This window comes from Streptomyces cellostaticus (genome assembly GCF_001513965.1).
In the GTDB taxonomy this organism is placed as follows: domain Bacteria; phylum Actinomycetota; class Actinomycetes; order Streptomycetales; family Streptomycetaceae; genus Streptomyces; species Streptomyces cellostaticus.
This window is the reverse complement of sequence record NZ_KQ948020.1, coordinates 1-57671: the sequence shown is the minus strand read 5'-3', so window position 1 is coordinate 57671 and position 57671 is coordinate 1. Positions and strand designations below refer to the sequence as shown.

General features: G+C 70.3%; 42 protein-coding genes and 3 pseudogenes. 20 read left to right on the top strand and 25 right to left on the bottom strand.

Features of this window, described 5'->3' with window-relative positions; genetic code table 11:
• Window positions 1-43: 43 nt before the first annotated feature.
• Window positions 44-1678: an alpha/beta hydrolase gene (locus AQI88_RS13615; protein ID WP_066997337.1), complete on the top strand. Its 1635-nt coding sequence runs from the start codon at window positions 44-46 to the stop codon at window positions 1676-1678.
• On the opposite strand, the gene hemQ is transcribed toward AQI88_RS13615, so the two are convergent.
• Entirely contained in the window at window positions 1675-2406 is a 732-nt protein-coding gene (gene hemQ / locus AQI88_RS13610; protein ID WP_066997334.1) for a hydrogen peroxide-dependent heme synthase, read from the bottom strand. The genes AQI88_RS13615 and hemQ overlap by 4 nt on opposite strands.
• A gap of 5 nt (window positions 2407-2411) precedes the next feature.
• Window positions 2412-3866 (bottom strand): protoporphyrinogen oxidase, encoded by a 1455-nt coding sequence (gene hemG / locus AQI88_RS13605; RefSeq protein ID WP_079057551.1) that lies wholly within the window; start codon window positions 3864-3866, stop codon window positions 2412-2414.
• 158 nt (window positions 3867-4024) lie between these two features.
• Between hemG and AQI88_RS13600 the strand changes: the two genes are divergently transcribed.
• Complete coding sequence (locus AQI88_RS13600) at window positions 4025-4939, top strand: DUF4349 domain-containing protein (protein ID WP_066997331.1); 915 nt, start codon at window positions 4025-4027, stop codon at window positions 4937-4939.
• 27 nt (window positions 4940-4966) lie between these two features.
• Complete coding sequence (locus AQI88_RS13595; protein ID WP_066997328.1) at window positions 4967-6361, top strand: FAD-dependent oxidoreductase; 1395 nt, start codon at window positions 4967-4969, stop codon at window positions 6359-6361.
• A gap of 12 nt (window positions 6362-6373) precedes the next feature.
• Here the strand turns inward: AQI88_RS13595 and AQI88_RS47640 are convergent, their stop codons facing one another.
• Together AQI88_RS47640 and hemE are read right to left on the bottom strand one after the other, a co-directional pair.
• Window positions 6374-6634 carry a hypothetical protein gene (locus tag AQI88_RS47640; protein ID WP_066998083.1) on the bottom strand — a complete coding sequence of 87 codons (261 nt, stop codon included), beginning with the start codon at window positions 6632-6634 and terminating at the stop codon, window positions 6374-6376.
• Window positions 6635-6746: 112 nt separating this feature from the next.
• On the bottom strand, window positions 6747-7814 hold the full coding sequence (gene hemE / locus AQI88_RS13585) for a uroporphyrinogen decarboxylase (RefSeq protein WP_066997325.1): 1068 nt from the start codon (window positions 7812-7814) through the stop codon (window positions 6747-6749).
• Window positions 7815-7998: 184 nt separating this feature from the next.
• On the opposite strand from hemE, the gene AQI88_RS13580 reads away from it, so the two are divergent.
• The 3 genes from AQI88_RS13580 (at window position 7999) to AQI88_RS13570 (ending at window position 11059) form a co-directional block, all read left to right on the top strand.
• Window positions 7999-8676, top strand: a complete 678-nt coding sequence (locus tag AQI88_RS13580; protein WP_066997322.1) for a DUF3000 domain-containing protein — start codon at window positions 7999-8001, stop codon at window positions 8674-8676.
• A 280-nt stretch (window positions 8677-8956) separates the two neighbouring features.
• Window positions 8957-9616 carry a response regulator transcription factor gene (locus tag AQI88_RS13575; protein ID WP_066997320.1) on the top strand — a complete coding sequence of 220 codons (660 nt, stop codon included), beginning with the start codon at window positions 8957-8959 and terminating at the stop codon, window positions 9614-9616.
• A 156-nt stretch (window positions 9617-9772) separates the two neighbouring features.
• Window positions 9773-11059 carry a ribonuclease D gene (locus AQI88_RS13570; RefSeq protein WP_079057550.1) on the top strand — a complete coding sequence of 429 codons (1287 nt, stop codon included), beginning with the start codon at window positions 9773-9775 and terminating at the stop codon, window positions 11057-11059.
• A 51-nt stretch (window positions 11060-11110) separates the two neighbouring features.
• On the opposite strand, the pseudogene AQI88_RS42985 reads toward AQI88_RS13570, so the two are convergent.
• A pseudogene (locus AQI88_RS42985) lies at window positions 11111-11308 on the bottom strand (carbohydrate ABC transporter permease); the annotation flags it as partial.
• On the opposite strand from AQI88_RS42985, the pseudogene AQI88_RS13565 reads away from it, so the two are divergent.
• The 4 genes and pseudogenes from AQI88_RS13565 to AQI88_RS13550 all read left to right on the top strand — a co-directional run.
• A pseudogene (locus AQI88_RS13565) lies at window positions 11302-11724 on the top strand (glycoside hydrolase family 2 protein); the annotation flags it as partial. The pseudogenes AQI88_RS42985 and AQI88_RS13565 overlap by 7 nt on opposite strands.
• Window positions 11721-12758: pseudogene (locus AQI88_RS13560) on the top strand (LacI family DNA-binding transcriptional regulator). The pseudogenes AQI88_RS13565 and AQI88_RS13560, both read left to right, overlap by 4 nt.
• 178 nt (window positions 12759-12936) lie before the next feature.
• Entirely contained in the window at window positions 12937-14157 is a 1221-nt protein-coding gene (locus AQI88_RS13555; protein ID WP_066997313.1) for a thiolase family protein, read from the top strand.
• Complete coding sequence (locus tag AQI88_RS13550; RefSeq protein ID WP_066997310.1) at window positions 14154-16280, top strand: 3-hydroxyacyl-CoA dehydrogenase NAD-binding domain-containing protein; 2127 nt, start codon at window positions 14154-14156, stop codon at window positions 16278-16280. The genes AQI88_RS13555 and AQI88_RS13550 overlap by 4 nt, the downstream gene beginning before the upstream one ends.
• 55 nt (window positions 16281-16335) lie before the next feature.
• Here AQI88_RS13550 and AQI88_RS13545 read toward each other — a convergent pair whose 3' ends face one another.
• Entirely contained in the window at window positions 16336-17352 is a 1017-nt protein-coding gene (locus AQI88_RS13545) for a DUF8189 domain-containing protein (protein WP_066997306.1), read from the bottom strand.
• A 72-nt stretch (window positions 17353-17424) separates the two neighbouring features.
• Here AQI88_RS13545 and AQI88_RS13540 point away from each other — a divergent pair, with 72 nt between their 5' ends.
• A complete protein-coding gene (locus AQI88_RS13540) occupies window positions 17425-17799 on the top strand; it encodes a PIN domain-containing protein (RefSeq protein WP_066997303.1) in 375 nt (124 codons plus the stop codon).
• A gap of 15 nt (window positions 17800-17814) precedes the next feature.
• Here the strand turns inward: AQI88_RS13540 and AQI88_RS13535 are convergent, their stop codons facing one another.
• The 7 genes from AQI88_RS13535 to AQI88_RS13505 all read right to left on the bottom strand — a co-directional run bounded on the left by AQI88_RS13535 (window position 17815) and on the right by AQI88_RS13505 (window position 26699).
• Window positions 17815-18102, bottom strand: coding sequence for a hypothetical protein (locus AQI88_RS13535; protein ID WP_066997300.1), 288 nt, complete (start codon window positions 18100-18102; stop codon window positions 17815-17817).
• Window positions 18103-18215: 113 nt separating this feature from the next.
• On the bottom strand, window positions 18216-19742 hold the full coding sequence (locus AQI88_RS13530) for an amino acid permease (RefSeq protein WP_066997297.1): 1527 nt from the start codon (window positions 19740-19742) through the stop codon (window positions 18216-18218).
• A gap of 145 nt (window positions 19743-19887) precedes the next feature.
• The gene (dxs, locus tag AQI88_RS13525; RefSeq protein ID WP_066997294.1) at window positions 19888-21816 is read right to left on the bottom strand and encodes a 1-deoxy-D-xylulose-5-phosphate synthase; all 1929 of its coding nucleotides are present in this window, start codon (window positions 21814-21816) and stop codon (window positions 19888-19890) included.
• A gap of 129 nt (window positions 21817-21945) precedes the next feature.
• On the bottom strand, window positions 21946-23253 hold the full coding sequence (locus AQI88_RS13520) for a sugar ABC transporter permease (protein ID WP_066997291.1): 1308 nt from the start codon (window positions 23251-23253) through the stop codon (window positions 21946-21948).
• Window positions 23250-24041, bottom strand: a complete 792-nt coding sequence (locus AQI88_RS13515; RefSeq protein WP_066997288.1) for an ATP-binding cassette domain-containing protein — start codon at window positions 24039-24041, stop codon at window positions 23250-23252. The genes AQI88_RS13520 and AQI88_RS13515 overlap by 4 nt, the downstream gene beginning before the upstream one ends.
• Before the next feature lie 209 nt (window positions 24042-24250).
• Window positions 24251-25354 carry a sugar ABC transporter substrate-binding protein gene (locus AQI88_RS13510; protein ID WP_066997285.1) on the bottom strand — a complete coding sequence of 368 codons (1104 nt, stop codon included), beginning with the start codon at window positions 25352-25354 and terminating at the stop codon, window positions 24251-24253.
• 133 nt (window positions 25355-25487) lie between these two features.
• The gene (locus AQI88_RS13505; RefSeq protein WP_066997282.1) at window positions 25488-26699 is read right to left on the bottom strand and encodes an ROK family transcriptional regulator; all 1212 of its coding nucleotides are present in this window, start codon (window positions 26697-26699) and stop codon (window positions 25488-25490) included.
• A gap of 380 nt (window positions 26700-27079) precedes the next feature.
• Here AQI88_RS13505 and AQI88_RS13500 point away from each other — a divergent pair, with 380 nt between their 5' ends.
• Window positions 27080-27412, top strand: coding sequence for a hypothetical protein (locus AQI88_RS13500; protein ID WP_244184120.1), 333 nt, complete (start codon window positions 27080-27082; stop codon window positions 27410-27412).
• A gap of 30 nt (window positions 27413-27442) precedes the next feature.
• Here AQI88_RS13500 and AQI88_RS13495 read toward each other — a convergent pair whose 3' ends face one another.
• From AQI88_RS13495 to ngcE, 3 genes are read right to left on the bottom strand one after another with little or no spacing between them, the layout of a single operon-like run.
• Window positions 27443-28360, bottom strand: a complete 918-nt coding sequence (locus tag AQI88_RS13495) for a carbohydrate ABC transporter permease (protein ID WP_066997275.1) — start codon at window positions 28358-28360, stop codon at window positions 27443-27445.
• 4 nt (window positions 28361-28364) lie between these two features.
• Window positions 28365-29291, bottom strand: a complete 927-nt coding sequence (locus AQI88_RS13490) for a carbohydrate ABC transporter permease (protein ID WP_066997271.1) — start codon at window positions 29289-29291, stop codon at window positions 28365-28367.
• 28 nt (window positions 29292-29319) lie between these two features.
• Entirely contained in the window at window positions 29320-30765 is a 1446-nt protein-coding gene (gene ngcE / locus AQI88_RS13485) for an N-acetylglucosamine/diacetylchitobiose ABC transporter substrate-binding protein (RefSeq protein ID WP_066997268.1), read from the bottom strand.
• A gap of 341 nt (window positions 30766-31106) precedes the next feature.
• On the opposite strand from ngcE, the gene AQI88_RS13480 reads away from it, so the two are divergent.
• Entirely contained in the window at window positions 31107-34910 is a 3804-nt protein-coding gene (locus AQI88_RS13480; protein WP_208615774.1) for a GH92 family glycosyl hydrolase, read from the top strand.
• Window positions 34911-34973: 63 nt separating this feature from the next.
• Here AQI88_RS13480 and AQI88_RS13475 read toward each other — a convergent pair whose 3' ends face one another.
• Window positions 34974-38240 carry a GH92 family glycosyl hydrolase gene (locus AQI88_RS13475; protein WP_066997265.1) on the bottom strand — a complete coding sequence of 1089 codons (3267 nt, stop codon included), beginning with the start codon at window positions 38238-38240 and terminating at the stop codon, window positions 34974-34976.
• Between the two features lie 343 nt (window positions 38241-38583).
• Entirely contained in the window at window positions 38584-39675 is a 1092-nt protein-coding gene (locus AQI88_RS13470; RefSeq protein ID WP_066997262.1) for a lytic polysaccharide monooxygenase auxiliary activity family 9 protein, read from the bottom strand.
• A gap of 236 nt (window positions 39676-39911) precedes the next feature.
• Between AQI88_RS13470 and AQI88_RS13465 the strand changes: the two genes are divergently transcribed.
• Window positions 39912-42605 (top strand): SpoIIE family protein phosphatase, encoded by a 2694-nt coding sequence (locus AQI88_RS13465; RefSeq protein ID WP_079057549.1) that lies wholly within the window; start codon window positions 39912-39914, stop codon window positions 42603-42605.
• On the opposite strand, the gene AQI88_RS13460 is transcribed toward AQI88_RS13465, so the two are convergent.
• A complete protein-coding gene (locus AQI88_RS13460; protein ID WP_066997259.1) occupies window positions 42542-44086 on the bottom strand; it encodes a sensor histidine kinase in 1545 nt (514 codons plus the stop codon). The two genes, AQI88_RS13465 and AQI88_RS13460, sit on opposite strands and share 64 nt — an antisense overlap.
• A 182-nt stretch (window positions 44087-44268) precedes the next feature.
• The gene (gene acnA, locus AQI88_RS13455) at window positions 44269-46986 is read right to left on the bottom strand and encodes an aconitate hydratase AcnA (protein ID WP_066997256.1); all 2718 of its coding nucleotides are present in this window, start codon (window positions 46984-46986) and stop codon (window positions 44269-44271) included.
• A gap of 245 nt (window positions 46987-47231) precedes the next feature.
• Between acnA and AQI88_RS13450 the strand changes: the two genes are divergently transcribed.
• The 3 genes from AQI88_RS13450 (at window position 47232) to AQI88_RS45890 (ending at window position 50342) form a co-directional block, all read left to right on the top strand.
• Window positions 47232-47480 (top strand): hypothetical protein, encoded by a 249-nt coding sequence (locus tag AQI88_RS13450; RefSeq protein ID WP_066997252.1) that lies wholly within the window; start codon window positions 47232-47234, stop codon window positions 47478-47480.
• 148 nt (window positions 47481-47628) lie between these two features.
• Window positions 47629-49158, top strand: coding sequence for a helix-turn-helix domain-containing protein (locus tag AQI88_RS13445; protein ID WP_066997249.1), 1530 nt, complete (start codon window positions 47629-47631; stop codon window positions 49156-49158).
• A 482-nt stretch (window positions 49159-49640) separates the two neighbouring features.
• Entirely contained in the window at window positions 49641-50342 is a 702-nt protein-coding gene (locus tag AQI88_RS45890; protein WP_066997246.1) for a hypothetical protein, read from the top strand.
• Here AQI88_RS45890 and AQI88_RS13435 read toward each other — a convergent pair.
• The 5 genes from AQI88_RS13435 to AQI88_RS13415 form a co-directional block, all read right to left on the bottom strand.
• Window positions 50332-50766 (bottom strand): NUDIX hydrolase, encoded by a 435-nt coding sequence (locus AQI88_RS13435; RefSeq protein ID WP_066997242.1) that lies wholly within the window; start codon window positions 50764-50766, stop codon window positions 50332-50334. The two genes, AQI88_RS45890 and AQI88_RS13435, sit on opposite strands and share 11 nt — an antisense overlap.
• Window positions 50767-50795: 29 nt before the next feature.
• Complete coding sequence (locus AQI88_RS13430) at window positions 50796-51587, bottom strand: SDR family NAD(P)-dependent oxidoreductase (RefSeq protein WP_066997239.1); 792 nt, start codon at window positions 51585-51587, stop codon at window positions 50796-50798.
• Window positions 51568-52686: a hypothetical protein gene (locus AQI88_RS13425; RefSeq protein ID WP_159050335.1), complete on the bottom strand. Its 1119-nt coding sequence runs from the start codon at window positions 52684-52686 to the stop codon at window positions 51568-51570. Before AQI88_RS13425 ends, AQI88_RS13430 begins: the two co-directional genes overlap by 20 nt.
• Entirely contained in the window at window positions 52683-54482 is a 1800-nt protein-coding gene (locus tag AQI88_RS13420; RefSeq protein ID WP_244184119.1) for a nucleotidyltransferase domain-containing protein, read from the bottom strand. The genes AQI88_RS13425 and AQI88_RS13420 overlap by 4 nt, the downstream gene beginning before the upstream one ends.
• 151 nt (window positions 54483-54633) lie before the next feature.
• Complete coding sequence (locus tag AQI88_RS13415; RefSeq protein ID WP_066997233.1) at window positions 54634-54819, bottom strand: hypothetical protein; 186 nt, start codon at window positions 54817-54819, stop codon at window positions 54634-54636.
• A 270-nt stretch (window positions 54820-55089) separates the two neighbouring features.
• On the opposite strand from AQI88_RS13415, the gene AQI88_RS13410 reads away from it, so the two are divergent.
• The 3 genes from AQI88_RS13410 to AQI88_RS47035 form a co-directional block, all read left to right on the top strand.
• A complete protein-coding gene (locus AQI88_RS13410) occupies window positions 55090-56409 on the top strand; it encodes an NsdA family TPR-like regulatory protein (RefSeq protein ID WP_482258159.1) in 1320 nt (439 codons plus the stop codon).
• 146 nt (window positions 56410-56555) lie between these two features.
• Window positions 56556-57473, top strand: coding sequence for a restriction endonuclease (locus AQI88_RS13405; protein ID WP_066997230.1), 918 nt, complete (start codon window positions 56556-56558; stop codon window positions 57471-57473).
• A 13-nt stretch (window positions 57474-57486) separates the two neighbouring features.
• Window positions 57487-57671 (top strand): hypothetical protein (locus AQI88_RS47035; protein ID WP_208615772.1); only part of this gene is annotated, 185 nt, incomplete at its 3' end.

Sequence of the window (57671 nt, the reverse complement as noted above, 5' to 3'; positions counted from 1 at the left end):
GTGGCAGCCGTGCCATCGCCGCCGTGCACCGAAGGGATACGCGATGAGAGCTGCCGCCCTGTACTCGGCCGCCGGATCCTTGCTCCTGACTTCCCTGGCCGCGGCCCCGGCGGGCGGCGCGCCCGATGTGCCGGGCACGGCCGAGCTGCGCGGGACCGCGGTGGCCGCCGCCCGCGCCCGCGCGGCCGGCATCGACTTCGGCAAGTGCTCCGCCGGGCAGGACGCGGCGGGCAGCATGCGGTGCGGCACGGTGAGCGTCCCGCTGGACTACGCCCACCCCCATGGCGAGCAGATCAAGCTGACGGTCAGCCGGGTGCCGGCCACTCACAAGGACCCGCGCAACAGCAAGCGGAAGGTGCCCCGGCAGGGCGCCCTCGTCTACAACCCGGGCGGCCCGGGCGCGTCCGGCATGAACTTCCCACTGGTCGGCGCGCTGCCCGAGTGGAAGCAGATCGCCGCCGCCTACGACCTGGTCGGCTACGCCCCACGGGGGGTGGAGCGCTCGGCACCGTTGTCGTGCTTGGACCCCAAGCACTTCTTCGAAGCGCCCACCCAGTCGCCGGCGCACCCCTCGGAGCGGTACAAGCAGCAGCACATCGCCCGGGCCAAGGCGTACGCGCACGGCTGCGCCGAACGCTCCGGGAGCAAGCTGCGGTTCTACAACTCGCTCAACAACGCCCGCGACCTGGACGTCCTGCGGGCGGCGCTGGGCGAGAACCGGCTGACCTTCATGGGAGCGTCGTACGGCACCTACTTCGGCGCGGTGTACGCGACGCTGTTCCCCTCCCACGTGCGGCGGATGGTGCTGGACTCGGCGGTGGACCCGTCCCCGGAGAAGGTCTGGTACCGCAACAACCTCGACCAGTCGGCCGCGTTCGAGGACCGCTGGGCGGACTTCCGCGAGTGGATCGCCCGGCACGACGACGTGTACCGGCTCGGCGACACGGCGGCGAAGGTGCAGCGCAGCTACGACACCGCGCGAGACCGGCTGGCCACGAAGGCCGCGGGCGCGAAGGTCGGGCCGGGGCAGCTGCAGAGCGCGTTCCTCAGCGCCGGGTATTACGACGACTTCTGGCCGAGCCGGGCACAAGCGCTGTCGGCCTATCTGAAGGGCGACGCGAAGCCGCTGCTCAAGCTGGCCACGCCGAGCCCGGAGACGGCCGCCGACGCGGAGAACAGCGGCGCGGTCTACACGGCCGTCGAGTGCAACGACGCGGCCTGGCCGACGGACTGGAAGGTGTGGGACCGCGACAACACGCGGCTGGCGCGCGTGGCGCCGTTCGAGACCTGGGACAACGCGTGGATGAACCTGCCGTGCGCCTACTGGCCGGCGCCCCGGCAGCAGCCGCTGGACGTGCGGACCGGTCCCGGTGAGCTGCCCCAGGTGCTGATCCTGGCGGCCGAGCGGGACGCGGCAACCCCGTACGCGGGCGCGCTGGAGATGCAGCGGCGGCTGTCCGGCTCGGCGCTGGTGACCGAGCGGGACGCGGGCACGCACGGGATCGGGGGCGGCGCCAACACGTGCGTGAACGGGCACCTGGACGCCTACCTGCTGGTGGGCCGCCTCCCGGGGCGGCGCGCGTCCTGCGCACCGCACCCGGAGCCGAAGCCCGAGGCCCCGGCCGGCCGTGCCGGCAAGCAGCCCCTGCGGGACTCCCCCAAGGGCAAGACCGCCTAGGCGAGCCCGGCGACCAGCTCGGCGATGTCCTTACGGCGCCCCGTGTAGAAGGGAACCTCTTCGCGGACGTGCATGCGGGCCTCCGAGGCGCGCAGGTGGCGCATGAGGTCGACGATGCGGTACAGCTCGTCGGCCTCGAAGGCGAGGAGCCACTCGTAGTCGCCGAGCGAGAACGAGGCGACCGTGTTGGCGCGCACGTCCGGGTAGCCGCGGGCCATCTTGCCGTGGTCGGCGAGCATCCGGCGGCGGTCCTCGTCGGGCAGCAGGTACCAGTCGTAGGAGCGCACGAACGGGTAGACGCTCACGTAGTTGCGGGGCGTCTCGTCGGCGAGGAACGCCGGGATGTGCGAGCGGTTGAACTCGGCGGGGCGGTGCAGCGCCATGTTCGACCAGACCGGCTCCAGGGCGCGGCCCAGCTTGGTGCGGCGGAAGAGGTTGTACGCCTCCTGGAGCTGGTCGCTGGTCTCGGCGTGCCACCAGATCATGAGGTCGGCGTCGGCACGCAGGCCGGAGACGTCGTAGGTGCCGCGGATCGTCACGTCCTTGGCGGCGAGCTGGTCGAACAGCTCCTGGACCTCGTCGGCGTAACCCGCGCGGTCCTCGGGCAGCACGTCCTTCAGCTTGAAGACCGACCACAGGGTGTAGCGGATGACCTCGTTGAGGTCCTTGGCCAGCTTGCCCTTGTTCGGGATCCTGCCGGACTCGGTGGTGGGGGCGTCGTCACTCATGGTCCCTATTCTCCCGCTCCGCCGTGCAGACTCTGCACCGGGTTGGCCGTCAGCTCCTCGACACCGCCAAGATCGCCGCCCAGCTGGTCCACGGCCGCGTACGCGCTCGCGATGCACGCAGGGATGCCGACGCCGTCGTACTGCGCGCCGCACACCGCGAGGCCGGGCAGCTTGGCGACGTGCTCGCGGATGCGGGCCACGCGCGCGTGGTGGCCCACCGGGTACTGGGGCAGGCCGTCGGTCCAGCGGGTCACCCGGGTCCGGAGCGGTACGGCCTCCAGGCCGGTGGCCTCGCGCAGGTCGTGCCGGGACACCTCGACCAGGTCGGCGTCCTCGCGCCGGAGGATCTCCGTCTCGCGATGGCGTCCCACGGAGGTGCGCAGCACGACCACGTCCGGGTCCTCCTCGGCGATCCAGCCCCATTTCTGGGAGGCGAAGGTCGAGGCCTTGATGGTGTGCCCGTCGACCGGCGGCACGAGGAAGCCGCTGCCCTCGGGAAGGGCGAGGTCGGCACGCCGGTAGGCGAGGGTGATCAGCGCCATGGAGGCGTACTCGACGGCGCCCAGCTCGGCGGCGGCCGCCGGGGACTCGGCGCGCAGCAGAGCGGCGGCGGCCGGGGCGGGTACGGCGACGATCACCGCGTCGGCATGCAGCGCACGCTCCCCCGTGGCGACCTGCCAGCCGCCGGACGCCTCCCGGCGCAGCCCGGTGACCGGCACCCCGGTCAGGATCTCGCCGCCGCGCGCCCGCACCGACGCGGCGACCGCGAGCGGCAGCCGGCCCACACCGCCCTCGATGCCCATGAAGACGGGCCCGGTCTGCTGGTGGGCGGCTGCCGTGGCCTGGATGTCGCGGACGGCCGCAGTGAGGGAGTCGTGGGTGCAGGCCGCCCGGAAGAGCTGCGGGACGGCCGAGCGCATCGAGATGCGGTACGCATCGCCCGCGTACACCCCGCCCAGCAGGGGCTCGACCAGGCGGTCGACGACCTCGCGGCCGAGCCGCGCCGCCACGTACTCCCCGACGGCCACGTCGTCGCCGACCTCCGTGCGGGGCAGGACGGCGTCGCGCTCGATGCGGGCCAGGCCCTCGTCGGACAGGACGCCGGCCAGGGCGGCGGCGGTGCCGGGGACGCCCATCACATGGCCCTTGGGCATCGGGCGCAGGGCGCCGCGGGTCCAGATCGAGGCGGTCGCGGTGGCCGGCGGCTGGAGCTGCTCGGCGAGTCCGGCCTCGCGCGCGAGGGCCACCGCCTCGGGGCGGCGGGCGAGCATCGACTCGGCGCCCAGGTCCACCCTGACACCCGCGATCTCGCCGGGCAGCAGCTTGCCGCCGACCCGGTCGCAAGCCTCGAGGACGGTCACACGCGCCCCCCGCCCGAGCAGCCGGTGGGCGGCGGCCAGCCCGGCGATACCGGCTCCGATGACGACGACATGCCCCGTGCTCGTACCCGTTGCGCTCATGGCCCCACTCTCTCAGACCCCGCTGACACTCCCGCCCCGGACCGGTGTCCGGGACGAGTCCGGACCGTGACCGCATCGGGATCAGGAACGCCAAACGCCCCCGCCCGCCCCGGCGTCGAAGGAGCGTCACAGATCACCGTCCCCGGGGGGTACCGCCCATGCGCACACCACGTTCCGTACGACCCGTCCGGCTGCTGGCCGGCGTCCTGCTCGCCGCCTCCCTCGCGCTCGCGGGGTGCAGCGGCGCGAACGACGCGGGCGGCGGCTCGGCGAAGTCCGCCGCGGGCGCGAAGGCGCAGCAGCCGGGCGCCGCCGGCAGCAAGGCGGACGACGCCAGGTCCGCCCGTAAGGCGCCCAGGCTCACCCCGAGCGCGATCATCCGGACCGCCTCCCTGACCGTCGAGGTCAAGGACGCTGCCAAGGCCCTGGAGGAAGCCCGTACGACCGCCGAGAGCGCGGGCGGCTACGTCGGGAGCGAGAGCACCAGCCGGGACTCCGACGGCCACGAGCGGACCCGGGTCGTGCTGCGCGTGCCCACCGCGAAGTACGACGAGGTCCTCGCCGGCCTCCAGGGCACCGGCAAGCTCGTCGAGCGCACCGCGAAGGCGGTCGACGTCACCGACCAGGTCGTGGACGTGGACAGCAGGATCGCCTCGCAGCGGGCGAGCGTGAACCGGATCCGTGCGCTGATGGACCGGGCGACCAAGCTGAGCGACGTCGTCACCCTGGAGGGGGAGCTGAGCAGCCGCGAGGCCGACCTGGAGTCCCTGCTGGCGCAGCAGGCGTCCCTGAAGGACCGTACGAGCCTCGCGACGATCACCCTGTCACTGTCCGAGAAGCCCGTGCACAAGGCCGCCGGGCACGACACGCCGGGCTTCGTGGACGCACTGTCGGGCGGCTGGCACGTGTTCGTCACGATGCTGCTGTGGGTCGCCCTGGCCCTCGGCGCGATCCTGCCGTTCGCCGCACTCGCAGTACTGCTGGCGCTGCTGTGGCTGCGCGTCGTACGCCCGCGTCTGCCACGCCGCACCGAGCCCGCGCCCGGCTCCCCCGGCGAGCCCGGCCGGGACTGAAATGCCCCGGCCCCGTAGCGTGTTCGCATGAGCATGAGCGGTGCGCGGGGTGGCAGGGAACGGCTGGTCGTGATCGGCGGCGACGCCGCGGGGATGTCCGCGGCGTCGCAGGCGCGCCGGCTGCGCGGTCCCGGCGAGCTGGAGATCGTGGCCTTCGAGCGCGGCCACTTCAGCTCCTACTCGGCGTGCGGGATCCCGTACTGGGTGGGGGGTGACGTCGCCGAGCGGGACCGGCTGATCGCCCGTACGCCCGAGGAGCACCGCGCGCGGGACATCGACCTGCGGATGCGCACGGAGGTCACGGAGATCGACGTGGCGCGCGGTCGGGTACGCGCGCGTGACGTCGATTCCGGGGACGAGTCGTGGACGTCGTACGACAAACTCGTGATCGCGACCGGCGCCCGCCCGATCCGCCCGGACATGCCGGGCGCGGACGCCCCGGGCGTGCACGGCGTGCAGACGCTGGACGACGGCCAGGCACTGCTGGACTCACTGGCACACACACGCGGCCGGCGCGCGGTGGTCGTCGGCGCGGGCTACATCGGCGTGGAGATGGCCGAGGCGCTCATCAACCGCGGCTTCGAGGTGACGGTCGTCAACCGCGGCAAGGAGCCCATGTCGACCCTCGACCCGGACATGGGCCGCCTGGTGCACCGGGCCCTGGAGGGCCTGGGCATCACCATGGTCAACAACGCCGAGGTCACCAAGGTGCACACCGGCGAGGACGGCCGGGTGCGGGCGGTGGCCACGGAGGACGCCGAGTTCCCGGCGGACCTGGTGGTCCTGGGGATCGGCGTACGTCCCCAGACGGCGCTCGCCGAGGCGGCGGGCCTCCCGCTCGGCACGCACCGCGGCCTGCTCACCGACCTCGCGATGCGCGTGCGCGGCCACGAGAACATCTGGGCGGGCGGCGACTGCGTCGAGGTGCTCAACCTGGTCTCCGGCCAGGAGCAGTACGTCCCGCTCGGCACCCACGCCAACAAGCACGGCCAGGTCATCGGCACCAACGCCGGCGGCGGTTACGCCACCTTCCCGGGCGTCGTCGGCACGGCGGTCAGCAAGGTCTGCGACCTGGAGATCGCCCGCACCGGCCTGCGCGAGAAGGACGCCCACCGCGTCGGCCTCCGGTACGAGACCGTCACCATCGAGTCGACAACCCGGGCCGGCTACTACCCCGGTGCCTCCCCGATGACGGTCAAGATGCTCGCCGAGCGCCGCACGGGCCGCCTGCTCGGCGTACAGATCGTCGGCAGGGAGGGCGCGGCCAAGCGGGTCGACATCGCCGCGGTGGCGCTGACCGCGCAGATGACGGTGGAACAGATGACGGCCCTGGACCTGGGCTACGCCCCGCCGTTCTCACCGGTGTGGGACCCGGTCCTGGTGGCGGCGAGAAAGGCAACGGCAAAGGTACGGCCGAGGTGACCGCAAGGCTTCTCAAGCCGTCCCGCTGATCCGCGGCAGGGAAGTGACACCCGCACCCGACGTCACAGCCGCAGGCTGCTCGGCCGCCGGCCTGGCATGAGAAGCCGACGGCCGGGTCGACCGCAGCCGATGGCTCACCGCCTCGTCCAACGTCACCGGCCGCTGCATCTGCGCGGCCAGCCGTCCCGCCTCCTGACCGAGCCGCGCCACGTCCTCCCAGGGAAGCCGTACCACCAAAGACAGCTCGGCCTCCCCATCGGGCAGAGCATGCATCGCCGAAACCTGCGGAGCGTTCATCGCCTGTCCTCACGTCGGTTGAGAACAGATACGCACGCCTGCCCGGCCGCGTTCACCGATTCGCGTGCCGCGTCGGGGGCTGGTCCGCTCAGCGGGCGCTGTGCGTGTGGACGTACTCCACGAGCCGGGTCAGCGCGTCCGGGTCGGTGTTCGGCAGCACGCCGTGGCCGAGGTTGAAGACGTGGCCCTCGAGACCGGCGGCCGCGTCCAGCACCTCGCGGGCCCGGGCCTCGACGGTGTCCTTGTCGGTGAACAGGACGGTCGGGTCGAGGTTGCCCTGCAGCGCCTTGCCGGGCCCGACGCGGCGCACCGCTTCGTCCAGCGGGACGCGATAGTCGACGCCGACGACGTCCGCGCCTGCCTCGCCCATGAGCTTCAGCAGCTCACCGGTGCCGACACCGAAGTGGATGCGCGGGACGCCGTAGCCGGCGACGGCGTCGAAGACCTTCGCGGAGGCCGGCATGACCGAGCGCCGGTAGTCGGCCGGGGCGAGGGCGCCGACCCAGGAGTCGAACAGCTGGACCGCGCTCACGCCGGCCTCGATCTGCACCTTCAGGAAGGCGGCCGTGATGTCGGCGAGGCGGTCCAGCAGGTCGGCCCACAGCTCGGGGTCGCCGTACATCATCGCCTTGGCGTTCTCGAACGTGCGAGAGGGACCGCCCTCGACGAGGTAGCTCGCAAGGGTGAAAGGCGCGCCCGCGAAACCGATCAGCGGGGTGGCGCCCAGCTCCTTGGTGAGCAGGCCGATCGCCTCGGTGACGTAGGAGACGTCCTCGGGCGTGAGGTCGCGCAGCCGGGCCAGGTCGGCGCGGGTGCGGATGGGCTCCTCGACGACCGGGCCGATGCCGGGCTTGATGTCGAGGTCGAGACCGATGGCCTTGAGCGGGACGACGATGTCGCTGTAGTAGATCGCCGCGTCCACGTCGTGCCGGCGCACCGGCTGCAGCGTGATCTCGGTGACCAGCTCGGGCCGCGTGCAGGACTCGAGCATGGGGATGCCCTCGCGCACCTTGAGGTACTCCGGCAGGGAGCGGCCGGCCTGGCGCATGAACCACACGGGGGTGTGCGGCACGGGCTCGCGCCTGCACGCCTTGAGGAAGGCGCTGTCGTACGTCGCTGTCGGCTGCTGGCCCGTGGGGGTGTCGTTGGCGGTCACGGGGCAAGTCTCGCACGGCGCCGGTGCGCGCTTTCAGCGCAGGCCGGGGTCGGCCCGTCCGGCGTTCGAGGACGAGGCCGCAGGCCGGAGCGGGCCCGGGGGCGGCAGCCCCCGGACGGCACCGCAACACCGGCGCGGGGTGTCTAGTCCAGCACCGGCCGCCGGTTCCCCTTACTCTTCCGCCATGGCTGCGGCTCAAGGACGAACGTCGGACAGTAGTGACGGAGTGGACGACGCGAAGGACACCGGGGAGGCGGACCGGCGCTCGGGCAGTACGGCTCCGCCGGCGTTCCAGGCCGCGGTGGAAGCCCTGCGCAGCGCGCGCCTGCGGCCGCAGGTCGAGGTGGAGCCGACGCCCGCCCCGCAGCGGCTCGCCCCGTTCGCGTACGCGCTGGAGGCCGTGGTGGTCGACGGCGAGCAGGACCTGGCCGACGGGCGGCTGGTGCTGCTGCACGACCCGGCCGGGCACGAGGCCTGGCGTGGCACGTTCCGGCTGGTGACCCTGGTGCGCGCGGAGCTGGAGCCGGAGATGGCGGCCGATCCGCTGCTGCCCGAGGTGTGCTGGTCGTGGCTGACCGGCGCGCTGCAGGCGCGCGGGCTCGCGTACGGCGAGCCGAGCGGCACCGTCACGCGCGCGGGCTCGCACTACTTCGGCGGGCTGTCCGAGCGGCCGCCCGCCTCGCAGATCGAGATCCGCGCCTCCTGGACGCCCCGCGAGGGCCTCGGTGGGGTGCCGGACACCGCCGGTCACCTGACCTCCTGGTGCGACCTGCTGGCCCAGGTCGGCGGGCTGCCCCCGGCCGGCCCGGGCGACGCCTCGGTGGTGACCCTGCCGCAGCGCAGGGGTCCGCAGTCCCGGTGACGTCAGGACCGATCCCGCCGGCTTAACCCCCGCGGACGCCCAATTGACCATCTCTTTGTCGATACGGCCACTTTGTGTACTCGAATCGCACCGGCCCGGACCGATTCGATCTTCGGATGATCGATCGCGTGTCCGAATTGCACGGATTGTTACTCACTAGATCGTGATCATTCTCTAAAGGCGGGCACCTTTGCTGCCGAAGACGACTGTGACCTTGAAAGCACGGTTCGTCCCGGCTTCTTCCCCAAAGCCGGCCCCGTCCCCCACCCCAGGAGGCCTGGTGTCCGTTCTCCTCGAGCAGCCCGCAAGCCTGGTCGCCTACCGCCCGAACAAGCCGACCGCCATGGTGGTCGTGGCCGACCCGCGCGTCCGTTCCACCGTCACCCGCCATCTGTGGGCGCTCGGTGTGCGTGATGTCATCGAAGCCTCGTCCATCGCGGAGGCTCGTCCCCGCATCGGCAACCCCCGCGACATCTGCGTCGCCGACGTCCACCTTCCCGACGGCTCCGGCCTGACCCTGCTGTCCGAGACCCGCGCGGCGGGCTGGCCCAACGGGCTCGCGCTCTCCGCCGCCGACGACATCGGCGCCGTCCGTAACGCTTTGGCGGGCGGGGTCAAGGGTTATGTCGTCACCGGCACCCGAACGAACATCGGGCTCCCCGCCCGGCCCGGCGCCACCCCCCTCGGTGCCGGCGCCCGGATGCACCGCCGCCCCCCGGGTGCCCCGAGCCACCCGGGCGGCTACCGGGAGCTGTCCGGACGTGAGGTCGAGGTGCTGCGGCTGGTCGCCGAGGGCCAGTCGAACAAGGCGATCGGCGTCTCGATGGGCCTGTCCGCACTGACCGTGAAGAGCCACCTCGCCCGCATCGCGCGCAAGCTCGGCACGGGCGACCGGGCCGGCATGGTCGCCGTGGCCCTGCGCACCGGAATCATCCACTGACCCTTCCCTCTCCCTCCGCCGGGCCGCTCGACGGCAGCACCGGTTCAGCCATGTGAACCGGACGTTTCACCGGCCTGACTGGTTTACGACCCTCCGGCGCCCGTCGACGGAACGTTCCGGCGACGGGCGCTGTCCACACACGGATACCCTTGACATGTGACCGACGCCCAAAACACCGCAGCAGACGCTTCCCTGCGCACCACCGGAGGCACCCCTCCGGACGACGCAGGATCGTCTGAGACGGGGGCGCCGACTCCACTGCTCGAACCCCGCGAGGGCATTCCGCCCGTGATCGCCGACGAGGCCGCCCTCGCCGAGACGATCGCCGCGTTCGCCGCCGGTTCCGGCCCCGTCGCCGTAGACGCCGAGCGCGCCTCCGGCTACCGCTACGGGCAGCGCGCCTACCTGGTGCAGCTGCGCCGCGAGGGGGCCGGCAGCGCGCTGATCGACCCCGTCGCCTGCCCCGACCTGTCCGGCCTCGGCGAGGCGCTGTCCGGCGTCGAATGGGTGCTGCACGCCGCCACCCAGGATCTGCCCTGCCTGCGCGAAATAGGCATGGTGCCGACCGTGCTGTTCGACACCGAACTGGCGGGCCGGCTCGCCGGGTTCCCCCGGGTCGGCCTCGGCGCCATGGTCGAGAGCGTCCTCGGCTTCGTCCTGGAGAAGGGCCACTCCGCCGTCGACTGGTCCACCCGGCCGCTGCCAGAGCCCTGGCTGCGCTATGCGGCGCTGGACGTGGAACTCCTCGTCGACCTGCGCGACGCGCTGGAGAAGGAGCTGGACCGGCAGGGCAAGCTGGAGTGGGCGCGCCAGGAGTTCGACGCGATCGCGTCCGCGCCGCCGGCCGAGCCGCGCAAGGATCCCTGGCGCCGTACGTCCGGCATGCACAAGGTGCGGCGGCGCCGCCAGCTGGCCGTCGTACGCGAGCTGTGGCAGACGCGGGACCGGATCGCCCAGCGACGGGATGTGTCACCGGGCAAGGTGCTCTCGGACGCGGCCATCGTGGAGGCCGCGCTCTCTTTGCCGGCCAATGTGCACGCGCTGGCCGCTTTGAACGGCTTCGGGCATCGGGTCGGGCGACGGCAGCTGGAGCAGTGGCAGGCCGCGGTGGACCGTGCGAGGGCTCTGCCCGAGTCGCAGTTGCCGCAGCCGGGGCAGCCGGTTGCCGGGCCGCCGCCGCCACGGGCCTGGGCCGACAAGGACCCTGCTGCCGCGGCTCGGTTGTCTGCGGCTCGAGCGGGGGTGTCGGCGTTGGCCGAGCAGCTCAACATGCCTCAGGAGAACCTGGTCTCGCCGGATACGGTGCGGCGGATCTGCTGGGAGCCGCCGTCTGCCGACGTCAAGGCCGTGGAGATCGCGCTTGCGGGGTACGGGGCGCGGGCCTGGCAGGTGGAGCAGGTGACGCCGGTGTTGGTCTCGGCGCTGTCAGGGCAGGGTGCCTAGCCGCCGTGGCGCCTTCTCGCGTACGGCGGCTGGGGGTCGTTCAAAGGCACATCACCTGGTCGCTCCTCGCATGAAGCCGTTGTAGATGAATCTCTGCAGAGCCAGGAAGACGATCAAGGTCGGCAGGATCACCAGGACCGCGCCCGCCGAGATGATCTCCCAGTGGGCGCCGTACGGGCCGCGGAAGCGGAACAGGGACGTCGAGATCACGCCAAGATCCTGGGACGGCATGTAGAGGAAGGCGATGTAGGACCCTCGAGGGTGCGGTGCTCGGCGAGGCGAGCATGGAGCTGACGGCCGGCCCGCGTGCGGTCGCACACCTCGCCGTGCCGCGCGAACTGCTGCCGGCCGGGCCGAAGGAGTTCCTCGTCGCGGACGCGGACGGGCTGCGGGCGCTGCACTTCCCGGCTCCGGACCGTGAAATCCCTTATCCGAGCCCGGAGTTCTACGTCGAGGTCGCTCCGGGGGCGGTGACGGTGACGGCCCGTACGCTGCTGCGTGACCTGCTGCTCCAGGCCGACCGGCCGGACCCGGCGGCGTGCGCCGATCGCGGCCTGGTCACCCTGCTGCCCGGCGAACGGGTCACGATCGGGGTGCGCGGCCGGCAGACTCCCGACCCGGCCGCCGCCCGCGCTGCCCTCTCCTGCATGGAGCCCGCCGGATGACCTCGACGCCCACCCCCGCGTCACCATCAAGGACGTCGCCGCGCGCGCGGGCGTGTCCAAGGGGGCCGTGTCGCCGGCCTTCAACCACAAGCCGGGTCTGACGGCGGCCACCCGGGACCGGATCTTCGCGGCGGCCCGGGAGCTGGGCTGGGCGCCCAGCCCGACCGCCCGCTCGCTGGCGGGGGCGCGCGTCGACGTAGTGGGCCTGTCGATCTGCCGGCCGGCCCAGATGCTGGGCCCCGAACCCTTCTGCATGGAGTTTCATCTCGGGGGTGGAGAGCGTCCTGACGGAGCGTTCCTGCTCGCTGCTGCTCCGGCTCGTACGCAATCCGCAGGAGGAGGCCGGGCTGCTGGACTCCTGGTGGCACGGACGGCAGATCGGCGGGGCGATCCTGGTCGACTTCCGGGCGGACGACCCCCGCGTGGCCGTGGCCGAGCGGCTGGGCATGCCGGTGGTGGCGGTCGGACACCCGTCGCTGACCGGCGGGCTCACCTCCGTCTGGACCGACGACGCGACCGCCGTGACCGAGGCCGTGCGCTACCTCGCCGCGCTCGGGCACCGGCGGATCGCCCGGGTCGGCGGTGCGGCGGCCCTCGGGCACACCGCGATGCGTACGGCCGCCTTCGACGAGGCGGCACGGCTCCTGGAGCCGGCCGGAGCCTGGCAGGTCACCACCGACTACTCCGGCGAGGCGGGCGCCCGGGCCACCCGGTCCCTGCTGACCGCCGCACCGCCGGACCGGCCGACCGCGATCGTCTACGACAACGACATCATGACGGTCGCGGGGTTGTCGGTGGCTGCGGAGATGGGCCTGCGCGTCCCGGACGACGTCTCCCTGCTCGCCCGGGACGACTCCCAGCTGTGCCGCCTGACCCACCCCACGCTCTCCGCGATGAGCCATGACGTGCACGGATTCGGTGCGGACGCGGCCCGGACGCTGTTCGGGGTGATCACGGGGGAAGGGCCGGGGTCGCATCCGGTGGCCACGCCGGTGCTGATGCCGCGGGGCTCCACGGCGCCGCCGAGGGGGTAGCCACCGCCGGACCCACAGCGCCGGGCGCCTCTCAGACGCAGCCCCGCCGGTGTGACCTTCGCCGCTCCCCCCACCAGGACTGTGCAGCCACGTTACTCATAAGTAGCATGGGTCCTGAGCGCGCGCTCAGCGCTTGCGCATCGCAGCAGTGCCATCCCGCACCTGGAGGAGAGCCATCGTGCCTCGTACCGTCAGGGACGTCGTCTTCGTCGACGGCGTCCGCACCCCGTTCGGCAAGGCGGGCCCGAAGGGCATCTACCACGAGACCCGCGCCGACGACCTCGTCGTGAAGGCGATCCGGGAGCTGCTGCGCCGCAACCCCGGTCTGGACCCGAAGAAGATCGACGAGGTCGCCATCGCCGCGACCACGCAGATCGGCGACCAGGGCCTGACCCTCGGCCGCACCGCCGGCATCCTCGCCGGTCTCCCCCAGTCCGTCCCGGGCTACTCGATCGACCGCATGTGCGCCGGCGCCCTGACCGCCGTGACGGCCACCGCCGGTTCGATCGCCTTCGGTGCCTACGACGCCGTCATCGCCGGTGGCGTGGAGCACATGGGCCGCCACCCGATGGGCGAGGGCGTGGACCCGAACCCGCGCTTCGTGAGCGAGAAGCTGGTCGACGAGTCCGCCCTGTTCATGGGCATGACGGCGGAGAACCTGCACGACCGCTACCCGCACATCACCAAGCTGCGCGCCGACGAGTACGCGGTGCGCTCGCAGGAGAAGGCCGCCAAGGCGTACGCCAACGGCAAGATCCAGCAGGACCTGGTGCCGATCTCGGTGCGCCGCACCAACCCCGAGGCCGGCGAGACGGGCTGGGGCCTGGTCACCGCCGACGAGCCGATGCGCCCGGGCACGACCCTGGAGAACCTCTCCGGCCTGAAGACGCCGTTCCGCGTCCACGGCCGGGTCACCGCCGGTAACGCGGCCGGTCTGAACGACGGCGCCACCGCGTCGATCATCGCGAGCGAGGACTTCGCCCGCGAGAACAACCTGCCGGTCAAGATGCGCCTGGTCTCCTACGCCTTCGCGGGCGTCGAGCCGGAGGTCATGGGCTACGGCCCGATCCCGGCGACGGAGAAGGCCCTCGCCAAGGCGGGTCTCGGCATCTCCGACATCGGTCTCTTCGAGATCAACGAGGCCTTCGCCGTCCAGGTGCTGGCCTTCCTCGACCACTACGGCATCGCGGACGACGACGAGCGCGTCAACCAGTACGGCGGCGCGATCGCCTTCGGTCACCCGCTGGCCTCCTCCGGCGTCCGGCTGATGACGCAGCTGGCCCGCCAGTTCGAGGAGCAGCCGAACGTCCGCTACGGCCTGACCACCATGTGCGTCGGCTTCGGCATGGGCGCGACGGTCATCTGGGAGAACCCGCACTTCGACGGAGGCAACAAGTGAGCACCACCGAACTCCTGAAGGGCGCGGCCGAGCTGTTCCCCGACGAGGTCGTGACGTCCGCACACGTACGCCACCTCGACCTGCCGTTCGGCGCCGGGCGCTTCGCGCTCATCACGCTGGACAACGGCCTGGACCACACCAAGCCGACCACCTTCGGCCCGGCCTCGCTGGCGAACCTCAACGCCGCGATCGACCAGGTCGAGAAGGAGGCGGCCGACGGCACGATCGTCGGCGCCGGTGTCACCGGCAAGCCGTTCATCTTCGCGGTCGGCGCCGACCTCAAGGGCGTCGAGCTGCTGAAGAAGCACGAGGACGCGCTGGCCATCGGCAAGGGCGGCCACGAGGTCTTCAAGCGCCTCGCAGCCCTCGCGGTCCCGACCTTCGCCTACTACAACGGCGCGGCGATGGGCGGCGGCGTCGAGGTCGGCCTGCACTGCACCTACCGCACGGTGTCGAAGGCCATCCCGGCGTTCTCCCTCCCCGAGGTCTTCCTGGGCCTGGTCCCGGGCTGGGGCGGCTGCACGCTGCTGCCGAACCTGATCGGCGCCGACAAGGCCGTCTCGGTGATCATCGAGAACAGCCTCAACCAGAACAAGCAGCTCAAGGGCCGGCAGGTCTTCGACCTGGGCATCGCCGACGCCCTCTTCGAGGGTGCCGACTTCCTGGAGCAGTCGCTGATCTGGACCGCGAACGTCCTCAAGGGCGACATCGAGGTCGAGCGTCCGGTGATCGACCGCGGCGAGGCCTGGGACCAGGCCGTCGCCAAGGGCCGCTTCGTCGCGGACTCCAAGGTGCACGGCGCGGCCCCGGCCGCCTACCGCGCCCTGGACATCATCGCCGCCGCCAAGAACGGCGACCTCCAGCAGGGCTACGACGCCGAGGACGTCGCCCTCGCCGACCTGATCATGGGCGGCGAACTGCGCTCCGGCATCTACGCGTTCAACCTGGTGCAGAAGCGCGGCAAGCGTCCCGCGGGCGCCCCGGACAAGAACCTGGCCCGCCCGGTCACCAAGGTCGGCGTCGTCGGCGCCGGTCTGATGGCCAGCCAGCTCGCGCTGCTCTTCCTGCGCCGCCTGGAGGTGCCGGTCGTGCTGACCGACATCGACCAGGAGCGCGTCGACAAGGGTGTGGGCTACGTCCACGCCGAGATCGAGAAGCTGCTGGGCAAGGGCCGGATCAACCAGGACAAGGCCAACCGCCTCAAGGCGCTGGTGACCGGTGTGCTGGACAAGGCCGAGGGCTTCTCCGACGCGGACTTCATCATCGAGGCCGTCTTCGAGGAGATCGGCGTCAAGCAGCAGGTGTTCGCGGAGGTCGAGGCGGTCGCCCCGGCGCACGCGATCCTCGCCACCAACACCTCCTCACTGTCGGTGACGGAGATGGCGTCGAAGCTCCAGCACCCCGAGCGGGTCGTGGGCTTCCACTTCTTCAACCCGGTCGCGATCCTCCCGCTGCTGGAGATCGTCCGTGGTGAGAAGACGGACGACGCCTCGCTGGCCACCGCCTTCGCGGTCGCCAAGAAGCTGAAGAAGACCGCGGTCCTCACCAAGGACGCCCCGGCGTTCGTCGTGAACCGCATCCTGACCCGCTTCATGGGCGAGATCCAGAACGTCATCGACGAGGGCACCCCGGTCGAGGCCGCCGAGAAGGCCATCGAGCCCCTGGGCCTGCCGATGTCCCCGCTGGTCCTGCTGGAGCTGGTCGGCCCGGCGATCGGCCTGCACGTCTCGGAGACCCTCAACCGGGCCTTCCCGGACCGCTTCACGGTCTCGGAGAACCTCGCGGCCGTCGTCAAGGCGGGCAAGCGCGGCTTCTACGTCTACGACAGCGGCAAGCCGGAGCTGGACCCGGAGGTCGCCGCGCTGCTGAAGCAGGGCGATGTCGTCCTGACCGAGGAGCAGGTGCGGGCGCGGGTGCTGGACGCGGTGGCGCAGGAGATCGGGCTCATGCTCGACGAGGGCGTCGTCGCCGAGGCCCAGGACATCGACCTCTGCCTCATCACGGGCGCCGGCTGGCCCTTCCACCTGGGCGGCATCACGCCGTACCTGGACCGCGAGGGCGTCTCCGAGCGGGTGAACGGCAAGAAGTTCCTGGCTCCGGGCGTGGCGAGCGTTCCCGCATAACACCCGGTGTGACGTGAAGGAGGGCCCCCGCCTCGGCGGGGGCCCTCCTGCGTGGTCAGACCGACCGCCACGCCTCCAGCGCCAGCCCCGGCTCGTCCTTCCGTCCGCTCAGCAGGAGTTGGCCGGTCGACGGGGACAACGTTGCCGCCACCAGCCGGTCGTCCTCGTCCACGGCCAGGGACACCAGTGCGTCGACCGGCAGCTGCGGGCCGGACTCCGTCCACCACGCGCCCGCCGACTCCAGCTCGGTGGGATACGCGGCGAAGGCCACCCGGCCGCCGGCCGAACGCTGGGCCAGCAGGGTGCAGTCATGGCCGCCGAGGTCGCAGCGGACCGCCGTGACCGGGCCGGGGCCCGCCGAGGGCAGCAGGGTGGCCGGCTTGCTGCCGGGGCGCCAGGCGCGCAGGTCGCCCGCGTCGTCGGTGTAGAAGACGGTCGTGCTGTCGGGAGAGGTGGCCAGGGCGTGCAGGGTGCCGGGGCGGACCCCCGTCTCCAGGGCCTCCTGGAGGACCGGCTGGGCACCGGGCTCCTCCTGGCGCCAGTACAGGACGGCCCCCGGAGCGGTCGCGTACAGGTCGATGCGGCCGGACTCCCCCGTCACCGCCGCGAGGCCGTCCTGGACCTCCCGGCCCTTCAGGTCGCGCCAGGGCTCCCAGCCGCCCTTCTCCTTCTGGGCCAGCAGGCTCACCCCGCCGTCGGTATTGCGTACGAAGACGTGGGCGCGGCCCCGGGCGTCCACGGCAACGGCGGGCTGCCCGGTACGGTCGCCCTTCTTGTCCGGGTGGCCGATCGGGTTCCAGTCCAGTGCCGCCAGGCGCGGGCGGAAATGGGTGGAGTGCACCAGGCCCGACTCGCCCTTCGTCGTGGGCCGCCAGGAGACCAGGTGGGCGTAGCCGTCGGCGCCCTGGCCGACGGCGAGTACGGGGTGGAGTTTCTGGTCGCCGCCCACCGTGCGGGGGTCGGTCCAGGGGCCGCCCGGCCCGCGCTCCGCCCGGCACAGGACGGTGGCGCCCGACAGCTGGTAGACACTGAGCCGGCCGTCGCGGCCGCGCATGAGCCAGTCGCCGTTCACCGGTTCACTCTAAGCCGCCCGCCAGGGGCACCGGATCCCGCCCCCTCGCGGGCGCCGTGGCACCCTTGCCCCATGAACGACCCTCTCGGCCCCCTACTGGTGATCGTCGACGGCGCGAACGTCGTCGGGTCGCGACCCGACGGCTGGTGGCGGGACCGCAGGGGCGCCGCCGAGCGGCTGCGGGACCGGCTGGCCGCCGAGGGGCTGCCGGGTCAGGACGCTGCCGTGGAGATCGTGCTGGTGGTCGAGGGGGCTGCCCGTGGCGTGGAGTCCGTGCCGGGGGTACGGGTGGAGTCGGCGCCCGGCAGCGGGGACGACCGGATCGTGGAGCTGGCCGCGGAGCACCCCGGCCGGCCCCGGCTGGTGGTCACGGCCGACCGTGAGCTGCGGCGCCGGGTGACCGAGCTGGGCGCGGAGGTGGCCGGACCGCGCGCCGTCCTCGGCTGAGCGTGCAGGGGCGCCCTATGCGGCCAATGCCGTGATCAGGATGAGGAAGCCGGCCACTCCGATGGCGCCGAGGGTCGTTCCGGCCACGGCGGTCCACATGCGGCCGATGCCCTGGCGGGCGTAGTGCATGCCCGCGAGCCCGAAGGTGACGGCCAGCGGTCCCGCGATGAACGACCACGGCAACACGGCCAGCATGAGCGAGGGCCACGCTCCGACGGCCGCGAGGGCCCCCAGGACGAGCGACGTGGGTCCCAGGGCAACGGCGGGTGAGTCGTTACGGCCGGGCGCGATCGGTGCGGACATGCCATCCCCCTGAATTGAACGTGTTCAAACCCTTGCTGCGAGCATAACAGGAGGCCGGCCCCGCAGTCCCAGCCGAAGCAGGACGTACGGGGCCGGTGCGGGGACGGGGCCGGTTACTCGGTGTCGTTCTTCGGGGGTCGGTGCATGACCTCGCCGATGGTGGTCTCCTCGTGTCGGCCGAGGCGGCTGTGCGAGCGGCCGTAGAGGAAGTAGACGAGGAAGCCGATGACCATCCAGATGGCGAAGCGGAGCCAGGTCTCGGCGGGCAGGTTGAGCATCAGCCACAGCGTGGCGGCGACGGACAGGATCGGGACGAACGGCACCCACGGGGTGCGGAAGGAGCGGTGCAGATCCGGGCGGGTGCGACGCAGGATGATCACGCCGAGTGCGACGACGACGAAGGCGAACAGGGTGCCGATGTTCACCAGCTCGGCCAGTTCGCTCAGGCTGGTGAAGCCCGCGATGACGGCGATGAGCACGCCGAGCAGGATGGTCGGCCGGTGCGGGGTCCGGAAGCGGGGGTGGACGATGGAGAAGAAGCGGGGCAGCAGGCCGTCGCGGCTCATCGCGAAGAAGACCCGGGTCTGGCCGAGCAGCAGGATCATGCAGACCGTGGTCAGGCCGACGACGGCGCCGAAGCTGATCGCGCCCGCGTACCAGGGGTGGCCGTTGGCCTTGAAGGCGTCGGCGAGCGGGGCGTCGACGGAGAGCTTGGTGTAGTGCTGCATGCCGGTGACGACGATGGACACCGCCACATACAGCGCCGTGCAGATGAACAGCGAGCCGAGAATGCCGCGCGGCATGTCCCGCTGCGGGTTCTTGGTCTCCTCGGCGGCGGTGGCCACGACATCGAAGCCGATGAAGGCGAAGAAGACCACGGAGGCGGCGGTGAAGATGCCCATCACGCCGAAGTTGGACGGCGCCCAGCCGAACATCAACTGGATGAGCGGCGCTTTGAGGCTGCTCCCGGCCGGCACGGTCTCGGCCTTGGGGATGAACGGCTTGTAGTTGTCGCCGTTGATGAAGAAGGCACCCGCGACGATCACGATCAGGACGACCGTCACCTTGATGGCGACGACGACCTCGGTGACCCGCGCGGACAGCTTCATACCGATGACGAGGATGGCGGTGAGCACCAGGACCAGCGCGGCGGCGAGGATGTCGAAGCCGAAGCCGGTGGCCCCGTCCCGGCCGCCGAGGTAGGCGGGCAGGTGCCAGCCCGCGTTGTCCAGCAGCGAGCGCATGTACCCGGACCAGCCGACGGCGACCACCGCCGTGCCGAGCGCGAACTCCAGGACCAGGTCCCAGCCGATGATCCAGGCGGGCAGTTCACCGATGGAGGCGTAGGAGAAGGTGTACGCCGAACCGGCGACCGGGACCGTGGAGGCGAACTCCGCGTAGCACAGCGCGGCGAGGGCGCAGACGACGCCGGCCGCGACGAAGCCCAGCGAGACCGCGGGGCCCGCGGTCTCCTTGGCGACCTTGCCGGTGAGGACGAAGATGCCGGTGCCGATGATGACACCGACGCCGAAGACGGTGAGATCCAGGGCGGTCAGGGATTTCTTGAGCGCGTGCTCTGGCTCCTCGGTGTCGAGGATGGACTGCTCGACCTTCTTCGTTCGGAAGAGGCTGCTGCTCACGTGCCTACCTCCCACACGCTCGTCGTCCTCGACATGATCGAGAGGGCTGGGGATGCGTATGCCCCGGCACAGGCAGGTTTACGCAAAAGGGCCGGTTCCGCCACCGGGAGGAGTGGCGAAACCGGCCCTTCGGGGCGACTTTGAGCTAGTCGCGCACAGGCTCCACGGAGTCCACCTCGGCGGCCGTACGGTCGAACCGGCCGTCCAGCTTGGACACCAGGCCGGTGACCTGGCGGGCGATGTCGGGCGCGGTCAGCCCGATCTCGGCCATGACCTCCGCGCGGGAGGCGTGGTCGAGGAAGCGCGGCGGGATGCCGAAGTCGCGCAGCGGCACGTCCACGCCGGCGTCACGCAGGGCCTGGGCGATGGCGGAGCCGACGCCGCCGACGCGGCTGTTGTCCTCGACGGTGACGACCACCCGGTGCCGCTCGGCGAGCGGTGCCATCGCCTCGTCCACGGGCTTGACCCAGCGCGGGTCGACCACGGTGGTGGAGATGCCCTGCTGGTCGAGCAGGCCGGCGATCTCCAGGCACATCGGGGCGAGGGCGCCCACGGAGACCAGCAGCACGTCCGGGCGGTCGGTGCCGGGCTCGCGCAGCACGTCCATGCCGCCGACCCGGCCCACGGCCGGTACGGCGGGGCCGACGGCGCCCTTGGAGAAGCGCACCACGGTCGGCGCGTCCTCGACGGCGACCGCCTCGCGCAGCTGCGCCCGCACCTGGTCGGCGTCGCGCGGCGCGGCCAGCCGGAGCCCCGGTACGACCTGCAGGATCGACATGTCCCACATGCCGTTGTGAGAGGCGCCGTCGGTGCCGGTGACGCCGGCCCGGTCCAGCACGAAGGTCACGCCGCACTTGTGCAGGGCCACGTCCATCAGGACCTGGTCGAAGGCGCGATTGAGGAAGGTGGCGTAGACGGCGAAGACCGGGTGCACACCGGCGTGGGCCAGACCGGCCGCGGAGACGGCAGCGTGCTGCTCGGCGATCCCGACGTCGTACACCCGTTCGGGGAATCGTTTGGCGAACCTGTCCAGGCCCACCGGCTGGAGCATGGCCGCCGTGATGGCGACGATGTCCTCGCGCTCCTCGCCGAGCCTGACCATCTCCTCGCCGAACACGGAGGTCCAGTCGGCGCCGGAGGAGGAGATCGGCAGGCCGGTGTCCGGGTGGATCTTGCCGACGGCGTGGAAGCGGTCGGCCTCGTCCTGGAGGGCGGGCTGGTAGCCGCGGCCCTTCTCGGTCAGGCAGTGCACGATGACCGGCCCGCCGAACCGCTTGGCCCGCGCCAGCGCCGACTCCAGCGCCTCGATGTCGTGGCCGTCGATCGGGCCGACGTACTTCAGGCCCAGGTCCTCGAACATGCCCTGCGGGGCGATGAAGTCCTTCAGCCCCTTCTTGGCGCCGTGCAGGGTCTCGTAGAGCGGCTTGCCGACGACCGGTGTGCGCTCCAGGAGGTCCTTGCCGCGGGCCAGGAAGCGCTCGTAGCCGTCGGTCGTGCGCAGGGTCGCCAGGTGGTTGGCGAGACCGCCGATGGTCGGGGCGTACGAACGCTCGTTGTCGTTGACCACGATGACCAGCGGGCGGTCCTTGGCGTCGGCGATGTTGTTGAGCGCCTCCCAGGCCATACCGCCGGTCAGCGCACCGTCACCGATCACGGCGACGACATGGCTGTCCCGCTTCTTCAGCTGGTTCGCCTTGGCGATGCCGTCGGCCCAGCCGAGGACCGTGGAGGCGTGGCTGTTCTCGATGACGTCGTGCTCGGACTCGGCCTGCGCGGGGTAGCCGGACAGGCCGCCCTTCATCTTCAGCTTGGAGAAGTCCTGCCGGCCGGTGAGCAGCTTGTGCACGTACGACTGGTGTCCCGTGTCCCACAGGACCTTGTCCTTCGGGGACTCGAAGACGCGGTGCAGGGCGATGGTGAGCTCGACCACGCCCAGGTTGGGGCCGAGGTGGCCGCCTGTCTTGGCGACGGCGTCGACGAGGAAGGTCCGGATCTCCTGTGCCAGCTGGTCCAGCTCCTCCAGGCTGAGCCGGTCCAGATCGCGCGGTCCCCTGATGCGGGTCAGCAGCGGCACCCGTGCCTCCTTGCAGTAGAGCTGATCGAGCTTTCGCCGGGCTCGCCCGAGTCTAATGTTCTTGCTTTGCACGACACGACAGCGCCCGGCACCTTTGAGGTACCGGGCACGTCGGCTTACTGCCAGGCGCTACGCACGCCCGGCGGTCTTCTGGGTCTTACGCGTGATGGAGTCGATGACCACCGTGGTCAACAGCACAGCCGCGGTGATCATGTACTTCACCGGCTCCGCGATGGACTCCAGCTGAAGCCCGTACTGGATCGACACGATCACCAGCACACCCAGCAGAGCGTTCCACGTGCGGCCACGCCCGCCGAAGAGCGACGTACCGCCGATGACGGCCGCAGCGATCGCGTTCATCAGCAGGTCACCCGTACCCGCGCTCTGGTTGGCAGAGGCGATCTTGGAGGCCAGGAACAGACCGCCGACCGCCGCGAACCCGCCGGAGATGGCGAACACGGAGATCCGCACCGCCGTGACGTTGATACCCGCACGCCGTGAGGCCTCCACGCTGCCACCGAGCGCGAAGATCTTACGGCCGTAGGCGGTGCGCCGCAGCACGAAGTCCGTGCCGATGAGGAACGCGAGGAAGACCACCGTGGCCAGCGGCAGGCCCTTGTACTGGTTGTACATGTAGGCGCCGGCGAAGGAGACCACGGCGAGCAGGACCGTACGCAGGATCGTGTCGCTCAGCGGCCGGGACGGGACGCCCGCGGCCTCCCGGCGCCGGTTGCCGAGGAACGAGGAGACGAAGAACACGGCGACCACGACGACCGCCAGCCCGTACGCGGCGGCCACGTCCGAGAAGAAGTACGTGGTCAGCTTGCCGATCAGGCCGTCCGGGTCGAGGTTGATCGTGCCGTTCTCGCCCAGCACCTTCAGCATGAAGCCCAGCCAGAACAGCAGACCGGCCAGGGTCACGGCGAAGGCCGGCGCGCCGAGCACCGCGAAGAAGAAGCCGTGGGCCGCGCCGATGGCGGCACCGGCGGCGACGGCGACGAGCACGGCGGCCCACTCGGGCCAGCCCTGGTTGACCGCGAGGACGGCCGCGAGGGCGCTGGCCGCGCCGCTGACCGAGCCGACGGACAGGTCGATCTCGCCGAGCAGCAGCACGAAGACGATGCCGACGGAGATCATGCCCGTGCCGACCATCGTGACGGTGATGTCGCTGATGTTCTGCGCGGACAGGAAGTTGGAGTTCAGGACCTGGAAGATGATGCAGATGGCGGCGAGGCCCAGGACGACCGGGAGGGAGCCCAGCTCGCCGGCCTTCATCTTGCGCTTGAACTCGCTCCAGTAGCCGAGCAGGCCCTGCTCGCGCACCAGCAGGCGCGGGTCGACCGCGGTGACCGCGGCGGCCGCGGCCTCGGGGTTCACGACGTCCTTGGCGGCCTCGGGAGCCTCGTCGACGTTTGCGGAAGTCTTGTCGATGCTCACTTGGAAACCTCCCCGGACGTGCGCGCCGCACGGCGGGTCACGGCGTTGTCGGTGGCGCCGGTGATGGCGGAGATGATCTCCTCCTGCGAGGTCGACTTGACCTCGAAGACGCCGTTGTTGCGGCCGAGGCGCAGGACGGCGACCTTGTCGGCCACCGCCTTCACGTCCGCCATGTTGTGGCTGATGAGGATGACGGCGTGACCGCGCTCGCGCAGGCGCTCCACCAGGTCGAGGACCTGGGCGGTCTGCTCGACACCGAGGGCGGCGGTGGGCTCGTCGAGGATGACCAGCTTGGGGTCGCCGAGCATCGAGCGGGCGATGGCCACGGTCTGGCGCTGACCGCCGGAGAGCGAGGCGATCGGGATGCGGACGCTCGGGATGCGGATCGACAGCGTGGTCAGCAGCTCGCGGGCGCGACGCTCCATCTCGACCTCGTCCAGGACGCCCCACTTCCTCAGCTCACGGCCGAGGAACAGGTTGCCGACGACGTCGATGTTGTCGCACAGCGCGAGGTCCTGGTACACCGTCGCGATGCCCAGGGCCTGGGCGTCGTGCGGCCTGCTGATCGAAACGGGCTTGCCGTCCCACTCGATGGCGCCCTCATCGATGGGGTGCACGCCGGCGATCGTCTTGACCAGCGTGGACTTTCCGGCACCGTTGTCGCCCACCAGGGCGACCACTTCACCGGCGTGGACCTCAAGCTCTACGTCGGTGAGCGCCTGAACGGCACCGAACCGCTTGGAGACCCCGCGCAACGCCAGCACGGGCGTAGCGGACACGTGAACCATCTCCTTCGCCGCCTGACCCGGCGGGAGGTTGTGCAGAAATCTGGGCGGGTGGGTTGGGAGAAACCCTGGGGGAGTTCCGTCCGGCGCCCCGCACCGAGCTTGCGGGGCTGTCTGATGCGCGGGGCACCGGAGGAGCCTTGGGCAGTCAGTCCGGTCCTGCACGGGCATTCAAGGACGAATGCCCGTACGGGGGAAGGGACTTGGGCTGCTTACTTGAGGCCGAGCTTGTCGCAGGCGGACTTGTACTTGCCCGTGCAGATGTCGGAGACCGTGTAGACGCCGTCCTTGATGACGGTGTCCTTGATGTTGTCCTTGGTCAGCGCGGTGACCGGGACCAGGACCGACGGGACGTCCTTGGCGGAGCCGGAGGAGACCTTGTCCTTGGCGACGGAGTCGAGCGACTTGCCCTGGGCGAGCGCGACGGCCATCTCGGCGGCGGCGTCGGCCTCGGGGGCGTACGGCTTGTAGACGCTCATGTACTGCTCACCGGCGACGATGCGCTGCACACCGGCCAGCTCGGCGTCCTGGCCGGTGACCGGGACGTTCAGACCGGCGGCCTTGAGGGCGGTGATGATACCGCCGGCCATGCCGTCGTTGGCGGAGTAGACACCCACGATCTTGTCCTTGCCGACCGCGGAGATCGCCGCCTCCATCTCGGAGTTGGCGTTGTCCGGCGACCACTCCTTGGTGTCGTACTCCTTGGCGACGGTGACCTTGCCGTTGAGGACCTCGTGGGCGCCCTTCTTGAACTGGGCGGCGTTCGGGTCGGTCACCGAGCCGTTGACCATGACGATCTTGGAGGACTTGGTGGCCTTGCTGCCCAGCGCCTTCAGCAGGGCCTCACCCTGGGTCTTGCCGACCTCCTCGTTGTCGAACGAGGTGTAGGCGCTGATCGGGCCCTCGGCCAGGCGGTCGTAGGCGACGACCTTGATGCCGGCGTCCTTGGCCTTCTGTACGGAGTTCTGGATGGCCTTGGCGTCGACCGCGTCCAGGATCAGGACGTCCACCTTGTTGGTGATCATGGTGTCGACCTGCTGGGCCTGCAGGTTCGCGTCCTGACGGGCGTTGTTGTACTGGATCTCCGCCTTGCCGTTCGTCAGCTCCTTGATCTTCTTCTCGATCAGCGGGCGGTCGAACTTCTCGTAGCGGGCGGTCTTGTTCTCCGGAAGGAGGAGGCCGACCTTGATGTTGTCGCCCTTCTTGGCGGACGCCGAGGAAGAGCTGTCGTTGCCCTTGGACTCCTTGGCACTGCCACAGGCGGCCAGCGAGACGGCCATGGCCCCAGCAGCAACGGCAAACGCGGCACGACGCATACGCGTGTTCACTCTAGAAACCTCCCTGACGAGGCCGCGTCGTTGCGGCCGAGGTGGCTGGAAGTCAACTCGGCCACACGTGCGACGTCAAGAAGTAAATCCTTAACGAGATGGCAACGGTGCCATCCGTTCTCTAAGTGAAGGCAGGCGTCGCCGGGGACAGGACGCCCGTGACAGAACCGTCCAGAAGGGTTGAATCGCCCATCTCGCTCAGGGCGAGAGCGAGCGCCCCGAGCACCTCCGCACGGCCGCCAAGTGCCCCCGGGAGAACGGACAGTTGGCGCGCCGCACTGGGGATGGCATAGCGGCCGACGGACTCCCTGATGGGCCCGAGGACGAGCTCTCCGGCCTCGGCGAGATCACCGCCCAGGACCACCCGGCTCGGGTTCAGAAGGTTGCAGAGATTGGCCACTCCACTGCCGATGTGGCGGCCGACGTCGGCGATCACGCGACGGCAGCCCGGGTCTCCGTCCCTGGCCAGCCGTACGACGCCTTCCATCGTCAGGTCGGTGCCATGACTGGACTGGAGCAGCGGGAGCACATAGCGCGCGGCCGTGAAGGTCTCCAGGCAGCCACGGTTCCCGCAACGGCAGACCGGGCCGGATTCGTCGAGTGTAATATGCCCGATTTCTCCTGCGGTGCCGCCCGGGCCGCGGTAGATCTTCCCGTTGATCACCAGACCGGCGCCGACACCGCTGGCGACCTTGATGTAGGCGAGATCGCGGACGCCCTTGCCGCTGCCCCAGACCAGCTCGCCGAGGGCGCCGAGGTTGGCGTCGTTGTCCACGTGCACGGGCACGCCGAGGCGCCCGCGCAGTTCCTCGGCGGGCTTGGTGCCGCCCCAGCCGGGCAGGATCGCGGTGGACCCCAGGGTCCCGGATTCCACGTCGATCGGACCGGGCACGCCGAGCCCGACGCCGGCCACCTTGGACCGGTCGACGCCGGTCGCCGCGATCAGGCGGTTGACCAGCTCCTCCGCCCGGTCGAAGCCCTGCGTGGAGGAGGCGTCGACGTCCAGCGGCTCGGACTCCTCGGCCAGCACCTGGTGCGCGAGGTTCCCGATCGCGACGCGCAGGTGGGTGTGCCCGAAGTCGACACCGATGACAATCCCGGCATCCCCGCTCAGTGACACGCTGCGGGCCCGTCGGCCGCCGGCCGAGGTCGGCGTGACCTCGACGGTTCCGCCGTCCTTCAGCTCCCGCACGATGTTCGAAACCGTCGCGGCGGACAGGCCGGTCGTGCGCGCGATCTCCGCCTGCGTGAGCGACCCGGCGAGCCGCACTGCCCGTACGACTCGTTCCAGGTTGGCTCGGTGCAGCGACGACTGCGACCCCGGAGTCTCCATCGACCCATCCACTCCCGCCATCGGCCGGGCGGCCCCTGCGCCGCCCGTGGCCCAGGTCACATCTGCGGAACCGGGCCACTTACAAGTTATGAACTCCAAGCTCGGCTGTACGGGTTACCGCAGTCAAGTCCTTGACGGAAATCGCTGTCACTTCCGTGGTCCGCCCCGGACACCTCGCGGACACGTGCATGCCACCCGGAGCAGGGCGGATCCGGCCCCGAAGACGGTTTCGGCACAGGGCGGGAGGGGGACGGCCGAGGGGGCGTACCGGGGCGGGCGGATCGTTCAGCCGCGGAATCCGGGGGTGGGTCGTGACCGGGTTGTGACCGGGCGCGAGGGGCCGGGTGTGCATCGCGGGTGCGAAGGGGCAGCATGGTCGGGTGCTCCCTCCCCGACTGCTGTGGCGTGATCCCCGGCCCGTCCCCCGGTTCAACCGGCAGGAGCCGGTGACCGTGATCGTCCGCGATCCCGGCTTCCACGAGCCGACCGACGACGACTGCGCGACGTTCTGGTACGCCTGCCGGACGCACCACCGCCCCTACCGGCACGAGGCCTGCGGGGAGGGGGCACATCTGATCGCTCTGCACTGCCAGGAGCACGGGCCCGAGAGCTTCTGGCCGGACCCGCGCATGCTGATGTTTCCGGAAGGGTTCACTCCCCGGCTGAGCGAGGAACAGCTCGCCCGGGTGCGGGCCGAGGACGAGGCCGGCTGAACCCGGGCCCGGTCGCCCGGGCCCGCCCGGCTACTTCAGAGCCCCCGCCGTCAGCCCCGCGACCACCTGCCGCTGGAAGACGATGTACGCCCCCAGGACCGGCAGCATCGCCATCACCAGGCCCGCGAAGAGGCCGGACCAGTCGCCCTTGTACCCCTGGCTGACCGCCAGCTGGACCAGGCCCTGGGTGAGGACGCGCTTGTCGGGGTCGGTGTTGAGGACCGTGGGGAGCATGTACTGGTTCCACTGGCCCAGGAAGTTGAAGATGCCCACGCTGATCAGCCCCGGCTTGGCCATGGGCAGCATGATCTGGAAGAACGTACGGGTGTGCGAGGCGCCGTCGACGAAGGCCGCTTCCGCCACCGAGGTGGGCAGCGTGCGGAAGAAGGCGGTCAGGAAGAAGACCGTGAACGGCAGCGAGTACGCGATGTAGACCAGGATCAGGCCGTGGATCGTGTTGAGCAGTCCCATGTTGTTCACGACGTAGAACAGCGGGACCAGCGCCAGCATGATCGGGAAGCTCATGCCGCCGACGAAGAGGTAGTAGATGAACCGGTTCCCGGGGAAGTCGAAGCGGGCCAGGACGTAGGCCGCCATCGAGCCGAGGACCAGGGTGCCGATCAGCGAGCCCCCGACCACCAGGACGGTGTTCAGAAAGTAGTCGCCCATGTTGGCGTCGGTCCACGCCCGCGCCCAGTTGTCGAAGTGCAGCTTGTCCGGCAGGGACCAGGGCGAGCCGAAGATGGAGCTGTCGTCCTTGAAGGACGTCATCACCGCCCACAGCAGCGGCATGACCACCATGACCGCCCACAGGATCAGCATGCCGTGGGAGAAGACGTTGAGGACGCCTCCCTCCTTCTTCCGGGCGGCGGGCCGCGTGGCGGGCACATCGATCTTCACGACAGGGGCGCCGGACTCGGCCGGCAGCGGGGTCTCGGTCGTCTTCATCGCTTCAGTACTCCAGCCGTTCGCGACGGCCCAGCCGCATCACGATCGCGGCGAACGCGAGCGTGACGACGAGCAGGGCGACGCCGATGGTGGTGGCGTAGGCGGCCTGACCGTCCCGGAACGCCTTCTGGTACACGTACAGGACCATCACCGTGGTCGAGTAGTCCGGTCCGCCCGGCCCGGTCGTCATGATCTGTACGACCGCGAACGACTCGGCGCCGAGCGCGAGGATGCCCATGTAGACCCAGCCGGACTGCACGGTGTCCCACAGCAGCGGCAGGGTGACGCGGAAGAAGGTGGTGGCTCGGCTCGCCCCGTCCAGCAGCGCCGCCTCGTACAGCTCGGCCGGGATCGACGCCATGCCCGCGGAGAACAGGACCACGAAGAAGCCGACCGTGGACCACACGAGCACCGCCATCACACACCACAGCGCGAGGCTCGGGTCGCCCAGCCAGAGCGGCTGGACGGTGTCGAGCCCGATACCGCGCAGCAGTGAATTGATCGCGCCGCTGTCCGGGTTGTACGCGAAGGCGAACAGCAGGGAGACGATCGCGATCGACAGCACCTGCGGGAAGAAATAGACGATTTTGTAGAAGGACGAGCCCCGGACCCCGGAGATCACGGGGCCGCCCCTTCTCCGCCGTCCGCCCACATTGATCATGAAGGCGAAGAACAGCGCCAGACCGAGTGTCACCAAAGGCAGCACCAGGGCGAAGAGCAGACTGTGCTGCAACGACTTCCAGAAGATGTCGTCGTGGAACATCCTCGTGTAGTTGTCGAAGCCGACCATCTTGAATTCGGGGCTGAGGCCGGTCCAGTCCGTGAACGAGTAATAGATGGACTGGATGAACGGCCACACCACGAAGAGCGCGTACAGTCCCAGGGGCGCTGCCAGAAACCCCACAATGAACCGGTACTTGCCGTGCTGCATCGCCACTCCGGTGCGGTAGGGGTGCTGGTTACTGGTGCTTGTAGTGCTTGATCGAGGTGTCCTTCGCGGCCTCGTCGGCGAAGCCCTGGATCTTCTTGATGGCCTCGGCCGGGGTGAGGCGGCCGGCCATCATCTCGCCGAGACCGGCCACACCGATCTTCTCCTTCTGCAGCTGCACGTACCAGTCCTGGATCCGCGGATTCACCACGTTGGACCCGGCCTTGTCCAGTGCCGCCACGCCCGACTTCAGCCCCGGGGTGAGGGTGATGCCGGTGGTGCCGCCGTTGTACGCGGTCAGCGACTTCACCTTGGCGGTGAAGTTCTTCGAGGACGCCTCGGAGAGCATGATGCGCAGCTGCTCCATGCCGCCCTCGCCGTTCGCCGCCTTGGCCGGCACGATGAAGGGCTCGCCGCCGGAGGCCCAGATGGTGCCGAAGGGCAGCTTGTCCGAGCTGTCGATGCCGGTCGGCGCGGAGACCGCGAGGTTGAAGTCGGCCGGGATGACATTGGCCGATTCGTTCTCCACCCAGGAGCCGTTCGGGATGAACAGCGCCTTGCCCTTGGCCCAGGCGGTCTGCGACTGGATGTGATCGAGGCCCGGGGTGCCCCTGAGGATGTAGCCCTTCTTGTACAGCTCGTAGTAGGCCTCGAAACAGGCCTTGACTGCCGGGTGCTTCCAGGCGTTCGGCTCCAGGTTGTCGATGGCGTCGAGCACCTCGCGGCCGCCGACCTTGCCGATCATCGGGTACAGCGAGAAGGGGAGGTAGTACGGGTACTTGCCCGCGTAGGTCCAGCCCGCCATGCCCTTCTTCTTGGCCTTCTCGCACACGGCGAGCATCTGGTCCCAGGTCTGGGGGTACTCCGCGTCGAGCGAGTCCAGCGCCTTCTGCGAGTACCAGACGCCGTAGACCGTGTAGGCGTAGTACAGGATCCAGACCGGCTTGCCGTCGAACTGGCCCATCTCCACGATGCCGGGGCGCAGCGTGTCGCGGACCTTCTTGTTCGGGTCGTCGTACGACGGCGCGTCCAGCAGCGGGGTGAGGTCCGCCAGCTGGTTCTTGCCGACGAGCACGCCCATGTCCATCTGCTCGGCGCCGGAGTTGTCGATGAGGTCCGGCGGGTTGCCCTGGTTGAAGCGGGGCTGGAGCGTGGACTGGATCTTCTGGGTGGCGGAGAACTTCACCGTGGCCTTGGGGAAGTCCTTCTGATAGATCTTCACCGCGTCCTGGGCGTACTCCTTGCCGAAGCCGCCGTCGAAGAGCACGAATTCCATCTTGGCGGTCTCGTTGACGGCCAGCGGGTTCCTGGCGGTCTTCTTGCCCGCCTTCGCCTTGCCCTGTCCGCCCCCGCCGCTGCTCGCGCAGGCGGACAGCAGGCCCATTCCGGGGGCCGCCACCAGGCCGAGCGCGGCCGAACGCTTGATCAGATCGCGGCGGCCGACACCTTCGCCACCGTGGTGCGCAGTGGATCCCATGCTCAAGTCCTCGCCTTCTCCAGGACTCAGGCGGTGAACCGGATCCTCCCCGGCACCGCGGTCGGGTAGTGCTGGGTCGTGCAGGAAACGCCGACAGGTATAGTCCACTTCCCGCCAGCGGAGCAAGATCGAATGCAAGGTTGGTCATGGGTCTTTTCCGAGTTGAGACCTCTCGGAAATATGAGCGACCTGTGGGCGCTCCGCCGCAGAAATTCGCGACATAGACCCCTGAATGCCACACCCAACACCCTTGACATCAAGGGCCACTTGACCACCTACTGGTTCCTGCGCATCGAAGCTGACAACGTTGTCTCACGTGGGCGCAGGAGGGGAATCCGTAGATGCAGCGGAGAACTCGGCACAGATACGGTCCGGCGGTCGTCCTCACGGCCGCCTTTGTCATGGCCGTCGGCGCGCAGGGCGCGGCGGTCGCCCTGCCGGCCAAAGCCGCGGCGGCCGACCGGGAGTTCGCATCCTCGTTCGAGACCGGTGATCCGGCGCCGGACTGGCTGAACACCGTCGACACGGCGGCGGACGGGAGCAAGCGCGCCTCGGGCGTGGACGGCGGCTACACCACCGGCATTCCGGGCAATGCCACCGACCATGTGACCGAGGTCCGGGCGAACGGCGAGAACGCGGGCGCGGGCGAGGTGAAGGAGAACCTCGTCGACGGCGAGCCCGGCACCAAGTGGCTGACCTTCCAGCCGACCGGCTGGGCCGAGTTCGACCTGGACAAGCCCATCAAGCTGATGACGTACGCGCTCACCTCGGCCAACGACTTCGACGGGCGCGACCCGAAGGACTGGACGCTTCAGGGCTCGGTGGACGGCAAGGACTGGAAGACCGTCGACACCCGCTCAGGCGAGTCCTTCTCGGAGCGGTTCCAGACGAAATCGTACGATCTGGCCCAGCCGGCCGAGTACGAGCACTTCCGGCTGGAGGTGACGAAGAACAACGGCGCCCCGGACATCCTGCAGATCGCCGATGTCCAGTTCTCCACGGGCGGCGGAGGCGGCCCGGTGCCGCAGGACATGCTGTCGCTGGTCGACAGGGGCCCGAGCGGCTCGCCGACGGCCAAGGCGCGGGCCGGTTTCACCGGAAAGCGGGCCCTGCGCTACGCCGGACGGCACACGGCGGCCGGCCGGGCGTACTCGTACAACAGGGTCTTCGACGTGAACGTGAAGGTCGGCGGCGACACCGAGCTGTCGTACCGCATCTTCCCGTCGATGGCCGACGGCGACCGCGACTACGACGCCACCAACGTCTCCGTGGACCTGGCCTTCACCGACGGCACCTACCTGAGCGACCTCGGCGCGATCGACCAGCACGGCTTCCCGCTGTCGCCGCGCGGGCAGGGCGCGGCGAAGGCGCTGTACGTCAACCAGTGGAACAGCGTGGCCTCACGGATCGGCTCGGTGGCGGCCGGCAGGACGGTCGACCGGATCCTGGTGGCGTACGACTCCCCGAACGGCCCGGCGAAGTTCCGCGGCTGGATAGACGACATCGCCCTCAGGCAGGCGGCCCCGGAGAAGCCGAAGGCGCACCTGTCGGACTACGCGCTGACCACCCGCGGCACCAACTCCAGCGGCAGCTTCTCGCGCGGCAACGACTTCCCGGCGACGGCCCTTCCCCATGGCTTCAACTTCTGGACGCCGGTGACGAACGCCTCCTCGCTGAGCTGGCTGTACGAGTACGCACGTGCGAACAACGACGACAACCTGCCGACGATCCAGGCGTTCAGCGCGAGCCATGAGCCGAGCCCGTGGATGGGCGACCGGCAGACCTTCCAGCTGATGCCGTCGGCCGTCACCGGCACTCCGGACACCGGGCGTGCGGCGCGGCAGCTGGCGTTCCGGCACGAGAACGAGACCGCGCGGCCGTACTACTACGGGGTGCGGTTCGAGAACGGCCTGAAGGCGGAGATGACGCCGACCGACCACGCGGCCGTGCTGCGCTTCACCTACCCGGGCGACGACGCGAGCGTGCTGTTCGACAATGTCACCGAGCAGGCGGGCCTGACCCTGGACAAGGAGCACGGGATCGTCACCGGCTACTCGGACGTGAAGTCGGGCCTGTCCACCGGCGCCACGCGGCTGTTCGTGTACGGCGTCTTCGACAGGCCGGTCACGGACGGCGGCTCCAGTGGGGTCAAGGGCTATCTGCGTTTCGACGCGGGCGCCGACCGCACGGTCACCCTGCGTCTCGCGACGTCGTTGATCAGCATCGACCAGGCGAAGGACAACCTGGGCCAGGAAATCCCGGACGGCACCTCCTTCGACACCGTCAAGGAGCGGGCCCAGCGGACCTGGGACGAACTGCTCGGCAAGGTCGAGGTGGAGGGCGCGACCCCGGACCAGCTGACCACGCTGTACTCCAGCATGTACCGGCTGTACCTGTACCCGAACTCCGGCTTCGAGAGGGTCGGCGGCAAGGACCAGTACGCCTCGCCCTTCTCCCCCATGCCGGGCCAGGACACCCCGACGCACACCGGCGCGAAGATCGTCGACGGCAAGGTGTACGTCAACAACGGCTTCTGGGACACCTACCGGACCACATGGCCGGCGTACTCCTTCCTGACCCCGTCCCAGGCGGGTGAGATGGTCGACGGGTTCGTGCAGCAGTACAAGGACGGCGGCTGGACCTCGCGCTGGTCCTCCCCCGGGTACGCCGACCTGATGACCGGCACCTCCTCGGACGTGGCGTTCGCCGACGCCTACGTGAAGGGCGTGAAGTTCGACGCGAAGGCGGCATACGACGCCGCGGTGAAGAACGCGACGGTCGTTCCCCCGTCCTCGGGAGTGGGCCGCAAGGGCATGGCCACCTCCCCGTTCCTCGGCTACACCAGCACCGACACGAACGAGGGCCTGTCGTGGGCGATGGAGGGCTACGTCAACGACTACGGCATCGCCAAGATGGGCGAGGCCCTCTACAAGAAGACCGGCGACAAGCGCTACCAGGAGGAGTCGCAGTACTTCCTCAACCGCGCCCAGGACTACGTCGACCTCTTCGACCCCAAGGCGGGCTTCTTCCAGGGCCGGGACGCCCAGGGGAACTGGCGCCTGGACCCGGCGAAGTACGACCCGCGGGTGTGGGGCTACGACTACACGGAGACCAACGGCTGGGGCTATGCCTTCACCGCCCCGCAGGACAGCCGGGGCCTGGCCAACCTGTACGGCGGCCGGAGCGGCCTCGCGGACAAGCTGGACCAGTACTTCGCCACCCCGGAGACCGCCTCGCCGGAATTCGTCGGCTCCTACGGCGGTGTCATCCACGAGATGACCGAGGCCCGGGACGTCCGGATGGGCATGTACGGCCACTCCAACCAGGTCGCGCACCACGTCATCTACATGTACGACGCGGCAGCCGAGCCCTGGAAGGCGCAGGAGTACGTGCGTGAGGCGATGTCCCGGCTCTACACCGGCAGCGAGATCGGGCAGGGCTACCACGGCGACGAGGACAACGGCGAGCAGTCGGCCTGGTACCTCTTCTCCGCGCTCGGCTTCTACCCGCTGGTCATGGGCAGCGGCGAGTACACGATCGGCTCCCCGCTGTTCAAGAAGGCGACTGTGCACCTGGAGAACGGCCGCGATCTGGTGATCAAGGCGCCGCGCAACAGCGCGCAGAACGTGTACGTGCAGGGCGTGAAGGTCAACGGCCACCCCTGGACGTCGACTTCACTCTGCCACGCGCTGCTGGCCAAGGGCGGGGTGCTGGAGTTCTTCATGGGGTCCAAGCCCTCGACATGGGGCTCGGGCAAGAACGCGGCCCCGGTCTCCCTCACCCAGGACGACAAGGTGCCGACGCCCCGCGCGGACGTGCTGAAGGGTGACGGCGCCCTGTTCGACAACACGTCTCGGACGAGCGCGACGGTCACCTCGGTGGATCTGCCGGTCGACGGTGCCGTGAAGCCCGTCCAGTACACGCTCACCTCGGCGGCGGACCACACCAAGGCACCGGCCGGCTGGACCCTGCAGGGCTCCACGGACGGCACGGCCTGGACGACCCTGGACCACCGCTCGGGCGAGTCGTTCCCCTATGACCGCCAGACCCGGGCGTTCACCATCGCCGCACCGGGCTCGTACACCAAGTACCGCCTGGTCTTCGACGGTGAGTCGACGCTGGCGGAGGTGGAGCTGCTGGCCTGACCCGCTCCGGGCACCGGGAAGGGGCGGGTCCCTCGCGGGCCCGCCCCTTCGTCGTGCGCGGGCTCAGCCGGTGGCCAGGGTGAACACGTGCAGGTCGGTGGTGTCCGGGAGCCGGACGCTCTTCACCAGGCGGCCGGCCGGGGCCGTGAACGGCTTGGTGGCGAAGACGTACGTCGCCACCGCGTCCTTGTCGGCGCCCGCGACATTGCGGTACGCGGTCCTGGCGACGACCTCGTTGCCGTACTGGACGGTGCCCCCTCCGCCTCCGACGGTCCAGTCGGTGAAGGAGAGGTCCACGGTGTCGGTCGTGCCGTCGGTGTAGGTGACGGTGGCCTTGGTCTGCTGGTTGCCGTTGACCGCGCTGCCGAGGAAGGACAACTGGCGTGCAGGAGCGGCGAGTTCGATGGTCTGGCCGGTGGCCGAGGCGTTGTCGGGGCGGGCGGTGGGCGAGTTGGGCCAGGTGAAGGCGAGGCCGTCGACCGTGCCCTGCGTGCCGGGGGTCAGACCGGCCGTGGCGAGGGCCTGGCGGGAGTAGCTCCAGCCGCCGCCGTCGTAGTCGGCCTCGTCGTGCTCGCCCTCGTCGTCCGAGATCCCGGTGTTGTTGTAGGCGGCGAGGAGGGTGCCCGCGGCGGCCACGGTCAGGGAGATGGGCTGCTCGTAGGAGGTGTCGCCCGAGGTCACCGTGACCTTGACCGCGTAGAAGCCCTGAGTGACGCCCTCGGCCGCGGTGAGGGTGATCGCCTGGGAGCCGTCGGTGACCGTGCCCTCGGCGGGCGTGGCCGTGACACCGGACGGGGTCTGGACCCGGAAGCGCACCTCGGGCCCGCTGCCGCCGCCGAGCGCCAGCGCGCGGATGCGGGTCTTCGTGCTGCCCCCGGGTGCGACCGTGGCGGCGGTGGGGCCGACGCCGATCTGGTACGGCTGCTCGCCCGCCCGGAAGGACGGCGGCGGGAAGGCCGCGCCCCAGGTGCGGTCCGGGGTGGTGGCGAGGGTGTAGTCGAGACGGCCGCCGTCGCGCACGAACGAGGCGGGCAGCCAAGGACGGTCGCTCTCCTGACCGTCGACCTTCAGCGACTGCACGTACGGCGCGTCGGCCGCCGCCCCGCTCGCCCGGATGGAGATGTCGTTGCCGTGCGGGCGGTCGATCTCCACGCGCTCGAACAGCGGGGAGGCGAGGACGAGTTCGGCGCGCGAGGGCACCTGCGGGTACATGCCGAGCGCGGAGAAGACGTACCAGGACGACATCGCGCCGAGGTCGTCGTTGCCGGGGATGCCGCCGGGCTCGGACGACCACAGCTGCCGCATCGCGGCGCGGACGGTCTCCTGCGTCTTGTACGGGGCACCCGCGTAGTCGTACAGGTAGGGGACGTTGACCGACGGCTCGTTGTCCAGCTCGGACTTGGTGCCGCCGTTGCCGGTGAAGGCCCAGCCGCCGTCGGCCGTGTGGAAGAAGCCGTCCAGCCGGGCGAGGGCCTTGTCCCGGCCGCCCATCGCGGCGAAGAGCCCGGCGGGGTTGTGCTGCACCATCCAGGTGTACTGGGCGGCCGTCCCCTCCACGAACCCGTTGCCGGTGTCGGGGGTGAAGCCGGTGACCCAGCTGCCGTCGGCCTTACGGCCCGCGATGTAGCCGCCGCCCGGATCGGCTGCGATGTTGAAGTTGTTCTGCCACCACTGGGCCCGGCGGGCGAAGGCGGCCGCCGTGTCCTTCTCCCCTGCGGCTGCGGCGAGTTGGGAGAGGGAGAAGTCGGCGGTGGACATCTCCAGGGTCTCGGCGGCGCCGCCCCAGGCGTTGGAGACGCTGGGCATGTAGTGCAGCTTGAGGTACTTGTCGAGCGAGGGCCGCTGGCCCACCGACAGCACCGGCTTGCCCGCCGCCGACAGGTCCTGCCGCGTGGGTACGGTCGCCGCCTCGACCAGCGAGTCCAGGGCGCCCTTGAGGCCGAAGTCGGTGCCGCCGAAGGCGCGGATACCGGCCAGGGCCGTCGGCGCGGGGTCGCCGTTCATGACGTGGGTGCCGCTCGCGCCGTGCAGCCAGCGGTCCCAGACACCGCCGTTCTGCCCGGCGAGCGCGTACAGCGACTGGGCGATGTCGGAGCCGGTGCGCGGGTCGAGGAGGGTGAGCAGCTGCACCTGGTCGCGGTAGACGTCCCAGCCGGAGAAGGTGCCGTACTGCGCACGATGGCGAGGGTCGACGGTATGCGGCCGGCCGTCCGCACCACGGTATCTGCGGTCGGCATCGCTGATGACGTTCGGATGCAGCAGGGAGTGGTAGAGCGCCGTGTAGAAGGTGGTGCGCTCGGCCTCGGTCCCGCCGCCGACCCGGACCGCGGCCAGCCGGTCGTGCCAGGCACGCCGCGCCGCCTCCTCGACGGCGTCGAAGGAGCGGCCCTGCGGGTTCTCCGCGGCGAGGTTCGCGGCGGCGCCCGCCTGGCTGACGTAGGAGATGCCGACCTTGACGTTCACCGGGCCGGTGCCGGGTGCGAACTGCACGTACCCTCCGGCGCCCTTGCCCGCGACGGGCCGCCCGCCGTGCGAGAAGCCGCCCGTGCCACCGGAGGCCGCCAGGGAGCCGGGGCTCAGCTTGTCGTCCTGCCAGGTGCCGGCGGCTGTGAAGGCCCGGTCGAAACGGGCGGTGAAGTACAGCGTGTAGTAGGAGCGCCGGCCCTCCGGGTCCAGGTAGCCGCAGAAGTTCCCGGAGGTGACGGAGCCGGAGACGGTCCGGGTCGCCGGATCGATGGTGACCGTCGAATCCTCGGATCCCACCTCGGAGTTGGCGGTGCGGACGAGCAGGGACGCCGCCTTGTCCGCCGGGTAGGTGAAGCGGGCCGAGCCCGTGCGGGGGGTCGCGGTGAGGTCGGCGGTGACGCCGGAGGCCAGGCCCACCCTGTAGTGGCCGGGCTCGGCGGTCTCGTCGGCGTGGCTGAAGTCCGAGGCGTAGACGGCGTCCTTGGTGTCGCTCGCCGGTGAGGAGGTGACCTCACCGGCGTACGGGAAGAACGGGATGTCGCCGCTGCCGCCCGCGCAGCCCGTGCCGGACATGTGGGTCAGGCTGAAGCCGCGGATGCGGGTGGCGTCGTACTGGTAACCGCCGGGCGCGGCCGTCCGTGCGGCATCGCCTCTGGTGTTCTCCGGGCTGAAGGAGAACATGCCGAACGGCAGGACGGCGCCCGGGAAGACGTTGCCGCCGCTCCTGGTGCCGATCAGCGGATCGACGTACGGGGTCGGGTCCTTGACGAGGTCGGGGGGAGCGGCGCTCGCCGCGAGGGCGGGGGTGGCACCGCCGGTCGCGAGCACCGCGGCCAGCAGCAGGGACAGGGGACGCAAACGCATGACGCGGCCCTTCCTCCTAACGGACGGGTCGCGCACCACAGGTCGCACAAGCCGCAGGGACAGTAACGTGCGCCACCCGTAACACGGAAGACCGCGTACGCCCCGCAGGCGCACGCCGGGATCACCCGGTCGGGCTACCCCAAGTCGCTTGACATCGTTGTCGGTTGAGGCGGTAAAGTCATGTACAGACCATTCGACAACGTTGTCGCGCCCCAGACGGGCGAGGCCCCCCAGGGCCTCGCCACCACAAGCCAGCACCACCCGGGCAGGGACACCACCACCCCCCTCACCTGCCCGGCTCGCGGACCCGGTGTGCACGGCCACCGGGTCCGCCCAGAGCGGCTCAACCCACCTGACAGGCAAGGGTGGCGGAGCCGTCACCGCCGGAGCCCTGGACGACGTAGCCGAACGTCGCGCTCTGCCCGGGAGCGAGCGAGCCGTTCCAGTCGGCGTTGTGGACCATCACGTCCTGTCCGGTGTAGGTGGCGTTGCCGTTCCAGAGGCCGGCCACCGACTGCCCCGCGGGCAGCGTCCAGTCGACCATCCAGCCGAGCATCGGGACGTCGCCGCTGTTGGTGGCCGTCACCTCGGACTGGTAGCCGCCGTTCCAGCTGTTGGTCGTCCTGCGAGTGACGGTGCAGGTCCCGGGCGGGGGCGGGGAGTTGCCCGGATCGTGGACGCCCGTGACCTCACCGTTGCCGCCGTCGAAGGTGACGTCGGAGCAGGAGTAGAACGTCTCCGTGCTGTCCGAGCGCTGCCACACCATGGAGATGATGTGTCGTCCGGATTTGTTCGACGGGAGTTTGCCGGTCCAGGAGTAGTGGGCCTCGACCGTGCCCGGGGTGCCGTTGAGCGGCGGGTGGTCGACGGTGAGGAACGGCTGGTCCTCCATCTCGTCCCAGGTGAGCGGCTTGGTCGGGTCGTAGCCGTCCTTGGTGACGTACACATGGAACCAACCCGGGTGCGCGGCCCAGGCGCTGTAGGAGAAGTCGACCGTGGCGCCCGCGGTCAGATGGGTCACCGGCCAGTCGTCACGTGCCAGGCCGAAGCCCGTGAAGTGGGGATTGCCGCCGCTGCACAACCGGCCGTCCGGCACGAAGCCACGGGTGCGGCCGGCACCGTCCGAGCGCAGCACCGAGAACCAGTTGCAGAACGGCGTGGTCCCGCCGGTCTGCCGGGCCGCCTTGCAGGCCGGGTTGACGGGCTTGATCTCGCCGGTGCTCGTGAGCGCGTCCTGCCGGCACAGGAAGGTGCGGCTGCCCGGCTTCATGGGGGTGCCGTGGGCCGAGGCCGGGGTGCTCGCGGCGAGGATCAGGCCGAGGGCAGGGAGGGTGGTGAGCGGGGCCAGGAGGGTCAGGAGGAGGGCCCTGCTGCGGGTGGGGTGCGGTAATCGCGGGCGTTTCGCGAGGCCCGCGAGGCAGCTTGTCGTAGACATGACACATCCACCTCCCGGTGCGGTCGCAGTCGTACGGAGGGGAGGCGGGGCGGGAGCGGGCCCGCACGGTCCGGGCGGGTTCCGGTCCGCCTGGGCCGCACTTATGGGAGCGCTCCCACCCCTTGCCCGTGAAGCTAGCGCGCAGGGCGTCAGGTGTAAACGGCTGTCGGCACAGGATTTGTCCACCGCTTGGACCAGCCATAGCCACCCGGAAATGCCGGTGCTAGAAATATCGCATGTCGGACCTTTTTGGCCGATTCAGGCATATCTCTTGGCGCTCCCTCGTCGGCAAGAGCCCGCGCAGCGTCGCCGGGCAGGTGTTCGTCCTCCAGGTGGCGCTGGTGGTCGTGCTCGTGATCTGCGGCGTCATCGCGCTCGTCCTGCAATCGGAGCGCGACACCACCACGGAGGCCAAGCGCCGGTCCATAGCCGTCGCGCAGACCTTCGCGCACTCCCCCGGCATCGTGCAGGCGCTGCGGACCCCCGAGCCGTCGAAGGTGCTCCAGCCGCTCACCGAGGCGGGGCGCAAGGCCGCGGGCGTCGACTTCATCGTGGTCATGGACACCAAGGGCATCCGCTACACCCACCCCATACCGAGCAAGATCGGCCACCGGTTCGTGGGCAGGATCGGGCCGTCGCTGGCCGGGAAGGTCTACACCGAGAGCGTCCACGGCCCGCTCGGCCACGAGGTGCAGGCCACCGTTCCGATCTACGACCCGCACGGCAAGGTGACCGCCCTCGTCTCCGCCGGGCTGAAGGTCAAGAACGTGACCAGCGAGGTGGACCGGCAGCTGCCGATCATCCTGGCGGCCGGGGCCGGAGCGCTCGTGGTGTCGACCAGTGGGACGGCGCTGGTGGGCAGGCGGCTGCGGCGCCAGACCCACAGCCTGGCCCCGGCCGAGATGACCCGCATGTACGAGCACCACGACACGGTGCTGCACTCGGTGCGCGAAGGTGTGCTCATCGTCGATGACGACGGGCGGCTGCTGCTGGCCAACGACGAGGCCCGCCGGCTGCTGGAGCTGCCCCCCGAGGCCGAGGGCCGGCACGTGCGGGAGCTGTCGGTCCTCGACCCCGAGATGACGCAGCTGCTGGTCACCGGACGCGAGGCCACCGACGAGGTGCACTTCGCCGGGGGACGGCTGCTGGCGGTCAACCAGCGGCCCACGGACCGCGCGGGCGGCCCCCGGGGCACCGTGGTGACGCTCCGCGACTCCACCGAACTCCAGGCGGTCTCCGGCAGGGCGGAGGTCGCACGCGAGCGACTCGAGCTGCTGTACGACGCGGGGCTCGGCATCGGCACCACCCTCGACGTGGTCCGTACGGCCGACGAGCTGGCGCAGGTCGCCGTCCCCCGCTTCGCCGACTTCGTCACCGTGGACCTGGCCGACGCCGTGCTGCACGGCGAGGAGCCGGCTCGCAAGGCGACGGACATGCGGCGCGTCGCCGTACACGGCATCCGGGACGACCACCCGCTGTACGAAAAGGGCCGGCTGATCGACTTCCTGCCCTCCACGCCCCAGGCGCGCGGCTACGGCGCCGGCCGCTCCGAGCTGGTGCCCAGCCTGTCGGCCGCGACGGGCTGGCACATTCAGGACCCGGCGCGCACCCGGCAGATCCTGGAGTACGGCATCCACTCCCTCATCGCCGCGCCGATCCAGGCCCGCGGCGTCGTGCTCGGCATGGCCAACTTCTGGCGTTCCAAGCGGGAGCCGTTCGACGAGGAGGAGCTGTCGCTGGCGGAGGAGCTGGTGGCCCGGGCCGCCGTCAGCATCGACAACGCCCGCCGGTACACCCGCGAACACACCCTGGCGGTCACCCTGCAGCGCAGCCTGCTGCCGCGGGCGCTGCCCGAGCAGAGCGCACTCGACGTCGGCTACCGCTACCTGCCCGCCCAGTCGGGTGTGAGCGGGGACTGGTTCGACGTGATCCCGCTGCCGGGCAGCCGGGTGGCGCTGGTCGTCGGCGACGTGGTCGGGCACGGCCTGCACGCGGCCGCGACCATGGGCCGGCTGCGCACCGCGGTGCACAACTTCTCCACGCTCGACCTGCCCCCCGACGAACTGCTCAGCCATCTGGACGACCTGGTCGGCCGCATCGACCAGGACGAGGCCTGCGCGGAGGCGGCCGCGGAGATCGCGGGCGCCACCTGCCTGTATGCGATCTACGATCCCGTGACGCGGCGCTGCGTCATGGCCCGTGCCGGGCACCTGGCACCCGCGCTGGTCCACCCCGACGGCAGCGCCACCTTCCCCGACCTGCCGGCCGGGCCGCCGCTGGGCCTCGGCGGCATGCCGTTCCAGACGGCCGAGCTGGAACTCCCCGAGGGGAGCCAGCTCGTCCTGTACACCGACGGTCTCATCGAGGACCGCTCGCGTGACCTGGACGTGGGCATGGAGCTGCTGCGCCGGGCGCTGGCGGGGCACCCCGACCGGTCGCCGGAGGAGAGCTGCCAGGCGGTGCTGGACGAGCTGCTGCCGGCGCGCCCCAAGGACGACGTCGCGCTGCTCATCGCGCGCACCCGGGCGCTGCCGCCCCAGAACGTGGCCGACTGGGACGTGCCGCAGGACCCGGCCGCCGTGTCGGGGATGCGCGGCGCCGTGTCCGCCCGGCTGGAGGAGTGGGGCCTGGCCGAGCTGGGCTTCGGCATGGAACTCGTCCTGAGCGAGCTGATCACCAACGCCATCCGCTACGGCTCCGAGCCGATCCATGTGCGGCTGATCCGTGACCGCACGCTGATCTGCGAGGTGGCCGACGGCAGCAGCACCTCGCCGCATCTGCGGTACGCCGCGACGACCGACGAGGGAGGCCGGGGTCTGTTCCTGGTCTCGCAGATGACCGAGCGCTGGGGCACCCGGTACACGCCTCAGGGCAAGGTGATCTGGGCCGAGGTGGCCTTGCCGGACCTCACGGGTTGCCTGCCGGACTGAGGGGCTGGGGGGGCCGGGGGCGGGGTGGCCGGCGTCCTGTTCCAGGACGGAGCGGCGGCCGGGAGTTCGACCGTGAACTCGGTCCGGCCCGGGGCGCTGTCCGCGCGGATGCGACCGCCGTGTGCCGCCGTGATCCCCGCGGCGATCGCGAGCCCCAGGCCCGCACCGCCCGCGGCCCCCGGGGCCCGGGAGCGTGAGGCGTCGGCCCTGGTGAAGCAGTCGAAGACGGTGGGCAGGAGGGCGGGCGGGATGCCGGGGCCGTCGTCCTGGACGAGGACGACGTGGTGGGTGGCGCCGGACTCGACGGTGACCGTGACCGTCGTACCGGGCGGGGTGTGCATGCGGGCGTTGGCCAGCAGACCGGCCACTAGCCGGCGCAGCCTGGTGTCGTCGCCGGTGACCGGCGCCGGCGCGTCCGGGCGGAGGCGGAGCTGCCAGCGGTGGCCGGGGGCGGTCACCCGGACCTGCCGTACGGCCTCGGCGACCACGCCCACCAGATCCACCTCCACGCTCTGCGGGGGCCGGCCCTCGTCGAGGCGGGCCAGCAGGAGCAGGTCTTCGACCAGGGCGGTCATGCGTGCCGACTCGGCGCCGACCCGGCGCCAGGCGGCATCGGGAGCGATGCGGTTCATCAGCTCGGCGTATCCGGCGATGGAGGCGAGCGGGGTACGCAGCTCGTGGCTGGCATCGGCCAGGAAGCGGCGCATGCGCTCCTCGCCGCGCCGGCGTTCGGCGAGCGAGGCCTCGACGTGGTCGATCATGAGGTTGAGGGCGGCCCCGACCTGGCCGCTCTCGCTGCCGGGGTCGGTGTCGCGCTCCGGTACCCGGGGCAGCCCGGCGGCCCGGCCCCGGCCGAGGGGTGCCCGGGAGACGTCGGCCGCGGTGGCGGCGACCCGGCCGAGCGGGCGCAGCCGGCGCCGGATGACGACCGCGCAGGCGCCCACCGCGACCGCGAGTCCGGCGGCGCTGACGACGGCCTCGGTCTCGGCCAGCCTGCCGAGCGTGTCCAGCAGGTCGTCCATGGGCAGCCCGGTGAGGACACGGATGCCGCTCGCGTCCAGGGCGGTGAGCCGGTAGGTGCCGAGGCCGGGCACCGTCCGGGTGTGCACCGAGCCGTCGGCGGGGATGCCGGTGAGGGCGGTGCGCTGGGCGGAGCTGAGGGTGCGCGGGGCCGCGTCCTGGGTGACGACGGCCGCGGAGACGATGTGTCCGGCGGCGTCGAGCCGGGCGGCGAGCAACCCCTCGGGGTGGCCGCCCCGGTGGAGGAACGCGAGGTCGGCGGGGTGTTCGGGGTGGAGTGCGGCACCGTCCACGCTCCGTTCGGCGGCGCTGTCCAGCCGCTCGTCCAGGCTGCCCGTGAGAGAGGCGCGCTGGGCGAGGACGGTGGTGAGGGCGAGCGTGGCGCACACGCAGGCGAGGGTGACGGTGACGAGGGTCAGCAGACGCGTGCGCAGGGAGCGGCTCCGCGGGCGGCGGCTCATCTGCCGTGCCCCGTACGGGACCCAGGGGTGCCAGACATGTAGCGATTCTGTCCCGGTCCGCTGGGGGAAGCCTGTGTTCCGCCTGAGGGTCGGTGATGACCTGCGCGGACGCGGCTCGGGGACGGCGAAGGGCCGCACCCCCGTCACCGGGGATGCGGCCCTGTACCGCCGTGTCCTGCCGCTTACTTGCGGATCAGGTTGCGCAGCACGTACTGCATGATGCCGCCGTTGCGGTAGTAGTCGGCCTCACCGGGGGTGTCGATGCGGACGACCGCGTCGAACTCGACACCGGAGTCGGTGGTGACCTTGACCGTGCGCGGCGTGGTGCCCTCGTTCAGCTCGGTGACGCCGGAGAAGGAGAAGGTCTCCTCACCGGTCAGGCCGAGGGACTCGGCGGTGGCGCCCTCCGGGAACTGCAGCGGCAGGACGCCCATGCCGATGAGGTTCGAGCGGTGGATGCGCTCGTACGACTCGGCGATGACGGCCTTGACGCCGAGCAGCGCGGTGCCCTTGGCCGCCCAGTCGCGGGACGAGCCGGAGCCGTACTCCTTGCCGGCCAGGACGACCAGCGGGATGCCCTGCTCGATGTAGTTGCGGGAGGCGTCGTAGATGAACGACACCGGCGCGTCGGCCTGGGTGAAGTCGCGGGTGTAGCCGCCCTCGGTGCCCGGCGCGATCTGGTTGCGCAGGCGGATGTTGGCGAACGTGCCGCGGATCATGACCTCGTGGTTGCCTCGGCGGGAGCCGTAGGAGTTGAAGTCACGACGCTCCACACCGTGCTCGGTGAGGTACTTGCCGGCCGGGGTGTCGGCCTTGATGGCGCCGGCGGGCGAGATGTGGTCCGTCGTCACCGAGTCGCCCAGCTTGGCGAGGACGCGGGCGCCGGTGATGTCGGAGACCGGGGTGGTCTCCATCGTCATGCCCTCGAAGTACGGGGGCTTGCGCACGTAGGTGGACTGCGGGTCCCACTCGAAGGTGTTGCCGGTCGGGATCGACAGTGCCTGCCACTGGGCGTCGCCCGCGAAGACGTCCTGGTAGGACTTGTTGAACATGTCCTCGCCGATGGCGTTCGCCACGACGTCGTTGACCTCGGCCTCGGTCGGCCAGATGTCGGTCAGGTAGACCGGCTTGCCGTCCTGGTCGGTGCCGAGGGCGTCCTTGGTGATGTCCACCTTCATGGAGCCCGCGAGGGCGTACGCGACGACCAGCGGCGGGGAGGCCAGGTAGTTCATCTTGACGTCGGGGTTGATACGGCCCTCGAAGTTCCGGTTGCCGGAGAGGACCGAGGTGACCGCGAGGTCGTGGTCGTTGACGGCCTTGGAGACCTCCTCCGGCAGCGGGCCGGAGTTGCCGATGCAGGTGGTGCAGCCGTAGCCGACAAGGTTGAAGCCGACCTTGTCGAGGTACGGGGTCAGGCCCGCCTTGTCGAAGTAGTCGGTGACGACCTTCGAACCCGGGGCGAGGGTCGTCTTGACCCACGGCTTGCGGGTCAGGCCCTTCTCGACCGCCTTCTTGGCCACCAGGGCGGCGGCGACCATGACGTACGGGTTCGAGGTGTTGGTGCAGGAGGTGATGGCCGCGACCGTCACCGCACCGTGGTCGATCGTGTAGGTCGAGCCGTCGGGGGCGGTCACGGTGACCGGGTTCGACGGGGCGCCGTTGGGGTGGATCGCCGGGGCGTCGGAGGCCGGGAAGGACTCCTGGCCCGCCTCGTCCACGGTGTCGACGTAGTTGCGGACGTCCTGCGTGAACTGCTGGGCGGCGTTGGCGAGGACGATACGGTCCTGCGGGCGCTTCGGGCCGGCGATCGACGGGACGACCGTCGAGAGGTCGAGCTCCAGCTTCTCGGAGAAGTCCGGCTCGGCCTGCGGATCCAGCCAGAGGCCCTGCTCCTTGGCGTACGCCTCGACGAGCGCGAGCTGCTGCTCGGAGCGGCCGGTGAGCTTGAGGTACTTGATGGTCTCGCCGTCGATCGGGAAGACCGCGGCGGTGGAGCCGAACTCCGGCGACATGTTGCCGATGGTGGCGCGGTTGGCCAGGGAGGTGGCGGCGACGCCCTCGCCGTAGAACTCCACGAACTTGCCGACCACACCGTGCTTGCGCAGCATCTCGGTGATGGTGAGCACCAGGTCGGTGGCGGTGGTGCCGGCGGGCAGCTCACCGGTGAGCTTGAAGCCGACAACGCGCGGGATGAGCATCGAGACCGGCTGGCCGAGCATCGCGGCCTCGGCCTCGATACCGCCGACGCCCCAGCCCAGAACGCCGAGGCCGTTGACCATGGTGGTGTGCGAGTCGGTGCCGACGAGGGTGTCGGGGTAGGCCTGGCCGCCTCGGACCATCACCGTGCGCGCGAGGTGCTCGATGTTGACCTGGTGGACGATGCCGGTGCCCGGCGGGACGACCTTGAAGTCGTCGAAGGCGGTCTGGCCCCAGCGCAGGAACTGGTAGCGCTCCTTGTTGCGGCCGTACTCCAGGTCGACGTTCTGCTTGAAGGCGTCGTTCGTGCCGAACTTGTCGGCGATGACGGAGTGGTCGATGACCATCTCGGCCGGCGAGAGCGGGTTGACCTTCGCCGGGTCGCCGCCGAGGGCCTTCACGGCCTCACGCATGGTGGCGAGGTCCACGACACAGGGCACACCCGTGAAGTCCTGCATGATCACGCGGGCCGGCGTGAACTGGATCTCCTGGCTGGGCTGCGCCTGGGAGTCCCAGCCACCGAGGGCGCGGATGTGGTCGGCGGTGATGTTCGCGCCGTCCTCCGTGCGGAGCAGGTTCTCCAGCAGGACCTTCAGGCTGTAGGGAAGGCGCGCGGAGCCTTCGACCTTGTCCAGCCGGAAGATCTCGTACGACTCGTCGCCCACCTGCAGCGTGCTGCGGGCGTCGAAGCTGTTCGCCGACACGACAGTCTCCTTCATTGATGTGCGCGTACCACCGCAATCCTGCCGCCACGCCGAACTGGCCGATCCGCTAAGGTAAGGCTAAGTTAGGTAACCCTTACTGGCGTGGCGGCTGCGGTGCGCCTCGGCAGATATCTCGATGTCGAGATAACTCTAGTACATGGGGGCGGGCTGGTCATGTCCGGCCGGGCCCCGCTGTGCCGTTTTCCGGTGGTGTCGGCCACACGGCGACGGGTGGAGATCGCCGCATGCCTCCCGGGCGCGGCACCGGCACGGTGGCCAACGCGCCGGGGGACGACGTCACGCCCTTCTCGTGGCACTGCCCGGAGCCGGGAGTGCTGGAGGTGCATGACGGGTACAGCGGCGTCGAGCGGGTCCGTTACGCCATCGCCCCCGCCACACCGGCCCACTCGACGGACCCCGCACCGGCGGTCGCCTTCGAGCCGCCCCTGTTCCTCGCCCGGGAGTGCGCGAGGATTTCCATGGCTTCCGACTGATAGTTGGCTAAACCGGGAAGGTGAGTTGATATCGGACCAACCATCCCCAACTCCGACACTTCCCGCAAACACGCTGGTCACTGACGTCCCGTCACCCGAATGAACCCCCCAACGAGCGCCATCTCATATCTGAGATAGCCTCAACCTCATGTCAGACGACTACCTCGTACGCATCGGCAAGCTCATCCGTGACGCCCGGCAACACCGTGGCTGGACACAGGCGCAGCTCGCGGAGGCGCTCGGCACCAGCCAGAGCGCGGTCAATCGCATCGAGCGCGGGAACCAGAACATCAGCCTTGAGATGATCGCCCGAATCGGCGAAGCCCTGGACAGTGAGATCGTGTCGCTGGGCTATGCGGGTCCGATGCATCTGCGCGTGGTCGGCGGCCGCCGGCTGTCCGGCGCCATCGACGTGAAGACCAGCAAGAACGCGTGTGTGGCCCTGCTGTGCGCCTCGCTGCTGAACAAGGGGCGCACGGTGCTGCGCCGGGTGGCCCGGATCGAGGAGGTGTACCGCCTTTTGGAGGTACTCAACTCCATCGGCGTGCGCACCCGCTGGATCAACGACGGGGTCGACCTGGAGCTGGTCCCGCCGGCCGAGCTGGAGATGGCGGCGATCGACGCGGAGGCTGCCGTCCGCACCCGCTCGATCATCATGTTCCTCGGTCCGCTGCTGCACCGTATGGACCACTTCAAGCTGCCGTACGCCGGCGGCTGCGACCTGGGCACCCGGACCATCGAGCCGCACATGATCGCGCTGCGCCGGTTCGGGCTGGACATCGCGGCCACCGAGGGCCAGTACCACGCGCAGGTCGACCGCACGGTCCGCCCCGACCGCCCGATCGTGCTGACCGAGCGCGGCGACACCGTGACCGAGAACGCGCTGCTGGCCGCCGCCCGGCACGACGGAGTGACGGTCATCCGCAACGCGTCCTCCAACTACATGGTCCAGGACCTGTGCTTCTTCCTGGAGGCCCTGGGCGTCAAGGTCGAGGGCATCGGCACCACCACGCTGACCGTGCACGGCGTGCCGAACATCGACGTCGACGTCGACTACTCCCCCTCCGAGGACCCGGTCGAGGCGATGAGCCTGCTGGCCGCCGCCGTGGTGACCGAGTCGGAGCTGACGGTGCGCCGGGTGCCGATCGAGTTCCTGGAGATCGAGCTGGCGGTCCTGGAGGAGATGGGCCTCGACCACGACCGCAGCCCCGAGTACTTCGCGGACAACGGCCGTACCCGCCTGGTGGACCTCACGGTCCGGCCCTCCAAGCTGGAGGCCCCGATCGACAAGATCCACCCCATGCCCTTCCCGGGCCTGAACATCGACAACGTCCCCTTCTTCGCGGCCATCGCGGCAGTCGCGCAGGGCCAGACGCTGATCCACGACTGGGTCTACGACAACCGTGCGATCTACCTGACGGACCTCAACCGCCTCGGCGGCCGACTGCAGTTGCTGGACCCGCACCGGGTGCTGGTCGAGGGCCCGACCCGCTGGCGCGCCGCCGAGATGATGTGCCCGCCCGCGCTGCGTCCCGCGGTGGTCGTCCTGCTGGCGATGATGGCGGCCGAGGGCACCTCGGTCCTGCGCAACGTGTACGTCATCAACCGGGGTTACGAGGACCTCGCCGAGCGCCTGAACTCGATCGGCGCGCAGATCGAGATCTTCCGGGACATCTGAGTCACCGATGCCGCCGCACCCTGCCTGACCTGCACATATGCGGGTCTGGGGAGGGTGCAGCGGCATCTCTGGGACTTCTCTGGGACTTTGGGCCGAGAGCGGGCTGCCCCGGTCTCTCAGCGGGAGGACGATGGCCGGCAGGCCTGCCGGACGCTATGGAGGTGTACCGGTCGGCATGTCTGGTGCCGCTGGGCCGACCGACCGGACAAGTCTTTGGAGTGCTGCCCACTGCCGGAACTGGCCCGCTGACATCCAACGCTGACATCAACGTCCTCGGACGGCGGCAACACACAGCAGCCAGTCGTGGCACCGACGCACAAGGCGAGACCCGACCAGGCCGAGGGGAGATCGAACTCCTAAAGCGGGTGTCGCAGGTTCGAATCCTGCCGGGGGCACACTGTCTGACCAGCGCGTTTACCTCTCTGAGGTAGGCGCGCTGTTCGTCGTAGCCATGGCATTAACCATGAATAGGTTCCAGGACCATGGCGAACACCAAGAGCAAGCGACGTCAGCGCGGCAGCATCCGCCCCAACGGGGCAGGCTTCCAGGTCCGGGTCTACGCCGGGCGTGACCCGCTCACGAAGAAGGACATCTACCTCCACGAGCAGGCCGAGACGGAGGTCGAGGCCGAGAAGGCACGCACGAAGCTCCCCCACCAGGTCGACGAGAACCGCCACCCCAAGACGCAAGTGACCATGTCGTTCCTGCTCGACCGGTGGCTGGGCGTCGCTGAGCTCGACGAGACGTCGTACGAGCGGGCCGAGGGCATCATCCGCAACTACCTCAAGCCCACGTTCGACGACCTCAAGGCGGGCAAGCTGACCGCCGAGATGCTGGAGCTGTTCTACGCCCGTCTCCGGCAGTGCCAGGACCAGTGCGAAGGCCGACGCAACAGCAAGACCGACCCCAAGACGAAGCAGAACCACGTCTGCGAGCCGCTCGCCGCGAACTCCGGCCAATCCCGCCCCTGGGGTGGCGGGAGCGGACCGGAGCCAGGGGGCACCGGTCCACCAGGCAGCGACCGAGCGCGGATCTCAGCCGGAGGAGAAGTCCGCACCCCGACGCAAGCGCTCGCCGAAGCGGACGGTAGCCCGAAGGCCGCCACCATCACTGGCGGCGGCCATGTTCCTCCGGGAGCACAGCAGGTGTTCCCCGGAAGCACGCCCCGGTCGTTCAGTGACTGAACGGGGCGAGGGTCCCGGCGCTGATGGCGCCCCTCAGGATGTGGGCGATCTCCTCGGGCTTGAGGTCGATGCCCTCGAGCCCCTCCACAGTCAGCGGGATCTCCTCCAGCGCGTACTCGCCCCGGCCCTCGGCGCTGAACTCGGGCCCGGTGCGGTCCTCGAAGGACCAGGTCGCGATACGGGCGAGGTAGAAGAGCTGGCGCTCGTCGTCGGACTCCATCGTGTGGAGGAGCCGGACGATGTCGGCCTTCCCCGCGATCTCCTCGTGGATCTCCCGGTGGAGGGCGGCCTCCCGGGACTCGTCGCTGGGCTCGACGCCGCCGCCGGGGAGGACCCAGTACTGGGGGATGTCGGGCTTGGTGCGGCGGATGACCAGCATCGTTTCGTCAGCGGTGACGAGGACGGCGCGGACTCGTTCCTTCATTTCGGTCTGTCTCCTTGCTTGTTGGCGTCTCAGTGCAGCAGCCAGCCGCCGTCGACGTGGACGGATTGCCCAGTGATGAACGACGCGGAGGGGCCCACGAGGAAGGCCACCAGGGCCGCGACGTCTTCGGGGCGGCCGCGGCGGGGGACGCACTGGCGCTTGATCTGGTCCTCCGGGCGCGCACGGTGCTGGGCGGGGAGGGTGTTCTCGGCCTCCACCTGGATGGCGCCGGGCATGACGGTGTTGGCGCAGATGCCGTACGGGCCCAGTTCGCGGGCGAGGGAGCGGGTCAGGCCCAGCAGTCCCGCCTTCGCGGTGCTGTACGCGACGAGGTTCGTGCGACCGGCGCGGGCGTTGACGCTGCCGATGTTCACGATGCGGCCCCACCGGCGTTCGATCATGCCGGGGGTCACCGCGTGGCAGGTGCGGTAGTGGGCGGTGAGGTTGACATCGAGGGAGTAGTTCCAGGCTGTCTCGTCGGTGTCCTCCCAGGGGACGCGGGGGTCGGAGCCGGCGTTGTTCACGAGGATGTCGATGGGGCCGATCTCAGCACGGACGAGGTCGACCATGGTCTGGACGGCGCCCGGATCGGTGAGGTCGGCGTTCGCCGCGATCCCGGGGCTGCCGTCGCGCTCGAAGGCGGCGAGGAGGGCGTGGGCATCGGGGTCCTGGCCGAGGTGGTTGACCGCGACGGTCGCGCCGGCGGCGGCGAGCGCGCGTCCGATCTCGGCGCCGATGCCGGTGGCCCCGCCGGTGACGAGGGCGGTGCGGCCCTGGAGCGGGCGGGCCTGGAGAGGGGTCTCAAGCAGGGGCAGGGACATGGCTGCTCCGTTCGCCAGAGTGGGGGTGAGGGGCCGGTGTGGTGGTGAAGAAGGTATCGATCGTCGTGAGCGGTTCCTGGCTCTCGGCCAGCTTGATCAGCACGAGCAGGAGGTCGTGCCCGGTCAACCGGGAGGTCGGGATGACCCCGAGGATGCGCATGGCGAGGAAGGCATGGATCTCCTCCAGGCCGCTGCCGTCCCCTCCACGAAGGCCGTCCAACGCCCGCGCGACGGCCGCACTGCGGCCGGGTCCGGTGTTCCAGGAGTATCGGACGTCGATGTGGCGGCTGCCCTCGTGCAGGTCCAGGTACTCGATGCGCGGGCGGGAAAGTGGTGGCAGGGCGAGGCGGAGGGTGCGGGAGTAGACGTCGGGCTGGTAGTGGGGGACGAGCCAGCCGCCCAGGGCCATCAGGTACCAGAGCAGGTTGGCGGCCTCGCCCACGACGGTGTTGCGGCCGGCGAACTCGAAGTCGAGCCAGCACAGCGGGTCGGCGATGTTGGGCTCCGTGGGGTCGCCTTGCGACAGACCGGCCAGCCAGCGGCGGTCCGGGGCCAGGACGTGGCGGAGGCTGTCGATGGTGTCGGCGACGTTCAGCGTCAGCTGCCGGCCGTTGGCCGTGAGGGTGAAGCCGGCCAGCTCCCGGAGGGTGAGGGTCGTACCGATGTGGGGCAGGGCGATCGGCAGGTCACGGCGGAGGTACCAGCGGTCCAGCCGGCCTCCGGGGCGGATCCGGTCGAGGTAGAGGTCGGGAACGCACTCGGCCAGCGGCACGCGCTCGCCGGTCTCCTCGGCCGCCGCCCTCAGGTCGGCGCAGACGCTGTCCACGAGGCAGTCCAGGCGGGGCTGCATGGCCGGGTCGCGGTCGGCGAGGGCGATCACGTCGCCCATCAGCAGCACGCACCGGCCGGTGGCGAAGACATCCTCGTACGCGAGGAGCTGCCTGTCCGGCAACGCGACCTGCCCGTGAAGGCCCGGCACAACGATGTGGGAAGCGAGCTGGCTCCAACCCCTCACTTCGGCTTCGGCCTGCTCGCGGGTCGCCACCGGCTTGTGGAAGGTGCCCGCTACCGCCGGGGCCCGCCGGGCACTCACGCTCACTGCCTTTCCCCGGGAAGGGTGTCCAGCCAGCTGTGAAGGACGAGGGTCGCGAGCGCTTCGGCGGCGGGGCGCTCGGTGCGGGCGGTGGTGACCGCGCTGGTGTCCTGCCGCTTGGCGTCGAGGAGGACGGTGAGGGCGTCGCTGTCGGAGGGGCATTCGATACCGCTGAAGCGGAGCTGGATCTTCGCAAGCAGCGCGGTGACCTTGTAGAGGCCGCGGAGGTCGGGTGCCCCCTTGAGGAGCTGGCGGCGGATCTCTATGGCGGCCTGGATGCCGTCGCGCAGGCTCGCCTCGATGTCGGTGGCGGCGTCTGGTGCAGGCAGGGCCAGGCCGGGGGCGGACCACAGCGGGACTAGCGCCCCGCTGCCGATGAGGGCGAGGACGTGGAGGAGGCGGGAGGTCACGGCGCCGGCCCGGCACTCGGCTCGAGTCAGCACGGTGATGCCGAGTTTGACCCCGCCGAGTTCGGCCTCCAGTTCCGCGAGGACCTGGCGGATCCCGCCGAGGGAAGAGGCGTCGGCGACGACGAACACGTCGAGGTCGCTCCAGCCGTGCTGGTACTTGCCGCGGGCACCGCTGCCGGTGACGGCCAGCAGGTCGATCAGCGGCTGCGGGCCGGTGGTGCGGTCGAGGAACTCGGCCAGGTAGGCCTCCAGGTGGACCGGGAGTCCGAGCGCGTTGACCGGCATGGTGCTGGGCTGGTGCTCCGGCCAGCGGCGGTCGAGCGCGATGCGGTCCAGCCGGCGTTCCAGTTCCAGCCGTGGCCCGTCGTTGCCGATGACCTCGTGGGCAATGGAGGCGATCTTGTCCGCACCTCGTGCGCTCTTGACGACGTCGCGGTCGGCGACGTCCTGGGCTCCGGCGGTGCCCCGCCGTGTGCGCGTGGCCTCGGAGGCGTCCAGGTAGACGATGGTGAGCTGGGAGCCGAGCATCCGGGCGAGTTCGGCGGTCGAGTCGAAGTCGTGCAGCGACTCGATGCTGACGGAGTCGAGGAAGTGATGGGCATGGCAGAACCGGTCCAGCGCGTCCACGATCAGCTCGGCCTGGACGACGGAGCCCAGCCTGTAGGGGTCGGGGATGCCCGCCCGACTGGCCGCGTCCTCGATGAGGTGCCCGATCTTGAGGCGGGCGTGGCCGTGGTGCGTGCGCAGGTACTCGCCAGCGGTGCTCTTGCCGCTCTCCGACATGCCGCCCAGAGCGGTGACGTGCACTCCCGCCAGGGCCCGGCTCGGCACGCTCGGGTGCAGGGGCGCCAGGAGCCGGCGCACCTCGTCCTGGATGGTGACGGTCGGGCGGTCGCCGATGCGGATCGACATCGGGAAGCGGCCGTCAGCGACGAGGCGGTTGATCTGCTCGTGGAGGTGGCGCTGGTACGCCGCGTAGGTGTCGGTGACGGTCACCTCGTGGGCCAGGCTCCGGCGGGTGCCCTCTTCGGGGTCGTCGCAGTGCAGGAGGACGAGGGCGTATTCGTCCTCCTCGGCGGCCCGCAGGTCGGTCTCGTACGGGGACAGCAGGAGCCGGGCCCGGTCCGCGGCCTGCGCGGTGCCCAGGTTCTCCCGTACGGCGACCGTCGCGGCCACGGACGCTTCCAGCATGGGGATGCCCCGGTCCAGCAGGCGCACCGGCGCGGAGAAGGGGTGCCGGGAGCGTTCGAGGTAGGAGGTGGCGAGGACATCGGTGACCTCCTCGACGGGGCCGGTCTCGAACCACCAGCGGGCCATGCCGTCGGCCTTGATGGTGGCCCAGCGCGGGTCGTAGTGGTCGAGGGGGCCCGCGGAGGTGGCTGCCGGGCCCATGCGCCGGGCAGGATCCCGATCTGCTTGGTCTTCCCGGTGTTGTCGGGGCCGCTGAACGCGACCGACACGGGGTGCATGTCGTCGCCGTGCTGGCTGGGCATCGGCTTCCCTTCTTTCGCTGGTGATGCGAGGCACGCGGAGGCCGACGCCTCTATCGGGCGCTGTCGGCCAAGGGGATGTCGTCGACGCTGAGCGGCGGGTGCGCCAACGGCATCTGCGCGGACGACTGCTCGGCCTGGACCATGACTCCGAGGACCGCGAGTCCAGCAGCCGAGCCGAGCGCCCAGACCCAGCTCAGGACCGTCCCCAGTGGGTCGGATAACGGGACCCGGCTCACCGCCGCACCTCCCGGAGGGCGGGGTAGCGGCAGACACCGACCACTCGGGAAGGCGGGATCGTGCGGGTCCGCGCGCTGTCAGAGGTCATCTCCACCATCGGCTCCTCTCACGTGTCCGGGCAGGCGCCAACAGGCCCTGAACGGGGCCTGTTCGAACCATTCGGAGATCTGCGGGGTGATGTTCAGTGAACGGCGGTCCGCCCTCCCGGGACAGGGCCCAGGATGTAGTCCTGCGTAATCCCGCGTAATCCAGGTGGGGAGGATGACGGGGTGCCGAGGAACCCGGCCGTCGCGGAACTGATCAAGCGAGCCTGCCAGGAACGGGGCTGGGGGCCTTCGGAGTTGGCGCGTGCCCTTGGCCTGGCCGAATGCGGCGATCCGCGGCGCCTGCAGCGCCAGCACGCCCGGCGTTGGATCGAGGGAGAACGGACTCCCGGCCGCTGGTGGCCCTACATCGCGCAGGTGCTGGGGCTGGCCCCCGAGGCGATCAACCTTCCGGAGCCCATGCCTGCGGCACTCCACGCAGATACCGTTGCATCAGTCCTGCACCTGGGAAGGAGCGACGTGGAACGTCGGGAGTTCATCCTCGCCTCCAGCGGATACGCCCTGTCCGCGCTCGGCCTGCCCGACATGGACAGCATCACCCGCCGGACCAAGACCGCCCTCCCCGGAGCCGTCCGCGTCGGCCAGGGCGAGGTGGCCGCCGTACGCCACATGGTCAAGGCGCTCGGCGACTCCGCCTCCGAACTCGGCGGCGGGCACGCCCGCCACCTGGCCGTCCGCTACCTCACCCAGGACGTCGCCCCCTGGCTGGAGGGACGCTTCACCAAGGCCACCGGCCGAGACCTGTTCGCCGCCACCTCCCAGCTCGTCCAGCTCGCCGGCTGGATGGCCCAGGACGAAGGCGATACCCCCGAACTCCGCGGACTCGCCCAGCGCTACTACGCCCATTCCTTCCGCCTCGCCGCCGAAGCCGGCGACCCTGAGCTCTCGGCCACCGCTCTCCGCGGCCTCGCCGTACAGTGCGTCGATCTCGGCTACCGTGCCGAAGCCGTCCAGCTCGGCGAAGCCTGCGTGGACTACGGCCGCCACCTCGACAACCCACGGGCCGTCGCCTACTACGAGGCCACCCTCGCCAACGCCGCCGCCCAGGATGACGACCGCCGTATGGCGACCAAGCACCTCGCCATGTCCGAGACCGCCATCGGCAAGCCGGCCGCCGCGGGCGGCGACTCCTGGGCCGCCCACTACTCCCCCGGCCGCTGGGCCCACGAGTCCGGCATGATCCTCTCCCGCCTCGGCGACCTCGACTCCGCCGAAGAGCACCTCCACCTCGCCCTCGACATCCACGGCCTCGACCGCCGCCGCACCCGCGCCATCGTCCTTGCCGACCTCGGCGGCGTACGGCTCCGCCAAGGCGACGTGGACGGCGCCATGGCTACCTGGCGCGACTTCCTCGACTGCGCGGACGGCATCCGCTCCGTCAAGGTCCAAGCCGCCCTCCAGGACATGCGCGTCCGCCTGCGCCGGTACAGCGGCGTCCCGGAAGCCCAAGAGCTCCGCGAGCAGTCAGCCCGCATCGCGGGCTGACTCTTCCGACCGCGCTGTCAGCGCTGGATGGTAATCCTGTTCTCCAGCAACCATCCCGGCGCCCACCGGGGAAGGCAGCCAACCCGGCGGCGCGGGGGCACCTAAATCACGCTGATGAACACTGCACGTCACTGACAGGGAGCACAATGCTCGACTTTCGCGAGTTGGCGCCGGACGGCGAGGATCTGGAACAGCTGGTCCGCGAACTGGCCCTTGCCCTCGGCTATAGAGCCAAGTGGTCTGGCCGGGGAGCAGATGGCGGACGCGACCTCCTTCTCGAGGAGCCGGGCGATGCAGTGCTGGGGGCGAAGACACGCAACTGGGTGATCTCGTGCAAGCACATGGCTCACGCCAAGGATGGCGCCGGACGATCGGTCAACGGCGAAGACGTTGGAAGCATCGGCGGCATCGTGGACGCTGTTGCTCAGCATGACGCCGACGCTTTCCTCCTCGTCTGCTCCACCCAGCCCTCCAGCGCCCTGGTCTCCCGACTGGAGTCAATCGAGCGGACCAAGGGTGTGCACACACATGTGTGGGACGGAGTGGAGCTCGAACGCATGCTCGCCACTCCCCGGGGCTGGGCGGTAGCCCAGCGGTTTTTCCCGGTAAGCGCCGAAGCCAGCGGGTGGAGGGTCTTCGCCACTAGCGAGCCGAACCGGTTCATCGGTATCACCCGCGGCTTCTACCTCCGCGTCTCTAACCGGCACGGAAGCGCAGTCGGGTTCCCGCTCAATTGGATCGACGAGCGGTTGGACAGGGTCGCCTCAATCGACTTGCCTGTCGGGCACGAAATCCGTCCCCGAGGTGTCTTCTACGACGACAAGCACGGCGGATTCGTCTGGTACCTCGACTACCTGTACGGCGCCCGCGGCTGGCAGTCCGAGGAGATCGAACCGCCGATGGATACCGACCGGCTGCTCGGGCGGCTTGGCAACGGGACCGTGACCTACGACGACGGCCAGTTCGACCACTTCGAGGTCACGTTCAGAAAGGTCGACCGAGGTCACGATGCCTACGACGCGGACCACTACCGGTACTACGAGGACGTCCCCAGCTACGTCTAAGTCGTGTCTCTTGATGGACCAGCCGCTTCGCAAGCCCTTCGACCAGCACCAAGAGATCGACCGAGCTCTCCAAAAGATCCAAGACACAGAGTGCGGCTGGCACGATGATCCTGCGTCGCCGTTCTGGCTCAGTCCTGACGACGAGATTCCATTCTTCGTCCTGATCATGGCTGCCCGAGGCCTTGGGCGGCGCCCTAA

What these genes read in the sequence shown, in the direction of transcription:
- hemQ (WP_066997334.1), bottom strand. Translation starts at nt 2,406, where the DNA reads ATGAGTGACGACGCCCCCACCACCGAGTCCGGCAGGATCCCGAACAAG.
- AQI88_RS13480 (WP_208615774.1), top strand. Translation starts at nt 31,107, where the DNA reads ATGCAGCGGAGAACTCGGCACAGATACGGTCCGGCGGTCGTCCTCACG.
- AQI88_RS13595 (WP_066997328.1), top strand. Translation starts at nt 4,967, where the DNA reads ATGAGCATGAGCGGTGCGCGGGGTGGCAGGGAACGGCTGGTCGTGATC.
- AQI88_RS13475 (WP_066997265.1), bottom strand. Translation starts at nt 38,240, where the DNA reads ATGCGTTTGCGTCCCCTGTCCCTGCTGCTGGCCGCGGTGCTCGCGACC.
- AQI88_RS13495 (WP_066997275.1), bottom strand. Translation starts at nt 28,360, where the DNA reads ATGAAGACGACCGAGACCCCGCTGCCGGCCGAGTCCGGCGCCCCTGTC.
- AQI88_RS13470 (WP_066997262.1), bottom strand. Translation starts at nt 39,675, where the DNA reads ATGTCTACGACAAGCTGCCTCGCGGGCCTCGCGAAACGCCCGCGATTA.
- AQI88_RS13580 (WP_066997322.1), top strand. Translation starts at nt 7,999, where the DNA reads ATGGCTGCGGCTCAAGGACGAACGTCGGACAGTAGTGACGGAGTGGAC.
- AQI88_RS13535 (WP_066997300.1), bottom strand. Translation starts at nt 18,102, where the DNA reads ATGTCCGCACCGATCGCGCCCGGCCGTAACGACTCACCCGCCGTTGCC.
- AQI88_RS13430 (WP_066997239.1), bottom strand. Translation starts at nt 51,587, where the DNA reads ATGTCCCTGCCCCTGCTTGAGACCCCTCTCCAGGCCCGCCCGCTCCAG.
- AQI88_RS13460 (WP_066997259.1), bottom strand. Translation starts at nt 44,086, where the DNA reads ATGAGCCGCCGCCCGCGGAGCCGCTCCCTGCGCACGCGTCTGCTGACC.
- AQI88_RS13505 (WP_066997282.1), bottom strand. Translation starts at nt 26,699, where the DNA reads ATGGAGACTCCGGGGTCGCAGTCGTCGCTGCACCGAGCCAACCTGGAA.
- AQI88_RS13445 (WP_066997249.1), top strand. Translation starts at nt 47,629, where the DNA reads ATGTCAGACGACTACCTCGTACGCATCGGCAAGCTCATCCGTGACGCC.
- AQI88_RS13490 (WP_066997271.1), bottom strand. Translation starts at nt 29,291, where the DNA reads ATGCAGCACGGCAAGTACCGGTTCATTGTGGGGTTTCTGGCAGCGCCC.
- AQI88_RS45890 (WP_066997246.1), top strand. Translation starts at nt 49,641, where the DNA reads ATGGCGAACACCAAGAGCAAGCGACGTCAGCGCGGCAGCATCCGCCCC.
- hemG (WP_079057551.1), bottom strand. Translation starts at nt 3,866, where the DNA reads ATGAGCGCAACGGGTACGAGCACGGGGCATGTCGTCGTCATCGGAGCC.
- AQI88_RS13510 (WP_066997285.1), bottom strand. Translation starts at nt 25,354, where the DNA reads ATGCGTCGTGCCGCGTTTGCCGTTGCTGCTGGGGCCATGGCCGTCTCG.
- AQI88_RS13465 (WP_079057549.1), top strand. Translation starts at nt 39,912, where the DNA reads ATGTCGGACCTTTTTGGCCGATTCAGGCATATCTCTTGGCGCTCCCTC.
- AQI88_RS13600 (WP_066997331.1), top strand. Translation starts at nt 4,025, where the DNA reads ATGCGCACACCACGTTCCGTACGACCCGTCCGGCTGCTGGCCGGCGTC.
- AQI88_RS13435 (WP_066997242.1), bottom strand. Translation starts at nt 50,766, where the DNA reads ATGAAGGAACGAGTCCGCGCCGTCCTCGTCACCGCTGACGAAACGATG.
- AQI88_RS13450 (WP_066997252.1), top strand. Translation starts at nt 47,232, where the DNA reads ATGCCTCCCGGGCGCGGCACCGGCACGGTGGCCAACGCGCCGGGGGAC.
- AQI88_RS13615 (WP_066997337.1), top strand. Translation starts at nt 44, where the DNA reads ATGAGAGCTGCCGCCCTGTACTCGGCCGCCGGATCCTTGCTCCTGACT.
- ngcE (WP_066997268.1), bottom strand. Translation starts at nt 30,765, where the DNA reads ATGGGATCCACTGCGCACCACGGTGGCGAAGGTGTCGGCCGCCGCGAT.
- AQI88_RS13420 (WP_244184119.1), bottom strand. Translation starts at nt 54,482, where the DNA reads ATGGGCCCGGCAGCCACCTCCGCGGGCCCCCTCGACCACTACGACCCG.
- AQI88_RS13515 (WP_066997288.1), bottom strand. Translation starts at nt 24,041, where the DNA reads ATGGTTCACGTGTCCGCTACGCCCGTGCTGGCGTTGCGCGGGGTCTCC.
- AQI88_RS13540 (WP_066997303.1), top strand. Translation starts at nt 17,425, where the DNA reads ATGAACGACCCTCTCGGCCCCCTACTGGTGATCGTCGACGGCGCGAAC.
- AQI88_RS13405 (WP_066997230.1), top strand. Translation starts at nt 56,556, where the DNA reads ATGCTCGACTTTCGCGAGTTGGCGCCGGACGGCGAGGATCTGGAACAG.
- AQI88_RS47640 (WP_066998083.1), bottom strand. Translation starts at nt 6,634, where the DNA reads ATGCATGCTCTGCCCGATGGGGAGGCCGAGCTGTCTTTGGTGGTACGG.